Annotated in this window: 48 protein-coding genes and 2 tRNA genes (2 of these 50 cut by a window edge); 23 read left to right on the forward strand and 27 right to left on the reverse strand. The window is 41.0% G+C overall.

What is annotated here, in order from left to right; translation table 11 throughout:
- Positions 1-78, reverse strand: the start of a protein-coding gene (locus C5749_RS00235) for an Hpt domain-containing protein (RefSeq protein WP_146113633.1). 273 nt of this gene lie to the left of the window's left edge; 78 of the gene's 351 nt are visible here — the first part of the coding sequence; the start codon lies at positions 76-78; its stop codon lies beyond the left edge, outside the window.
- Positions 59-574 carry a 2-amino-4-hydroxy-6-hydroxymethyldihydropteridine diphosphokinase gene (gene folK / locus C5749_RS00240; protein ID WP_245893566.1) on the reverse strand — a complete coding sequence of 172 codons (516 nt, stop codon included), beginning with the start codon at positions 572-574 and terminating at the stop codon, positions 59-61. The genes C5749_RS00235 and folK overlap by 20 nt, the downstream gene beginning before the upstream one ends.
- An 81-nt stretch (positions 575-655) precedes the next feature.
- Here folK and sppA point away from each other — a divergent pair, with 81 nt between their 5' ends.
- Both sppA and C5749_RS00250 read left to right on the forward strand, forming a co-directional pair.
- Entirely contained in the window at positions 656-2,422 is a 1,767-nt protein-coding gene (gene sppA / locus C5749_RS00245) for a signal peptide peptidase SppA (protein ID WP_105721949.1), read from the forward strand.
- A gap of 77 nt (positions 2,423-2,499) precedes the next feature.
- Positions 2,500-3,690 (forward strand): phosphoglycerate kinase, encoded by a 1,191-nt coding sequence (locus C5749_RS00250; RefSeq protein ID WP_105725046.1) that lies wholly within the window; start codon positions 2,500-2,502, stop codon positions 3,688-3,690.
- A 604-nt stretch (positions 3,691-4,294) separates the two neighbouring features.
- On the opposite strand, the gene C5749_RS00255 is transcribed toward C5749_RS00250, so the two are convergent.
- Entirely contained in the window at positions 4,295-7,105 is a 2,811-nt protein-coding gene (locus C5749_RS00255) for a hypothetical protein (protein ID WP_105721950.1), read from the reverse strand.
- 631 nt (positions 7,106-7,736) lie between these two features.
- Here C5749_RS00255 and mgtE point away from each other — a divergent pair.
- From mgtE to C5749_RS00275, 4 genes are all read left to right on the forward strand, one after another.
- A complete protein-coding gene (mgtE, locus tag C5749_RS00260) occupies positions 7,737-9,110 on the forward strand; it encodes a magnesium transporter (protein WP_105725048.1) in 1,374 nt (457 codons plus the stop codon).
- A gap of 150 nt (positions 9,111-9,260) precedes the next feature.
- Positions 9,261-9,334 (forward strand) — tRNA-Asn (locus C5749_RS00265).
- A gap of 247 nt (positions 9,335-9,581) precedes the next feature.
- Positions 9,582-9,890, forward strand: coding sequence for a hypothetical protein (locus C5749_RS00270; RefSeq protein ID WP_146113634.1), 309 nt, complete (start codon positions 9,582-9,584; stop codon positions 9,888-9,890).
- Positions 9,891-10,211: 321 nt separating this feature from the next.
- A tRNA-Asn gene (locus C5749_RS00275) sits at positions 10,212-10,288 on the forward strand.
- Between the two features lie 299 nt (positions 10,289-10,587).
- Here C5749_RS00275 and C5749_RS00285 read toward each other — a convergent pair.
- Genes C5749_RS00285 through C5749_RS00325 form a run of 9 tightly spaced genes read right to left on the reverse strand, consistent with a single transcriptional unit; the run spans position 10,588 to position 21,035 of the window.
- Complete coding sequence (locus C5749_RS00285; RefSeq protein WP_105721954.1) at positions 10,588-12,108, reverse strand: AMP-binding protein; 1,521 nt, start codon at positions 12,106-12,108, stop codon at positions 10,588-10,590.
- Positions 12,092-13,072 (reverse strand): hypothetical protein, encoded by a 981-nt coding sequence (locus C5749_RS00290; protein ID WP_105721956.1) that lies wholly within the window; start codon positions 13,070-13,072, stop codon positions 12,092-12,094. Before C5749_RS00290 ends, C5749_RS00285 begins: the two co-directional genes overlap by 17 nt.
- Complete coding sequence (locus C5749_RS00295) at positions 13,060-13,740, reverse strand: diacylglycerol/polyprenol kinase family protein (RefSeq protein ID WP_105721958.1); 681 nt, start codon at positions 13,738-13,740, stop codon at positions 13,060-13,062. Before C5749_RS00295 ends, C5749_RS00290 begins: the two co-directional genes overlap by 13 nt.
- Entirely contained in the window at positions 13,740-14,867 is a 1,128-nt protein-coding gene (locus tag C5749_RS00300; protein WP_245893567.1) for a BtaA family protein, read from the reverse strand. The genes C5749_RS00295 and C5749_RS00300 overlap by 1 nt, the downstream gene beginning before the upstream one ends.
- The gene (locus tag C5749_RS00305) at positions 14,818-17,454 is read right to left on the reverse strand and encodes a PEP/pyruvate-binding domain-containing protein (RefSeq protein WP_105721962.1); all 2,637 of its coding nucleotides are present in this window, start codon (positions 17,452-17,454) and stop codon (positions 14,818-14,820) included. Before C5749_RS00305 ends, C5749_RS00300 begins: the two co-directional genes overlap by 50 nt.
- A 27-nt stretch (positions 17,455-17,481) precedes the next feature.
- On the reverse strand, positions 17,482-18,444 hold the full coding sequence (locus C5749_RS00310; protein ID WP_105721964.1) for a UbiA family prenyltransferase: 963 nt from the start codon (positions 18,442-18,444) through the stop codon (positions 17,482-17,484).
- 9 nt (positions 18,445-18,453) lie between these two features.
- Positions 18,454-19,164 (reverse strand): phosphatidate cytidylyltransferase, encoded by a 711-nt coding sequence (locus C5749_RS00315; protein WP_245893568.1) that lies wholly within the window; start codon positions 19,162-19,164, stop codon positions 18,454-18,456.
- A 6-nt stretch (positions 19,165-19,170) separates the two neighbouring features.
- Positions 19,171-19,749, reverse strand: a complete 579-nt coding sequence (locus C5749_RS00320; RefSeq protein WP_105721968.1) for a CDP-alcohol phosphatidyltransferase family protein — start codon at positions 19,747-19,749, stop codon at positions 19,171-19,173.
- 5 nt (positions 19,750-19,754) lie between these two features.
- Complete coding sequence (locus C5749_RS00325; protein WP_146113635.1) at positions 19,755-21,035, reverse strand: hydroxymethylglutaryl-CoA reductase; 1,281 nt, start codon at positions 21,033-21,035, stop codon at positions 19,755-19,757.
- Between the two features lie 184 nt (positions 21,036-21,219).
- On the opposite strand from C5749_RS00325, the gene C5749_RS00330 reads away from it, so the two are divergent.
- Together C5749_RS00330 and C5749_RS00335 are read left to right on the forward strand one after the other, a co-directional pair.
- Positions 21,220-22,176 carry a hypothetical protein gene (locus C5749_RS00330; protein WP_105725052.1) on the forward strand — a complete coding sequence of 319 codons (957 nt, stop codon included), beginning with the start codon at positions 21,220-21,222 and terminating at the stop codon, positions 22,174-22,176.
- An 83-nt stretch (positions 22,177-22,259) separates the two neighbouring features.
- Complete coding sequence (locus C5749_RS00335) at positions 22,260-23,180, forward strand: PfkB family carbohydrate kinase (RefSeq protein ID WP_105721970.1); 921 nt, start codon at positions 22,260-22,262, stop codon at positions 23,178-23,180.
- A 44-nt stretch (positions 23,181-23,224) separates the two neighbouring features.
- Here C5749_RS00335 and C5749_RS00340 read toward each other — a convergent pair whose 3' ends face one another.
- Positions 23,225-23,737, reverse strand: coding sequence for an RNA polymerase sigma factor (locus tag C5749_RS00340; protein WP_105721972.1), 513 nt, complete (start codon positions 23,735-23,737; stop codon positions 23,225-23,227).
- Between the two features lie 273 nt (positions 23,738-24,010).
- Positions 24,011-25,027: a UDP-N-acetylmuramate dehydrogenase gene (gene murB, locus C5749_RS00345; protein ID WP_105721973.1), complete on the reverse strand. Its 1,017-nt coding sequence runs from the start codon at positions 25,025-25,027 to the stop codon at positions 24,011-24,013.
- 109 nt (positions 25,028-25,136) lie between these two features.
- Between murB and C5749_RS00350 the strand changes: the two genes are divergently transcribed.
- Entirely contained in the window at positions 25,137-25,751 is a 615-nt protein-coding gene (locus tag C5749_RS00350; RefSeq protein WP_105721975.1) for a TetR/AcrR family transcriptional regulator, read from the forward strand.
- On the opposite strand, the gene C5749_RS00355 is transcribed toward C5749_RS00350, so the two are convergent.
- Positions 25,717-26,718 carry a YpdA family putative bacillithiol disulfide reductase gene (locus tag C5749_RS00355; protein ID WP_105721977.1) on the reverse strand — a complete coding sequence of 334 codons (1,002 nt, stop codon included), beginning with the start codon at positions 26,716-26,718 and terminating at the stop codon, positions 25,717-25,719. The two genes, C5749_RS00350 and C5749_RS00355, sit on opposite strands and share 35 nt — an antisense overlap.
- A gap of 9 nt (positions 26,719-26,727) precedes the next feature.
- The gene (locus C5749_RS00360) at positions 26,728-28,902 is read right to left on the reverse strand and encodes an FUSC family protein (RefSeq protein ID WP_105721979.1); all 2,175 of its coding nucleotides are present in this window, start codon (positions 28,900-28,902) and stop codon (positions 26,728-26,730) included.
- 315 nt (positions 28,903-29,217) lie between these two features.
- On the opposite strand from C5749_RS00360, the gene C5749_RS00365 reads away from it, so the two are divergent.
- The 3 genes from C5749_RS00365 (at position 29,218) to C5749_RS00375 (ending at position 33,620) form a co-directional block, all read left to right on the forward strand.
- Positions 29,218-31,791, forward strand: a complete 2,574-nt coding sequence (locus C5749_RS00365; RefSeq protein WP_105721981.1) for a phosphoenolpyruvate carboxylase — start codon at positions 29,218-29,220, stop codon at positions 31,789-31,791.
- Positions 31,792-31,886: 95 nt separating this feature from the next.
- Complete coding sequence (locus C5749_RS00370) at positions 31,887-32,513, forward strand: hypothetical protein (RefSeq protein ID WP_146113636.1); 627 nt, start codon at positions 31,887-31,889, stop codon at positions 32,511-32,513.
- A 591-nt stretch (positions 32,514-33,104) separates the two neighbouring features.
- Positions 33,105-33,620, forward strand: coding sequence for a LytTR family DNA-binding domain-containing protein (locus tag C5749_RS00375; RefSeq protein WP_181151228.1), 516 nt, complete (start codon positions 33,105-33,107; stop codon positions 33,618-33,620).
- Positions 33,621-33,887: 267 nt separating this feature from the next.
- Here C5749_RS00375 and pdeM read toward each other — a convergent pair whose 3' ends face one another.
- From pdeM to C5749_RS00395, 4 genes are read right to left on the reverse strand one after another with little or no spacing between them, the layout of a single operon-like run.
- Positions 33,888-34,538 (reverse strand): ligase-associated DNA damage response endonuclease PdeM, encoded by a 651-nt coding sequence (gene pdeM, locus C5749_RS00380; RefSeq protein ID WP_105721987.1) that lies wholly within the window; start codon positions 34,536-34,538, stop codon positions 33,888-33,890.
- Positions 34,535-36,997, reverse strand: coding sequence for a ligase-associated DNA damage response DEXH box helicase (locus C5749_RS00385; protein ID WP_281258025.1), 2,463 nt, complete (start codon positions 36,995-36,997; stop codon positions 34,535-34,537). The genes pdeM and C5749_RS00385 overlap by 4 nt, the downstream gene beginning before the upstream one ends.
- Position 36,998: 1 nt before the next feature.
- Complete coding sequence (locus tag C5749_RS00390; protein WP_105721989.1) at positions 36,999-38,579, reverse strand: ATP-dependent DNA ligase; 1,581 nt, start codon at positions 38,577-38,579, stop codon at positions 36,999-37,001.
- Positions 38,576-39,586, reverse strand: a complete 1,011-nt coding sequence (locus C5749_RS00395; protein WP_245893569.1) for a ligase-associated DNA damage response exonuclease — start codon at positions 39,584-39,586, stop codon at positions 38,576-38,578. Before C5749_RS00395 ends, C5749_RS00390 begins: the two co-directional genes overlap by 4 nt.
- A gap of 65 nt (positions 39,587-39,651) precedes the next feature.
- Between C5749_RS00395 and C5749_RS00400 the strand changes: the two genes are divergently transcribed.
- Both C5749_RS00400 and C5749_RS00405 read left to right on the forward strand, forming a co-directional pair.
- Complete coding sequence (locus tag C5749_RS00400) at positions 39,652-40,908, forward strand: putative DNA modification/repair radical SAM protein (RefSeq protein WP_105721993.1); 1,257 nt, start codon at positions 39,652-39,654, stop codon at positions 40,906-40,908.
- A gap of 1 nt (position 40,909) precedes the next feature.
- Positions 40,910-41,671, forward strand: a complete 762-nt coding sequence (locus C5749_RS00405; protein ID WP_105721995.1) for a TIGR03915 family putative DNA repair protein — start codon at positions 40,910-40,912, stop codon at positions 41,669-41,671.
- 22 nt (positions 41,672-41,693) lie between these two features.
- Here the strand turns inward: C5749_RS00405 and C5749_RS00410 are convergent, their stop codons facing one another.
- Both C5749_RS00410 and C5749_RS00415 read right to left on the reverse strand, forming a co-directional pair.
- Positions 41,694-43,061 (reverse strand): glycoside hydrolase family 28 protein, encoded by a 1,368-nt coding sequence (locus tag C5749_RS00410; RefSeq protein WP_105725059.1) that lies wholly within the window; start codon positions 43,059-43,061, stop codon positions 41,694-41,696.
- 73 nt (positions 43,062-43,134) lie between these two features.
- Positions 43,135-43,344 carry a hypothetical protein gene (locus C5749_RS00415; RefSeq protein WP_105721997.1) on the reverse strand — a complete coding sequence of 70 codons (210 nt, stop codon included), beginning with the start codon at positions 43,342-43,344 and terminating at the stop codon, positions 43,135-43,137.
- A gap of 124 nt (positions 43,345-43,468) precedes the next feature.
- Here C5749_RS00415 and C5749_RS00420 point away from each other — a divergent pair, with 124 nt between their 5' ends.
- The 5 genes from C5749_RS00420 (at position 43,469) to rpmA (ending at position 47,536) form a co-directional block, all read left to right on the forward strand.
- Positions 43,469-44,446: a YihY/virulence factor BrkB family protein gene (locus C5749_RS00420; RefSeq protein ID WP_105721999.1), complete on the forward strand. Its 978-nt coding sequence runs from the start codon at positions 43,469-43,471 to the stop codon at positions 44,444-44,446.
- A gap of 67 nt (positions 44,447-44,513) precedes the next feature.
- Positions 44,514-44,804: a hypothetical protein gene (locus C5749_RS00425; protein WP_105722001.1), complete on the forward strand. Its 291-nt coding sequence runs from the start codon at positions 44,514-44,516 to the stop codon at positions 44,802-44,804.
- A gap of 101 nt (positions 44,805-44,905) precedes the next feature.
- Complete coding sequence (locus C5749_RS00430) at positions 44,906-46,816, forward strand: amidophosphoribosyltransferase (RefSeq protein WP_105722003.1); 1,911 nt, start codon at positions 44,906-44,908, stop codon at positions 46,814-46,816.
- A 90-nt stretch (positions 46,817-46,906) separates the two neighbouring features.
- Positions 46,907-47,218: a 50S ribosomal protein L21 gene (gene rplU / locus C5749_RS00435; protein ID WP_105722005.1), complete on the forward strand. Its 312-nt coding sequence runs from the start codon at positions 46,907-46,909 to the stop codon at positions 47,216-47,218.
- Between the two features lie 51 nt (positions 47,219-47,269).
- Positions 47,270-47,536, forward strand: a complete 267-nt coding sequence (rpmA, locus tag C5749_RS00440; RefSeq protein WP_105722007.1) for a 50S ribosomal protein L27 — start codon at positions 47,270-47,272, stop codon at positions 47,534-47,536.
- Positions 47,537-47,687: 151 nt separating this feature from the next.
- Here the strand turns inward: rpmA and queA are convergent, their stop codons facing one another.
- Complete coding sequence (gene queA, locus C5749_RS00445; RefSeq protein WP_105722009.1) at positions 47,688-48,737, reverse strand: tRNA preQ1(34) S-adenosylmethionine ribosyltransferase-isomerase QueA; 1,050 nt, start codon at positions 48,735-48,737, stop codon at positions 47,688-47,690.
- Between the two features lie 212 nt (positions 48,738-48,949).
- On the opposite strand from queA, the gene C5749_RS00450 reads away from it, so the two are divergent.
- Positions 48,950-50,197, forward strand: coding sequence for an ABC transporter permease (locus tag C5749_RS00450; RefSeq protein WP_105722011.1), 1,248 nt, complete (start codon positions 48,950-48,952; stop codon positions 50,195-50,197).
- Between the two features lie 10 nt (positions 50,198-50,207).
- Here C5749_RS00450 and C5749_RS00455 read toward each other — a convergent pair whose 3' ends face one another.
- The 4 genes from C5749_RS00455 to C5749_RS00470 all read right to left on the reverse strand — a co-directional run bounded on the left by C5749_RS00455 (position 50,208) and on the right by C5749_RS00470 (position 54,067).
- Positions 50,208-51,176, reverse strand: a complete 969-nt coding sequence (locus C5749_RS00455) for a helix-turn-helix transcriptional regulator (RefSeq protein WP_105722013.1) — start codon at positions 51,174-51,176, stop codon at positions 50,208-50,210.
- 66 nt (positions 51,177-51,242) lie between these two features.
- On the reverse strand, positions 51,243-52,052 hold the full coding sequence (locus C5749_RS00460; RefSeq protein ID WP_105722015.1) for a heme ABC transporter ATP-binding protein: 810 nt from the start codon (positions 52,050-52,052) through the stop codon (positions 51,243-51,245).
- A 59-nt stretch (positions 52,053-52,111) separates the two neighbouring features.
- Positions 52,112-53,143 (reverse strand): FecCD family ABC transporter permease, encoded by a 1,032-nt coding sequence (locus tag C5749_RS00465; protein WP_245893570.1) that lies wholly within the window; start codon positions 53,141-53,143, stop codon positions 52,112-52,114.
- Between the two features lie 39 nt (positions 53,144-53,182).
- A complete protein-coding gene (locus C5749_RS00470) occupies positions 53,183-54,067 on the reverse strand; it encodes a heme/hemin ABC transporter substrate-binding protein (protein ID WP_245893571.1) in 885 nt (294 codons plus the stop codon).
- Positions 54,068-54,332: 265 nt separating this feature from the next.
- On the opposite strand from C5749_RS00470, the gene C5749_RS00475 reads away from it, so the two are divergent.
- The 3 genes in view from C5749_RS00475 to C5749_RS00485 are tightly spaced (at most 43 nt apart) and all read left to right on the forward strand, a layout consistent with a single transcriptional unit that may run on beyond the window.
- Complete coding sequence (locus tag C5749_RS00475) at positions 54,333-56,699, forward strand: TonB-dependent receptor (protein WP_245893572.1); 2,367 nt, start codon at positions 54,333-54,335, stop codon at positions 56,697-56,699.
- A gap of 32 nt (positions 56,700-56,731) precedes the next feature.
- Positions 56,732-57,478 (forward strand): HmuY family protein, encoded by a 747-nt coding sequence (locus C5749_RS00480; protein WP_245893573.1) that lies wholly within the window; start codon positions 56,732-56,734, stop codon positions 57,476-57,478.
- 43 nt (positions 57,479-57,521) lie between these two features.
- Positions 57,522-57,671 carry the beginning of a hypothetical protein gene (locus tag C5749_RS00485; protein ID WP_105722019.1) on the forward strand. It continues 534 nt past the right edge of the window, so 150 of the gene's 684 nt are visible here — the first part of the coding sequence; its start codon is at positions 57,522-57,524; its stop codon lies off the right edge, out of view.

Genomic DNA, 57,671 nt, shown 5'->3' on the forward strand with positions numbered 1-57,671 from the left:
AAGAAATTGTTTGATCAACGCTTCGTCGTTCATTAGATTTTCTTGGATAAGCGAAGGACTAATCAGTTTGTATCGCATTGTCGTCGTTTGGATTATAAGGATGTACAGTTAAGTTATCTTCACATTTTGCTAACAAGTCATTTGTTGTTATCCCTAATTTTGGATGCTTAAAAAAGGGAGCAACTTCCGCAAGCGGAACTAACACAAATCGTCGATCAGGCATATATGGATGGGGAACAATTAAACGTTCGTGTTGAATGCAGTCGTGGTTAAAATACAAAATGTCAATGTCGATTACCCTGGCTCCCCATTTCGATATGCGTACGCGGCCTAGATCATTTTCGATGGTTTGCACCTTGTCCAGGATATCCAAGGGCGAAAGTGAAGTCGACACTAATGCCACTTGATTAAGAAATTTAGGTTGATCTGTTACCCCCCATGCTTCCGATTCGTATAGCGACGAACAAGCCGCTATCTTTCCTACCTCGCTTTCAATCTTTTCAAGAGCCCTTGCTAATTGCGTGGCGGGGTTGCCCAAATTTGCACCTAATAACAAAAACACTTTATTCATCATCTAAAGATAAAGCTAATCTATTTAAATTTCGAATTCTTCAAAATAAACCTCTAAATTAGAGGCATAAAACAAAGAATAATTATGAAGTCTTTTTTTAAATACGTTTTAGCGACTATCACAGGAACGATCATCGTTTTTGCTATTTTATTTATTGTGATGATTGGATTTATCACAGCTACGGTCAGTAATATGGGATCGAAAGAGGAGGTCTATGTTCCCTCAAGCGCGGTACTCTACGTTTCGTTAGATTACGATATTCCTGAACGTACATCATCGAATCCCTGGGAGAGCATGAGCCTGCCCGGATATGGCGAGATGAAATCGCTCGGATTAAACGATATTATTTCCCGTATCGCGGCAGCAAAAGAAGATGATCGTATAAAAGGGATATATCTCAATCCTAGATATGTTAATACCGGTATGGCGAGTTTGAAAGAAATTCGGGATGCGTTAGTTGATTTTAAATCCTCTGGTAAGTTTATTGTGGCGCATAGTGATGTCTATACACAAAAAGCATATTATATAGCATCGGTAGCCGACGAAATTTATATGAATCCTGAAGGCTCTCTGGAGTTTAAAGGACTTTCTGCCTCGATCATGTTTATGAAAGAAGCGTTGGATAAATTGGGCGTAGAGATGCAGGTTGTCAAAGTGGGTACCTATAAATCGGCTGTTGAACCTTTTATCTTGAATGAAATGAGCGATGCTAACAGGGAACAGATGACTGCCTATTTGGGGAGCATGTATAGTGCTTTCCTGGAAAACGTGTCGGAAGGAAGGCAGATTTCGGCCGATACCCTTAAAAATATTGCGGATAACTTTTTAATAAGAAATGCTGATGATGCTGTACAATATAAATTTATAGATGGTAAATGTTATAAAGACGAAGTACTCTCCAAGTTAAAAGAGCGGTTGGAAGTAGATGAAAAAAAGGATGTTCCTGCGGTTTCCTTGTTAGATTATAATAAAGACGGAAAAACGGAAACAAAAGGCGATCGTGTAGCCGTGCTGTATGCGTATGGTGATATTGTTGATGGCGAAGGTATGGAAGGTAATATCGGTGGAGATAAACTTTCTCGGGAACTACGGAAATTACGTCGTGACGATCGGGTGAAAGCCGTAGTGTTGCGGGTAAATTCACCAGGTGGTTCTGCGCTGGCATCCGACATTATTGCCCGTGAGGTAGAGTTAACGAAGAAGGTAAAGCCTATTATGGTATCGATGGGAGACTACGCCGCTTCCGGTGGATATTATATTTCTACCATGGCTGATTCTATTTTTGCTGAAAAGGAAACACTTACCGGTTCTATAGGTGTGTTTGGCTTGATTCCTAATCTTCAAGGACTGCTCAATAATAAATTGGGGATACGTGTGGATGAGGTCAAAACAGGCAAATTTGCAGATCTGATGACTTCTGTTGACCGCCCGTTGACGGAAGAGGAGAAGGTCATTATACAGGGAGAAGTTAACCGTATTTATGATACATTTACGGGCAAAGTGGCTGCAGGTCGAAATATGGAAGTGTCTACTGTGGATAGTCTTGGACAGGGTAGAGTGTGGACAGGAAGCCAGGCGTTGGAACATAGATTGATAGACGGTATTGGAAACCTTGATCGGGCCATACAAGCTGCGGCTGCAAAAGCAAAATTGAAAGATTATAGTATTCGGTATTATCCAACACAGAAAGATCCCTTCGCGGAATTATTTAGTACATCCAAAGAGCGGATAAAGATGTGGATGTTGGACGATGAACTGGGCGAATACAGAAAGCATATTGATCAGCTTCGTGCTGTATTAAAATCGTCTGGTATACAAGCCCGTATTCCGTATAGGGTTGAAATTAGATAAACGGAATATTCCTACTTTTTTCTATATTTAGGCCGCGGTTTAACCGGTGGTTATTACACATAAATAAAATGACATATATGAAGACTATTGATGATTTAAATTTCTCTGGAAAAAAGGCGTTGGTTCGAGTTGATTTTAACGTGCCTTTGGATGAGAGTTTTAATATAACGGATGATAATCGTATACAAGGTGCGACTCCCACTATCAAAAAAATTTTAGCAGATGGCGGTGCGGTTATACTAATGTCTCATTTGGGACGACCAAAAGAAGGACCTACTGACAAATATTCGTTGAAACATATTGTCGGCCATCTCTCAAGAGTATTGGGTGTTGATGTGCAGTTTGCCGGCGACTGTATAGGAGAGGATGCTATGCAAAAAAGTGTAGCGCTAAAAGGTGGAGAAGTGCTTCTTTTGGAGAACTTGCGTTTTTATAAAGAAGAAGAAAAGGGAGACGTTGCATTTGCGGAAAAGCTGGCGAAATTGGGCGATGTGTACGTAAATGATGCTTTTGGTACAGCACACCGTGCGCACGCGTCTACAGCTATTGTTGCACAATTCTTTCCAAACAACAAATATGCTGGTTATTTGATGGCAGCGGAGATTAATAATGCGGAGAAAGTATTGAACAAGCCGGAACGTCCTTTTACGGCAATTATGGGTGGGGCAAAGGTTTCAGACAAAATCCAGTTGATTGAGGCCCTTTTGGATAAAGTGGATAATTTGATTATTGGTGGAGGAATGGCCTATACGTTTGTGAAAGCGCGTGGAGGAGAAATTGGAAAATCTTTGGTCGAATTAGATAAATTGGATTTGGCCAATGAGTTAGTGAAAAAGGCGGATGAAAAGGGTGTGAATTTGGTACTTCCTACCGATGCACAGATCGCTGATAAATTTGCAAATGACGCGGATACCTACAACGGTCCGAACGACCGAATTCCTACAGATAGAGAAGGATTGGATATTGGGTCGGAATCTTCTGAGCATTTTGCAGAGGTTATCAGTGCATCGAATACGTTGTTGTGGAATGGGCCTATGGGTGTTTTTGAGTTTGATACATTCGCGAAGGGTACGAAGGCGGTTGCAGATGCAGTAGTAAAAGCTACTGAACGCGGTGCTTTTTCCCTTATTGGTGGTGGTGATTCGGCTGCTGCGGTGTCTAAGTTTGGCATGACTGAGCATGTCAGCTATGTCAGTACAGGTGGCGGTGCTTTATTAGAATATATGGAGGGTAAGATATTACCGGGCGTGAAAGCTTTAGAAGACTAACAATAACATATATCATAATGAAAATAGGGCAGACTTATTAGTCTGCCTTATTTGTTAAAGTGGTGAAGCGGAATAGCGCTATTTCCTGCTTTATTTACAGTTACACGGAAAAAACGTTAGATCATTCCATAATATCGTTTAGTTATATTAAAAAGCCGTTATACTGGAAAATAACATCGTTTATTCATAATAAAAAATCGTTAGTACTTATTATCATACCGTTTTAATATCATAAATAAACGTTAGACTATATAATGCCAACGTTATATTGTAATAATAAACCGTTATATTATATTATATCATCGTTTTGTTATTTTTATAAATCGTTATATTAAATTACAATGACGTTTAATTGTAATGATAAGACGTTTATTCATTTTATAATAACGTTATATTATAGTATAGTAACGTTAAGTTATGATGACAGCACCCGACGATACCATCCGTTGCGGCACTCGTCCTAATAACGACTTTTCCTCGTTTGCATGTTTTCGTTCGAGAATAAATAAAAACGCTATGCAGCGGGTTCGGACAGTGTTTGATTGATTACCTCCCGTTTTATCGCCATTGTTTTGGCAAAGATACCGTCCCGTTAATTTGATTTTTAATAACTATAACTAAATCCAAATGTGGGGATGATTTTGCTAGACGCTGTGTTGTCATTGACATATGTGAGTCTCGTTGATACGTTGATATCCGGCAACACATATCTAAATACGTTTAAGTCAGCCGATAACCCTATACCAAAACTTTTGGGAGTTAAGCTTTCGTCCACATTTTGGAAATCCGAAAATAACAATCCTTGAAAACGTTTAATATAAGCGAGAGAACCAATACTCCAATCGGGATAGAAAAGAGGAAGTCTGTAATTTGCCATCGCCGTATTATGGACAATTGGGGAATTAAAATGACCCCATCCCGAAACCATCGGAATATCATATGTTCCTAAATATATGCCGTTGTTCTTTTGCGCAGCAAACCGCAATTGCAAGCTGTGATTTGTCCACAAGCCCGGGAAATAGAAGTTGGTGCGTAACGATAGTACTTCTCCAGATGAGCCTGTAGTAAATGGGCGATGACGAAAGGTAACGCTGAAGTTTTGTCCCCAGCGTGGCGCCAGATCCATCTTGCTTCGCATGCTATTTCTATTGATATACACTTGATAATTCAAAGGGAAAGCAATAACATCCTGGAAATTTTGCAGCTGTAAGCTGGTGTTGTAGCGTTTTGTATAGGATGTGCCAAAATTAAAACCGTAACTGTATACGATATTGCGCCGATATACGGAAAGCGGGATAGACATTTCGAAGATTGCATGATGATCGCGGTAATCAAACATTATGATATTATTCGGATCATTCCCGGATACGGCATTGCCTACCATCCCCCTATTCATGTATCGGGCAGTGAATGTCGGAAAGTAACGCTTATAGGCTACTTCCGCAGAATAATGACTTTTTGCTATGTCTGGATCAAACTCATAACCGAGTTTAACCTGCGTGGTGTTTAATATGTCGTTTGATAACCAGAATATTCCCGGAATATAATTGTCAAAACTTTCAAAATTGGAGCCACTGATAGATAAACTGTGAAAATTGATAGCGTGCGTGCTAGGATTGTAGTTTTTAACAACGATTGAAGAAGTCGACTCATTCGACAAACTGTCTTTTTGTACTTTGTCCAATGTCGGGGAAGCGTACGGGAAACGGAATGGCTTCGGTTGCTCTATCGTAGAAAGCACGATTTTCTTCTGCGCAAGTTTGTATCCGTTATGTTGATAATCGTTATATAACAACCATCCATTGGTGGCTATTGACGGGTTGAACGCACCAAATGCAGCGTCTGTTAGCTTATGTTGTCCGGTAGTCTTGTTGAATAGGTAGATGTTATCGATACCGTCATTGTGTGCCTTGAAAATAATATCGTCATGATAATAAAACGGACGTTCCAATTGCTGATTTCCCCACGGAAGGACGAGATCAAAATCTTTCGTTATGAGGTTGAATTCCACTAGATTCGTTCCTTGTTCCGTAACGGCGATAGCCACCACTTTTTCGCCGGAGGGATGGTATTTCGGTTGCTGCATATGCATTCCATCAGGAACGGCAACGCTATCCAGTATATTGCCGTTTTTCGAATCTAATATAATCAATCTGCTTATATTCGCCGGATTTACTTCGACAACGACTATTTCATCACGAAAAGGATGAAATGCAGGAGAGTAATAGCGGGATGCTTTCGTCAGCGTTTTGGTACGTCCGGTTTCCGTATTATATATATTGATTACATTGTATGTCTGTTTACCAAATCGAGCGTGTTTGCGATATTCGTCCCAAACGATCTCCTTGTTTCGAAGATGAAAATAAGGTGTTATTTGTATGCCTGTTTTGACGACACCGGTCTCATTTCCCAGGCTATCCAAACGCGTGATTTCATTAACGGCGGTAGGAGCGTATTTAAGTACATATATTTCTTGGCTTCCATCCATTTGCGGTAATAAATAATCGCTAGGATACCGACTATTTTTCGCAGGTAGATTCGGATCATCCGGTGAAATAGGCGATTCTTGTTTCCATTTTTTTGTTAGTTCCAAGATGGTGCTGTCAAAAATCTCGGCTGGCTTTTCTCCCGAAACTAATTTCACTGCTCGTTGGAAATTGAAGGGGCGTAATAACTTGCCGCGCATATCGGTCAGTATTTTCTCGTGACTGGCGATGCCATGATGATTGGTTAGGTAACTGCTCATGAAGAATCCAATCGTATAATAGGAGGGAACATTATCTTTAAAAGAGCCCAAGACGTACTTATTGAAATCATATGATTTACCAGAAAGTATATTGGCGCGCATAGGCATTTCCCATGAAGGAAGTCGTCCGCGTCCCCCTTCACTATACATCGTTTCAACCTGTACAGCATCTCCTTCAAAATACCAGGCGGGTAAGTTCAAACCATAAAGGGCGAAAGCGAGTTGCTCGAAAAAAGGGGCTTTTAATTTCCCTGTCAATTTGTCAAATTGAGCGACATGTCGAAGCTCATGCAGTGCTAAATTTGAAAGCCATTCTTGATTATCAGCAGTGGAGGAGGGAACCGGGAATAATTCGGATTTTCGAGGAGCGAGTTGTACAAAACCGTTTGGAGTAAGATGGTTTCCCTGTAAAACCAATGTTATTTTTGGAGGAGAAACTTTTAAATTTTCACGACTTTCTCGCTGCATTTTTGGAAGTTGTTTAGCCAGTTTTTTTGCTGCACTTTCTAACATGTTCGGGAAGATCAACCGGAAATTTTCGGTATTAATCTGTCGCCATTTAATAGAAGAATGGGCTTGGTCATTGTCAATAATTTGACCATTTGATATATGTGAACTATTTAATAATATTAATAACGATAATATGCTGATAAATAAGTTCTTGTTCATGTTTTTATGTTGGATTATGAGTTAATGCTAATATTGTTAGTTTATTTTTCTGTTCTTATATGTATTGTTAGTTGTTGTAAATATTGTTAATTCATTGATTTTTATTGTCATATTATTTTTTTGTCGTCGTAATTATTTATTGATATAGCGTATGTTTTTAGGCGATTATTAGTGGGCCGAGATGTCAATAGAAATATATTGCTTTTTGCTATTGAAGTTCTTTCTTTCCGCAAGATAAGATAAAATTTTAAATTCATTACGATTGATGTGCTGTTCTGTCAACCGCAAAAATCCATAAAATATCATATGAAAAAAAAAGAAGCTTCTAGAAACTAGTATAGTTAAGCCTGAAGGGGTGTAATTTTATTTAGGTTTGCTCGTCTCTATAACAACATTCCGCCATTGTGCACAGTGTATTTTATGAATAATGATCGTTAATGAAGTGCTAGAAAATAGTGATTTCGTTTAGTGACACATTGTCATAATAGGCGATTCTTAAACGGGTTTGTTGGCTGTTAAAAATAAGCCATTTCAAAAAAAAAGTATTAGCTATTCCCAATTAAAAAAGCGACTTTTGCTCCGACAAAATTAATTGGATACCAATGTAGGATATATAAAAATAGGAGAGCTTATGGAAGAATTAGAATTGCAGATAGAGCTTATTGAAAAGTGGATTGACTCCGGTGATATCGCCCAACTGCAAGATTTTCTAAACGAGCAGAACATCTCAGATGTCGAAGAGTTAATCGACGGACTTCCAGAGTATGCTGCCCTATTTATAGAGACCCTTAATATAAACCGAGCCGTCCGCGTTTTCGGTATTTTGGATTTCCCGACCCAAGAGCGGATATTCAAAAAATTATCGGCAAGTAAAGCCCGTGAGCTAATTAATGAGATGCCACCGGATGATCGTACCTCTTTTTTTAGCGAACTGAAGGGAGATGTGGTAAAGCAACTGATTATTCTGTTATCTCCAGATGAACGAAAAGAAGCTTTGTCCCTTCTCGGATATCCGGAAGATAGTGTAGGGCGATTGATGACACCGGATTATATTACGGTGAAGCCCCATTGGACTATTACCCGAGTGTTGGAACATGTGAGGCGTTATGGTAACGCATCCGAGACAATTGATGTGCTCTATGTTATCGATCGTGAAGGGCGCTTAATGGATGACATTCGTATTCGGGATATCCTTATTTCAGATCCAGAGACAAAAGTTGAGAATCTAATCGATAATCGCTTAATATCATTGCATGCTGACGATCCGCAAGAGGAAGCGGTCAACGTGTTCCGGATGAACAATAGAGTTGCTCTTCCTGTCGTCGACGAGCAGGACATTATGCTGGGGATCGTAACGATAGATGACGTTCTTTGGGTAGCCAACGAAGAATATACGGAGGATATGCAGCGTATTGGAGGGACAGAAGCGTTAGATGAACCTTATCTAGATGTATCGATATTCCACCTCGTCAAGAAAAGAGGGGGATGGTTAATCGTACTTTTTCTTGGTCAGTTGTTGACCTTTAATGTATTGAAACATTATGAGGATAGGCTCTCCACTATTTTGGTTTTGTTGATGCCGGTTATCATGTCAAGTGGAGGAAATAGTGGTTCGCAAGCGTCGACATTGATTATTCAAGCGATGGCAATGGGAGAGGTCACTTTAAGAGATTGGTGGCGCGTCATGCGTCGGGAGATTCTTTCGGGGCTATTTTTAGGTCTTATTTTGGGTATACTCGGATTTGCTCGGATTTCTGTTGATCAAGCTTTTAGCGGTGCGTATGGTGATATCTGGGTGTTATATGCTTTGGCAATCGCGTTTTCCTTGGTTGGTGTTGTTATGTGGGGATCGTTAATTGGGGCGATGCTGCCATTTGTGTTAAGGCGATTCGGTGCCGATCCGGCAAGTTCGTCTGCTCCTTTTGTCTCGACATTGGTGGATGTCACGGGCTTGATTATCTATTTCACTATTGCCACCCTAATTTTGGGTGGTGTAATCTTTTAAAAAATCTTCTTGGGTGTGAGTGAGTTGTATTTTTATCGCTTAAAATATTTGCAGAGTTCAGCGAAACTTCCGATAATTGCAGCAGCAAAACCACGGGAAGAAGCTTATCGAAAGTAGGGATGGTAAACATTCCAGGATAAAAAATAAGATTCCTCAGTAGCTCAGTTGGTTAGAGCATCTGACTGTTAATCAGAGGGTCACTGGTTCGAGCCCAGTCTGAGGAGCCCAATAAAGAGCCGTTTTTCGATAAGAAAAGCGGCTTTTTATTTTTGAAAAAATAATGATAGACCTTTGTTATACTCTGGTTCTTTTGTAAAACCGGGCAATTATCTTATTTTCGTTGTACCCATAATAAAAAAGAAACTAACACGAGCTTAAAACCTTTCAGTTTCTTCTCTATTTAGCAGTTGCGCCTTTCCTATACGTGTATGGTCAGCACCGGCAGCTGAACACAGCAGATTCAATCCGTTTATGATCACCAACGGTCGCATCATCGATATGGTGTCCAAAGGTATTTATCTCTTTGATGCAAAAAACGGGGAAAAGCTTGCTTATGCCGGCACGAAAGATTTAGGGACAGGTACCGTTAAATACAGTCATTTTTATGACGGCGAGGTACTGCTCTTTGGCATCAGTGGCGTCGGTCTTCTGGATTTTGAAGGCCATATCGTCGCCAGTATCCCCGCCAAAAATGTAAAAGGTTTTGCTGCTACAGGAGAGGAGATATGGTTATTGGAAAACAGAAAACTGACAAGAGTGGATGCTCAGCAGGGAATATAGTGGAAGAATTAACCGTGAGCTAATCAGACCATATCACCTTTAGTCCGTCCGGGAAAATACGTGTCATGAATAACGGAAGCCAAATCGAGCTTTTTTTGGTGGCTGATTACGTAATATCGACAATCGGTTTGACTACCTTTTTTAAGAGGCTATATTTTTCTTTAAAAATTTTTGAATATTAAAAACTAAGCTTTATCTTTGTGTCACTTTAGAAAAGCAGATTAAATCGCAGTCTAAGGTACCGAATTCCTGAATAGCTCAGTAGGTTAGCGTCCCGATACACCGGGATTAATCAGAGGCAGAACAGGAGCAACATAAAATTCCTCAGTAGCTCAGTTGGTTAGAGCATCTGACTGTTAATCAGAGGGTCACTGGTTCGAGCCCAGTCTGAGGAGCCAATAAAAAAGCTGTTTTTCGATGAGAAAAATAGCTTTTTTGCCTTTTATGGGGTAATCGAGCCACAAGTATCCGGTGCTGGTGGTAAAATTGACGCAAATAGCACCCCCTCTTTCGCAACAAATTTGTTGTATTCCCGTTGTATAATAACCCTTGATGATCAGGGCTAACGTCTATCGAATAAGGAGCATTAAAATATTTATAATGGCACATTAGCCACCATATGGGAAGCTGTTTTTACCGATGTGGGCGTAGCGTTGTTGGCTATATTGAATGCTATAAGGATACGGCGGATGACATGTTAGGTTAGCTTGCTGTACTCAATCTTAGCATGATGGCGGGGATCTCTCGGCAACCGCTGGAATTTTACGGTTGTTATCTTAAACGGTAGTTGTTGAAGCGCCGCTAGAACCTGTTCTTTTGTGGATTTTGTTTCCTTTGTTAGTTCAATAAATGCACGTATATTGTCGCCGTCAGAAAGAATCGTCCCCATTTCCACGCCGTTGATCGACTGCACGAAGTTTTCAAAAACAAAAGTAGAAAGCCAATCTTCGCCTTGCGGGATGAGCGTATTGCACCTTCCAGTGAGGAAGAGGCGTCCATCTCGGATATAACCACTATCACCGGTCCGGTGCCAGTAGACACCATCGATGAGGATTTTATTCACCCGAAGGGCGTGTTCATTTTTGTAATATTGTGAGAGCACATGGGGGCCGGCGACAATGATTTCTCCCCATACACCCTCCGGCTGTTGCATACGTTCAAACGCCTCCAAAGAAATACCGAAAAGAGGTTTATTTGTAATCGGAATAATTTTCACCTGTGTTTTATGAAAGATTGCACCGACCGGTATACCGCTTTTTAAGTTGAATGGAGACGTTTCGGATGCCAGTTCGTCAACGGCAATGGAGCTAATAGGCTCAGCTTCCGTAGAGCCGTAGAGAATTCGAACATTTTTAGCCGGGAATGCCTTGTTGTATAGTTTCGCTTCTTTTAAAAATACAGGTGCGCCACCGGTAAAGATATCGTTCAATTCCGGCAATGGAATTTTATGCTCGGAAACATGTTCGGCAATATATTTGATAAAGTAGGGGGAAGCCACCAGTCTGGTAACACGATGATCCAAAAGCTGTCTTACGATTCTTTTCCGCTGAATCTTCGTAGGTTTCGATGGATTGAAGTCGGCAATCACCGAAGTCGATCCCACGGCAAGATTGATAAGTAAAACAATAGGTAGTACCGACATATCGACATCCGAAGGTTTTGCCTTGATTTCCTCTTCCAGCGCTTTAAACTGTTCGTATAAAAAGCCATGTGTCCGCAGTGCTGCCTTCGGCGTTCCGGTACTGCCTGTCGTAAAGGTAATAAGTGCTGCGTCTTCCAACAGTGTCTGACACATTTGGTCATTTCCAACTCCAGAATAAGACAATCCTAACTTGATCGGAATCTGCCGGATGCCTTTAGAAAAGAAACGCAGCACATGGGCTTTCCAACTACCCACGAACGCTTTGCAATCAGCGATTTGGCAACATGTATCCAGACGATCTATCTTGCTCCATTGATCGACAAAGACGACGGTTGCTCCCAGATAGAACAGCGCCAGCACATTTCGGTAGAGATCAATGCCCATCGGTACAAACAGTAAGACCCGATCACCTTTTAGGATTCCTTTTCGTTTGAAATAATTTGCCGTTTGCCGAACATGCCTCGCAAGTTCTGAAAAAGTAATTTTATCACCGTTTTTATCCCAGATAGCCGTTTTGTTAGGATACTCTTCGGCGGTATGAATAAACAGATCCACAATGTTAAATGGCTTTTCCATAGAGCGTGTAGGTTTTTAACAGATGTCCATCGTACTGATCGGATAGGGAAGTCGCATCTCCCTCGTCAATCATCAAAGCATAAATAATCTGTTGATATTTTTTCGCTACGGCTTTTTGATAAAATTCATTAACTAATACTAATCCTAGACCCCGATATAGTCGTTTGGGACTACGGGCAAGTGTTTTGATGATTAAGGTTTTGCCAGCTCGGTTGAAAAGATCATCTGTGCCCAGCAGAACGCCAACAATTTCACCCTCATGTTCCGCAATTTGGACAAACTCGGGTTTCAATACAGATTGCAACGGTAGGTATTTTTCTAAAAAAGACGATTCGCTTATCGGACTGTACAGAAAGTTCTGTTTAAAAGAGTCGTGTAAAAACGGGTATAGCTTTTTTAAGTCAGCCACGTAATTGTCCTTATCTAATCCCCGAATGATAACCCCATCACGAAGCAACCTGCTTTTTAACTTGTCAATTTTTTCATTTTGTCGTGGAGCAACGGTGGCTATGGCCGAATAATAATGCGCTAACGGCTTGAAGCCTATTGATTTCCACTGCATGGCATAGTAAGGTTCGTGCTTCATCTCCATAAAGAATAAGGGTTTTTGGGGATGGTCATGAAAGCGGTAGTTTTCCCAGGTAGAACCGTTCATTGGACCGATAAGAAAATCTACGCCTTGCTCTATAGCTCGTTTTTCGATGTTCTGAAACAGTTTATGTACCGCCTCTTCGTTTTCCTGTGCCTCGTATGCACCCACTAGGGCAACATTTCTATCTTTATATGAAATACTCTTATTGATGTACAAAACGGCTTTTGCGAGATAAACATCTTGCTGTTTTACCGCGATGCCTGTATAGTAATGATCGGTGGGCATACGTTCATTCCTCTGCGATACATTTATTTGGGCAAATGTGTCGGATTGTTCTTTGGTATAGATTTCGATGACCATTAGATTATCCATGATTGTGTCAATAACATACTCGCTATGACTGTAAACGGAATCGACACGTTATCGTAGCCGTCACGGCTAACAGCTTCGGCAATAGTAGACCATAATGCTATAAATGCGAAAGCGAATACCTTACCCGTATTCATGTCTGATAAATACAGGTATCGCCAACTGATGACAGCAATCAAAAAGGCGCTGATAAAGAAGGCTAAGGACCCTGTTGCGGTTTTCGTAGCTCCAGCTATTCGATAATAACCCCACGGCCATTTTTTACCGCACAATGCAGCCAAAGGATCGCTAATAGCGAGTACCATAATGGGAAGATAATAATAGATATATTGATAGCCTTGATGGCTGTATGCAAGGTAGCAACCATAAACAGCTACTGGATAAGCTAGGCTACCTACCGATTTGCGGTCGATTGCGTTGATAGATTTTAGCAGGTGGAAGCGTAGCGAACAGATTAGTATTACTGCAAATGAAGCACATAATAACAGTACCCACCAATGATTGTCCAGTAGTACAGGGAAAAGTAAGGCCAGCAGTCCGGTACCGAGATGCACAAACTTTCTTGTCAACTCGACTTTTACTTTCAGGACGTGATACAAGAACTCTCCGAGTGCAAAGAGTACGAGATAACATCCTGCGAGGATAAGTGTATTTTTTAAGTTTGTTTCCATTACTTTTCTTCCACGATAAATTGATTGTAAAAGAAGCCGTTGTCATCCGCTGTCAGTTGCTGGGACAATTTGCTCAGATAGCGTACTTCGGACGGAAAAATACCGGAGATACGGCGTGGCACCATCAAATTCCAGTAGCCTATTCTGCCACCGTCAGCTAATAGCTGTATCAGTTTTTCCGCCGTTTCCGTAAAGAGGCTTTTATCCATGTATTCGAATATATTGGATAAATTCATGCTATCAAATTGTCCATAGTCTCGGGCTACCTGCTCGGCAAATCCTTGACGGATAACCAAGCTGTCCAAATTGCCTTTTATTTTATGATAAGATTCCGGTTGCAGATAATGGGGCAATAGTTCGCCGAAATTCCCTGTTAGGTTATAACGCAATATCGGATTTTGTTGGGCACCGACTTTTTTCAGCTGTTTTTCAGCTTTCTTGAAAATGTAAGAAGAAACGTCTATCCCTACTTCTTTTAGGAACTGCGGATCACGCCCCCATTTCCCCATGACCAAACGGCTAAAAAAGATATTGAAGAATAAACGCCAACGCCAGCTATTCCACTTTTTGTGGTAAAACTGGACTTGTTCCAATTCGTTCTTTGGTGCCAACAATTGCTCAACCCGTCCTTTACTGTGGATGAAAGGCAACACGCGTTTAGCAAACAGCTGAAAATACCGCTCGAATTTCCCTTGATGTATGATACCTCGGGTTATCGTATCGGTATGTCGTTCCCAATATTGACGCACATCAGCGGTTAATTCCTGTTTTAACTGTTGGAATAGTTTCAGTCTGTATGCTCCCGCCTGAAAACCTAGAAAAACAAGTACATCGTCATAATCCAAAGAACGGATAGCAGCTTTCTTCAATTCTACGAGATACAGTTGCGTCAGATTTACGTCTACAGCGACAACCAGTTCGGGATCAGTAATAAGCATAGAAAAGCTATTGTCCCCGGCGGAAGCGATGGATAAAATTTTCGAACCGCTTTTAGGCACCAATCCTTGGAGCAGTATTTCCGGATCTTCCCAACAATTGGCGTAGCGGATAATGCTAAAATCAACTCTTTTTTCCAGATTACCCATGCTGGTGACGTTCTTGTTCTTCTTCCAAAATCTTGATTTCACCTGTACTTCCATCCATCTCGATCCAATCGCCTGTTTTAACACGGGACAATAAACCTGCTACACTGACAATACAGGGAATCCCCATTTCCCGGGAAACGATCGCCGAATGACTCAGAAGGCTGCCACGTTCCACAATGATGGCTCCGGCGTTGGGAAAAAGCGTTACCCATCCGGGGTCGGTACTGGTCGTCACCAGAATATCGCCATCCAAGGAGTTGATTTCGTTTGGATGATGTACGACACGGGCTCTCGCTTTGACCTGTCCCGGACAGCAACCAATTCCTTTTAGGTCGCTGTCGGCTATTTCTATCTTGCTTTTGCTGTAAAAATCATTACTTTGGTACACAACGCCGTAAGTATCAATGCGTTCGGACGTCATAGGCATCTGCTGAAAGTGCTCGTGCTCTTCCTTGCGCACGGCAACGAGTGATTTTAGGTCGGTTGTTAAGCTCCGCCCTTCGATATAGGCAAAAATTTCTTCTTTGCTCAAAAAGAAGATATCACGATCAAATTCCAGTATATCTTCCTCGTAGAACCGCTTACCGATATAGGTGAAAATCTCCCGTACAATCCCAAAACCTCTGGTTCGTTCATAGCGTAGGTTTTCGCGCGCACTCACCAAATCCCGGGTACGATGCAGTGTTTTTTTGAAAATCCATTTTCGGAACGGTTTATGTCGCAACGCCTTTTTCATAACGGCTTCTGCGTCTGTCCGGAGCTTTTCCTCGATTTGATTTGAAGTTTTAGCTGTTGTGATGCCGGACTCGACGTACGATTTCAGCACCTGTACAAATCGCGATGGATCTTGCGTATAGGAAATGGTTTCCAACTTTAATTCCCCAACACATCGCTCCCCAAAATCTGTGATGTATTGTTCAATCATCTGTTTTGTTTTCTTGCTTTCGGGGAGATGGTCGTATAGCAAGAACTGCCAGATATCCTCGGGCGTTTCGCGGAGGAATACTTGTTTTAAATAGGGTGTATCTGAAATATAGGTCGCCATCTCGACACTGCGGTGGATTGGTTGTGTAGAGATGATGTCCGCACTACCACATAACAGATCATTGTGTATATTCGGGTGATTTTCTTTTGTATATTCTTCACAACGTTTTTTGAGCAAACCAAACCATATCATCGCAAAAAAATCATTGAGTAGCGGTGCTTTCCACTGATGAAGAAGTGTCCGTTCGAAATGCAGGTATAAATTCATCAATTCGTTGGCGTCCTTGGATTGAAAATCTATTCTTTTGTACTTGTCGATAGTGCGGTCCAATAAATTTTTAAACGCTATCCGCTGTTTGGGCAAGCTTCTGAAATGTCCATACATTTTTACGATCATTTTCAAAATACGTCTCCATGCTTTTCCTTTTGGCAATAGATAACTTTCGGGAATATCGAAGCTCTCTTTAACGCCCATCATTTGCTCCATGAAACGTGCATTTAGACTGTATCCTGGTAACATCGCCAATAAATGATACCAGGAGCGTAAATTGTAATATACCCGACCGTTGATGAACCCGAGCATATTCGCAAATACACGTGGATGGCGATGGATTGTTTGTTCGTCCACGCCCAATATGGATACAAATATTTTGTAGGCGGTTTTGTATGATTGGCTAATAAACGAAAAGGTCAACGGCGTGGTTACGCCGGGATAAGACTCAACGATATTACTGTTATCCCATACAACGTATTCGCTGGTCGGATCGGGTAATTTGGAGAGTCCCGTTATGGGGCGGGTCTGTAAGATATACAGGTTTTCGCCCTGGACAGCAAACTCTACGTCTTGGTACAACCCAAAGGATTTCCTTAGCTTCTCCAATAGTTCGTCCAGTTGCCAAAGGATTTCGTCAGCAACCGCTTGGTCATTTTGATTGATTCTTGGAACGTCTACCAATACGGTTCCACCTGCACCCCTCGCGTTGAACACCATTTTCTGTTTTTTGCGGACAGTCTGCCGATCGATAAGTCTGTTGGTGATGATATAGTGATCTGCTTCCAGCTCACCGGATACCAAACCCTCGCCCACACCAAATACAGCCGATATAAGTTTCTCTTTCCGGTGTCCATTGACGGGATTTATGCCAAAAGCGACTCCCGCAGCATCCGCATCAACCATCTCCTGTACAATAACGCCGATACCCAGACTTGGGCCGAGATGGTTTGCCTGTCGGTAAGAACGCACACGTTCTGAAAAAACGGAGCGCCAGACATCCTTTATGCGCTCCAATACCTGCTCCTTTTTTACGTACAGATAGCTTTCAAATTGTCCGGCAAAAGAATGTTGCCGTCCATCTTCGTCCAACGCAGAAGAACGTACTGCCAAATAGGTGACGTCAGCGAATAATTCGTTTAATTCGGCGTGTACGACAGGCGGGAAGACGTATCGGTCGATAGCATGCAATACATCTTTTGTATGCTCGATGGAGGATACATGTTTGAAAACTTCGGCGAGAAAATCAGCGGGTAATACGGCCCATTTCGGAACATGCACGCCTGACTGACCTAATTTCAATAGATTTTTGGCTTTACCGCCTATCGCCGGATGTTCTATATATTGATATTGATTACCTTGAATAAAAATCATTTGTTTCTTCTTCTTAAATAAGGGTTGTTATCCAAACAAGCGTTCTAGCATCGGCACACCGCCCAAGCTTAGATACATCGCGATTGTCCATCCTGCCGAAGTCAATTCAATTGCTTTTGCACGCTTACTTGACCTGTTGTTCATAAACAGAACAGCCGGAATACAACTCCATATAAATATAGCGGTTAAAATGATATAAGCAAGTATACCGTATCCGGCATAATACGATGCAGCTATACTTAACAGCCACGTAACTAACAAAATAAATATCCATAATCCTGTCGCTTTTTTAGCACCAAGCATATACGAATAGGTTTCTACGCCAACTTTTTCATCAGATGGATTTCTTATTTTCCGACCAATTTCGAGCACGATGCCGTTCATAAAAGAAACCGCAAAAAAGAACAGCAGTCCTTTTGGTGCATCAACACCTGCCAACAACCAATCCAGCCCGCTGGCGTAGATATCAATCAGTGGAATAATCAGCATGTGCGACGTCACGTACCAAAAGGGACGCTTCTTCAGCCAATCTGCTACAAAAAACTCTTTGCCCATCAAACAGAGGTAAAAAATTACAATTCCATAAATAATTAGCATTTTGGGAAAGAAAATAAGATTGATGGCGATTTGCGCTAAGAACAGTACGATACCCACTGATCGCAATTCTTGAAGAGAAATTAACCCACGTGGAACAGGTAATTCCTTACGGTACATCGCATCTTCTTTGGCGTCCTTGAACTCGTCGAATATCCTAACGAGTAGAAAGAGTGTGACTGTTGTAAATACGCCTACAAAAAAATGCTGCCAGGAGATGAACCCAACCGCATCTCTTGAAATCCTGGAATAGGCTATTGCGGAAAAACTAAAGGCACTGATCATCATCCCGTGCGCCAACAGGGGGAAACGCTCGCGTTGATATATCCACAAACGCTTTAGGAAAGAAGCGTTGTTTTCTTCTGGATTGCTGTATCCATTTTGTTGTGTTTTCATCCTAAAATTTTACAAATAAACCAACCAAAAAACTGCTCCGGCAAAAATGAAACTGTCAAATCTATCCAATACACCACCATGTCCGGGGATAAGGTTACTATAATCTTTTAAATTACACCGACGTTTGTACCAAGAAGCAAGGGCATCACCTACGAACGCCGCTGTACAGACGATTAATGGTGAAAATCCTATCGCATATCCAGGCATATTCAGCCACTGTATCACGAACCATCCCGTCGCGATTCCCATGGCATACCCACCAACAACACCTGCTATAGTTTTGTCCGGACTGATTTTGGGCAGCACTTTTTTCTTTCCAAAAAGCTGTCCTGTAATTTGGGCAAATCCATCAAATGTAAAGACGATAGTATAAACGTATAATATCCGTTCTAACGCGACTTGACTAGAAAATTGATAAAAGCTAAAAGCTAAGGCCATATAAGACAGGATGGATAGTCCTAAAAACAATATTCCCCGGTTCGACGAACGCCAGCCCGTAATGATTTCGTATGTCCCAATGATGAGTAATACAATCGCCAGATAATGCATGATTCCATATTGGATACAACAAACGGTTATGCTGACAGCGAGGAGGTAGAAGATATACTTAACCCAACGTGCTTTCCGTTGCTCAGCATTACTCTTCCTGTTGAGTATGAATATCGCTATCCCACCGATAGTGAAAAATATGACGATTATATAGAATAATGTCCAAAACATAATCTATTATATTTTTTGTCGAAAGACGAAGAATACACTCTTTAGATTGGAACGTAGCTTGGGTAGTGATACAACCAAGAGCAATTCCTCCAGATAAGATAAGCAGCTGACGACCAACATGAAATAAAAATAGGGCTTCCAAAATCCGAAAAGGAAAAAGGTAAATATAAATATGCCTTGGACATAGCCAATGGCTTTGCTCGACCACAGGTGAAAGCTAGGGAAACGTCCAAACCGGAATAAAGCTAACAACTGTGGAAACAACCATAAACCTATCAATAACATAAATTCCAATTTATATTCTTTTACAAAATCCTGTTCCAGTACAATCATGCCTGCAAAAGCCATGATATAAGTTCCGATATCTGCTAAAGAATCTAGTCTTGCGCCCAGTTCGGTCTGCAGCTTGAAAGTGCGGGCAATCAGACCATCCAAAATATCCGTAATCAGATTAAGGGATAGGAGGGCGATGAACAAATTTTTATCTCCGCTAACAATAGCGTATATAATAAATGGTAACGCCAAGATGCGGTAAGCAGACAGTGCATTAGGCACATTCCAGATATTTTCCTTTTTGGTTGCCATGGCTTCTATTTTTTTCGTCCAAACTTCTTGTGTGCCTGGGTGAAATGTCCAGCAGACAAAGCCGCTGCAATCGAAAGTTCGCCTGCAAGAACAAGTGCTCCACATATTTCGGCAAATTTCCGGGCTTTACCTGCGCCATAACAATCCATCATCTCTAAGCATTCCCGTTGTGTAGGCAGATGGGTTCCACCCCCGACAGTACCTACCACCAAATTAGGTAACGTCACACTTGCATACAGTGACCCGTCTTTATTCAACTCCATTCTCGTAATTCCCGTAGCGGCTTCTGCCACGCAAGCAACATCTTGGCCAGTAGCCAAAAACAAGGCTGCTAATCCATTGGCGTAATGCCCTTGTGCGCCAATCGCACCACTCTGTATAATACCAATGGTAGATGAACGCCAATATTCGGCCATCAGCTCTGGCGTGGTTTTGAGAACCTTATTTACAATTTCTTCCGGTAATACGATCTCTGCCGTCACTTTTTTTCCTCTCACGTTGGTAAATGATAGAGCCGTTGCTTTCTTGTCGCCCGAATAGTTACCTTCAATAAACCACAACGTGGGTTTGGTTGGACATTGTTCTACGATATATTGACAAATGGCATCCGTACAGATCGTCACCATATTCTGACCAGCGGCATCGCCGGTATGATATTCCAGGGTTATTATGAGGTGATTCCCTTCGATTTGGATTTTGATATCCGTCAATTTAGCAAATCGGCTGGTTTGTCCAACTATTTCTTTCAGCTTATCGACTTGTGGAAGGAGCCATGCAACAAAAAGCCCCAGATCAGCAATATTCTCAAATTTGAATACCGGGCTACGTTGTACGCCCTCTAACAGACAGATAGAGGTGATACCGCCTGTTATGGAGCAAGCCTTCGCGCCTCGATGGTACGATGCGACTAACGCACCTTCACTGGTAGCTAGAGGGATATAAAAATCACCTTGGGCAGATGAACCGATGATATGCAACGGCCCGATAACGCCTGTTGGGACGCGAGTCATGCCGATATAATTTTCGATGTTGCCGTTCAAAACAGCGAAGTCATCAAAAATTTTGTTTTCGATGAGGTAAGGAGCGTGCGTAGCCGTTTTATTTTTTAAAAAAGTTTTTCGTTGCCGAATGCCATCCGCACTTACTTCCGGTTCGAATGGTAATGTGTTCTCTTCGCTGGGCATGGAAGCCTGACGGTTCCTAATTTTTCCGATAATATGTTCCATGTTCTGCACAGTATTAATAATGTGCAGCGCAGTACTTGCTTTTTCTACTGATGATGCCATGATCTTTTCGTTTATAATTATATCGGGTCTTGTTAAACAAATATCTATATTGTATGTTGAGAATTGTATCCTTAGAATCAACTATTTTTTTATTTATCTATAGTACAAATGTATTGTGATTTTCACACAAAAATTTGCGTTAAAAAATATTTTTTTGTTTTATATTTGTGATTATCGCAAAAATATGTATCAAGAAATTCTAATCGATACCATCAGAAAGAAAATAGGCCAAGATAAGTCTCTCATAGAGGAGGTGGCAGGAGCATTGGATATTAGCTATGATGCGGCTCATCGGCGTATTTCGGTGAAAAGCAAGTTTTCGATGGAAGAAGGGGTTCGGATAGCTAATCATTATGGTATTTCAATGGATAAGCTTTTCCAGGGGAGCGACAGTGTATTGGTAAAGAAAACCAAAGATGTGCAAAGTTTTGAAGGACTAAGTCAATATCTCGAAAGTTCGTTTAAATATCTAAATGTACATGCTGCAGGTAGAGAAACCTCGTTGTACTATTCGGCAAAGGACATCCCGCTGTTTTACACTGTAAATACAGATTTACTGTCGAGATTCAAACTATACGTGTGGCTTTATTTACTAAATCTCGAAGATATGAACATAGCTTTTGATGTGTTTTGTACCAAAGCACCTATCATAGACCACAGTCAAAAACTAACGTCGTTCTACGCTTCGGTACAAACAAATGAAATATGGAACGATACGACGATCAATAGTACATTACAGCAGATCATCTATTTCTTTCATTCTGGCTTGCTGTCGACTGAGCATGGTAGAACACTTTGTGACGGCCTGAAAGAGTTGGTGTTTGGGCTAGAGCAGAAATGTACGGACAAAAATGATCAATATCGTTTATACTATCACGATTTGCTCATCCTGAATAACAATGTGCTCATTTCGGATCAACAAAAAAAGTCGCTTTTCGTACCTTACACCATGTTGGGGTATTATATTACGCATGACGAAAATACCTGTAAAACCGTGTATGATTTCTTTCAATATCAACTGAAAAACTCTAAATTGCTTAATACCGCAGGGATCAAAGACAAAAAAATATTTTTCAATCGGGTATATCAGAAAATCGATTTCTATAAAAACCAAATGATAGTCTTTCCGGATGTATTGTAGTTTCTTTGTCGGTTTTTGTTATTATTAGTACATTCTTATACCTTTGTGTCGCTCTTTTCAGGGTAAATAATAAAAAATTGAATATGAGTTTAGTAATCGTGGGTACAGTGGCTTTTGATGCCATTGAAACACCTTTCGGAAAAACCGATAAAATTGTAGGAGGTGCGGCGACATTTGCGGGTCTGGCGGCATCCTACTTATACAATAAAGTGAAATTAGTTTCCGTCATTGGAGAAGACTTTGGCGACGAGAATCTAGGCATTCTTAAATCAAAAGGGATTGACGTAGAAGGTGTGGAGATAGTGAAAGAAGGTAAATCCTTTTTTTGGTCCGGGAAATATCACAATGATATGAATAGTCGGGATACGTTGGCGACGGAGTTGAATGTTTTGGCGGATTTCGATCCCAAACTCCCGGATTCTTATCAAGATTGTAATTACTTGTTGTTGGGTAATTTAACTCCCAAAGTACAGATGACCGTTTTAAACCGGTTGCAAAAAAAACCGAAATTGGTCGTGTTGGATACGATGAACTTTTGGATGGACGTAGCGTTGGAAGATCTGAAAGCAGTGTTGAAAAAAATTGATGTCTTAACTATCAACGACGCGGAAGCGCGCCAACTTTCTGGCGAATACTCGTTAGTAAAAGGGGCTCAGGTTATACTGGAAATGGGACCCAAATACCTTATTATTAAAAAAGGAGAACACGGAGCTTTACTGTTTGGTGAAGGACAAATATTTTCTGCTCCTGCATTGCCGCTGTCCGACGTTTTTGACCCGACGGGGGCAGGTGATGCATTTGCAGGTGGCTTCATCGGGTATCTGGCAAAAGTGAAATCGATTAATTTCACCAATATGAAAAATGCGGTTATTTACGGTTCGGCGCTGGCTTCTTTCTGCGTAGAAAAGTTTGGTACTGAACAACTACAACAATTGTCTGCAAATGATATTCGTCAGCGAATCCAGGGGTTTATTACCTTGTCGAGATTTGAATTGATTGATTGAAGATAGTATCTATGAAAATGCCCGTTTGGACATTTTCATAGATATCAATAACTGAATTTATAGGTATTCAATGTTTTTTTCATAACCTTACGTGCCACATGAATACGTGTTTTTACCGTTCCTATCGGTATGTTCAGATGATCTGATATTTCGTGATACTTATAGCCTTCAAAATACATAGTGAAAGGAACGTAGTAATCTTCTGACAAGCTAGACAGCGCATGATTGATGTCTTCCATAACGAATTTATTTTCACCTCTATTCTTTGTTGCGGAAACAACTAGGTTTGCGCTAGTAATCTCCTCCTCTTTCGTAATGAAAGAGTTTGTTTTCACAACGCGTCTGTAGTTATTAATAAATGTGTTTTTCATAATGGTGTACAACCAGCCCTTTAGATTGGTGCCCTCTTTGAAATTCTTAAAATAAGTAACGGCCTTCAAAAGAGTATCTTGCACTAAATCGTTGGCATCATCCTGGTCTCTAGTGAAATTTCTTGCGTACGCTTTTAGTGATTCTGATTGTCGAATGACCAAAGTGTTGAATTCTATTCTGTTCATATTAGACTGGATTAAAAAGTTTACACTACACTAAATGAACATACTTTCGTTCAATTAGCAATTTAAGGTGTATTTCATTTGCATGAACTACGGTTGCATTCCAAATTATGCAAAGGGCGTGCTAAACTTTTTGCTTGTCGTTAAGTCTAAATGAATGCTGTGTTAAATTTATTCGCAAAAAAATAATTTTTTTAAAAATAACTCTTTAAGAGCCAATTGGATAAGGTGGTGTGTTTGTTTTTCACAATCTGAATCCACAATTGTTGAAAACTATCACAGGATATTTACTTCTCGTTCTAGTGTAAGTCCAAATTTTTTATACACATCGTTCATTATTTTAGACGATATCGTGTAGATTTCTGAACCAGTTGCATTGCCTAAATTGGTGATTACCAAGGCCTGATTTTTCCAAACAGCCACATTTCCGTCTATTTTCCCTTTCCATCCACAGGCTTCTATCAACCAGCCTGCGGCGAGTTTGACGTGATCTTCGTCAACAGTATAAAAAATAATACCTGGATATTTCTTCTGCAGCTCCTTAAATGTTATAGTGGGAATAATGGGGTTTTTAAAAAAACTGCCGGCATTACCAATAGTAGAAGGATCAGGGAGTTTTTCCACACGAATACGCGACACGACTTCGGCGATATCTTTTATAGTGGGATAAGATATACCGTTTTTCTGTAGTTCCATGGCGATGGCGCCATAGGAGCTGTTGATTTTATGCTGCAAATGTAGTTTGTAGGTGACCGAGGTGATGATGAAGCGTCCTTTGTGTGTTGATTTAAATATACTATCACGGTACGTGAATTGACAATCTTCGTTATGAAAAGTGGTAAATGCCCCGGTAGTGGTGTCGAAAGCTTGACAGGAATAGAATACATCCATAAGTTCTGTTCCGTACGCGCCAATATTTTGAATAGGAGAAGCTCCTACAGTGCCCGGTATGAGTGCCATGTTTTCCACGCCTCCGAAATTATGTTTGACGCAGTATTGAACGAAATCGTTCCAGACTTCACCACCTTTAGCGGTTATATATACAAAGTTGTCCTTAATAAAATGCGTAATTCCTTTATTTCCAATGTGTAGGATCAGACCGTTATAGTTTCTGGTGAATAACACATTGCTGCCACCACCCAATACAAAGAATTCGCTAGAAAAGACGTCTTCTTTAAATAATATAGGTAATTGATTCTCATGATCTATTATTAAAAAATCTTTACAGAAAACTTCTACGCCAAATGTATTATATGTTTTTAGTGAAATATGATGTTGGATGGAGTTTGTCATTTTATCGTAGATGTCTTAACTTGACTAATTCTTTTAAAAAATCAAAAAAAGAATTAACTTTATAATGTTGCTGTAAAGATAACATAGTATTTAAATAATAAAAAATGGTATGTCCAAGAATGTTGATGTAAAAAGAGCGAAAATACTTGATGTTGCAAAGCGACGTTTTGCACACTTCGGAATGGCAAAGACCACCATGGCCGAAATAGCTAAAGATCTTTCCTTTTCTAAAGCGCTGCTTTATTATTATTTTCCGGATAAGCATAGTCTTTATACCGCGGTTTTAGAACACGTAGTCAATGAGATGCTTAGTAGGGTAGAGGTTTATATGAAAAAGGCAATGGGCGTAGAGGGCATTCTATTATATGCTGTTGAGAGTCGAATGACGATTATGCGTGAAAATTATAATTTATTTGAATATTCTTCCTCTCAATTTATTCAAAACCCGGGGGAAATGGGGAAAAATATTGGTCCTTTTTTCGAACGTATCCGCGATCAATATAGTCGGATTTTGAAAAAAGGCGTCGAAAATGAAGAGATAGAGGTAGACGATTTTAATGAAACCGCTGAACTTTTGCTCTTTTCTTTGATGGGTATGCGCGTTGGGATTTTAAGCAAAGACTTAAATGATTGTTTATTTCCCACACCTGATGAATTCGATCTTATTTTAACCAAACAACAGAAAATGGTTAAGATTTTTCTTCGAGGTTTGCGTAGCAACTAGACATCCGTGTTAAAATATGTTGGATAATAATGTCAGCATGGACTCTAGAGTTTTCTATAAACCAAAGGTGTGTGTTAAGCCCGCCGCACACGACACCGGCCAAGTAAATCCCCGTTACGTTTGTTTCCATTGTTTGGGGATTATGGGTTGGAATCATAGGAGGGGTATGAGGTACATCGATTCCAATTTTTCGTAAGAAATCGAAATTTGGGCGGTAACCTGTAAGAGCTAGTACAAAATTGTTTTCGAGTTCAATAGTTCCGTTGGGTGTTGATATGATGACGGATTTCTCTTTTATTTCGGTAATCTGGCTTCGGTAATGTATGTCAATTTCGCCAAGCGAAATTCTGTTTTCTATATCCGGCCGCACCCAATATTTTACGCGTGGGCCTATCTCAGTCCCTCGGACAACCATGGTTACTTTTGCACCTTTTCTGTAAGTTTCTAATGCAGCGTCCACGGAAGAGTTGCTTGCACCCACAACAACAACGTGCTGATTAGCAAAGAAATGAGGGTCCCTATAATAGTGAGAAACTTTTGGGAGATCTTCTCCAGGAACATTCAACAACATAGGTATATCATAGAAACCTGTGGCAACCACGACAAATTGAGCTGTATACTGCCTTTTAGTCGTGGTGACAATAGACAGCTCACCATCTTTTTGTATCTCCAATACTTCTTCGAAGAGGTGCGTATTTAAATCGAATTTTCCATTGATACGTCGGTAATACTCCAATGCCTCCGCTCTCTTGGGCTTAGGTAATGTCGTGACGAAAGGTGTATCTCCTATTTCTAGTCGCTCCGAGGATGAAAAAAAGGTCATATTCAGCGGATAGTTATATAGCGAGTTTACCAGGCAACCCTTTTCTAGGACGATATATGATAAACCTGCTTTCTTAGCGGCGATACCGCAAGCCAACCCAATAGGGCCAGCACCTATAACTAATACGTCAAAATGATTATCCATTTGCTAAATCTACTCTTTTTTGTCAGGCTCGAGTTCTGCTACGCGATTAACAAGCTCCTGTGTGATTTTTTGTAAATCTCCTGAAATTTTGCTTAAAAACTGTAACTGCTCCGTAATTAATTTACTTTCCTCACTTTCCTGCGTCACGCTGTTGAGATTCGGGAATTCTTCTTTCGGCTCAAATGTTTCTTCGTCATCATTGGCAGGGATGAGTGTAATAGCTTTATTGAGTTCTGACAATGCCTTCTTTAGCAATTTAATATGTTCTGCATGGTAAGAGCTTATATCTGCCTGGTTAACTTGCGTCAGCAGGTTGGCTGAATGTGACGAAAGAACGTGATCGAGGATCACAAACCTATTGACCTCTTTTGTGTATTTTTGCCGCCATTTGGGTTCTGTTAGCATGCGCTGGAAAGTGGAACCCATATTGGCAGACGCGATGTATACTTCCTTTCGAGCAAGCTTATAATCCGTTACCCTAAGCTCGTTTCCTGATAAGATCTGAACCGCTTGCGAGAGGTATTTATAATTCGCAATCAGTAAACTGCGTACATTGTCGCGGAATTGCGTGTTTTCCCAATTGGGAAAGATAACATAACTTGACAAAAATGCTATTGCTCCTCCTAAAAAGGTGTCAATGACACGTTCCGCTACCATCTCTAACGAGTTCGTACCATGAAAACTTAGCATAATCAGCACGTAAGGTGTGATGAACATCACAGCGACAATGTAGTTAATACGGAACAAGCTATATCCCGCAAGGAAAAAGCATATTAATAATATAAAACGGGTGTTTATATCTGCAATGAAAAAAATGACCGCAGCTCCGATAATCCCACCAACCAATGTTCCAATAAGACGTTGCAAGTTTCTTTCTTGCGTAAGTCCAAAGCCGGGTTTCAGAATCACCATAATTGTCAGCAGGGTCCAATAGATACCATTAGTGCTGAAATCGACTAAATTTAACACAAGATAGGTTCCCGAAAGCACAATAGCCAAGCGTAATGCATGGCGAAACATAGATGATGCTAAACTAAGGTTGCTTCTGAACTTCTTCCAGTCGATTTGATCCCGTGTTACGAATTGCGACGCAGAATCAATTTCTTCTTTCGGAATACCTGATCCAAAATTGGAGGAACTATAACTATATATATTTTCTAAGTAGGTGATGATACTGCGGATATTAATAACCACTTTCTTAAGTGGGATTGTATTGACGCCTTTTTTATCGAGTTCCTCTATAGCATCCCGTAAACGATTAATATCGCTTTCAAATGTATAGGTGGGTCTGGGCATCTTGTTGGCGTTGATAGCGTAAGCTATATTGTCCAACTCACTAGTCACTTTCAATATTACATGTTTGAAATGTATAAGTATCCCATACTGACCATAAGTCGATTTAATGATGTTGTAGTCGTACTGTGTTGTCATGCTCTGCTCGAAAAGATCGACAATATCCGAAAAGACAAGTGTGAGATAACGACCGATCTTGGTCGTATCCTTAATAGAACGTTTGCTTTGGAAAAGAATATCCCGCACAGATTCCTGATGATTGTTTACTTCAACTTGTTTATCAATCAATTTGAGGTAGTTGCTGTCTATATTAACATTCGGATCATAAAAATTTGCTTTCAGCCGGATATAATCTGCTACATAACGTATGGACTCAGAAAGTTCTTGTTGCGCGATGCGATACGGGCGTATCTGTACAAGTGACATACTAATGAACATATACCATAACCCACCAATAACGATCAGAAATAAATGAAGCCAATTATTTTCTGTCGTTAGCTCATGCTGTACATTAAAAAGCATCAGGAGTGTACACATAGCACCCACAGTTGCAGCACGAGCATTGAAAACAGCAAACATAGCGAAAAAGAAGCTCAACACTGCGATTATGATAGTAGTCAAGGCTACCGAAAAATTGACATGGACGATAATCAGATAAGTCAACATGCCTATACCCACTGTAGATAGCATGCCCAAACGACGATGAGAGGGGGCTCCTGGTGTGTCGGAAAGTCCAATCAATAACGCACCGAATGAGATTAATGTACCTTCATGCAGATACCCCAAGTAAATACATATTAATAACGGAATGATACATCCGAGTGTGAATTTCAGTCCTTCAGCGAAATACTGGCTGTAGAAGAAATGACTAATTTCCTTCGTCCTTTCCATAAAAAAAATGTGTAAACAAAGATAGCAAAACCTTCAAGAATCCTCGAATCCAACGGTGTTTATGAAAAGAACTTATCAAGATCGTCGACACAAAAGGCCGTTTGCAATTGGCTTACTTAGTTTCTTCTAAAGAAAGATAAATAAAACAAACACATTCGAGAAAAATAAAAGACGAAAATTTATATTTTTTGTAATGAAAATGTAGTTTTGGTGTTTTAATCACATCTATAAGTTGGTTTTGTTGTTAAAAAATTATATTTTAGTCCAATTCGAATTTATTGTTTTCGAAATCTATGTTATTCCTTAATTTTAAGCATGAAGATAAGTCAAAAAAAATCTGTCTTTCACAATGAAGTTTTAACACGCTTTGATTTGTATAAAAGCTTGTTTTTAACATTACCTTTTCAAAGTGTTAAGCACACGGGTACCATCCTACCTTTTTTTTCTACGCATTGTGAAAAAGGTGTAAATGAGCGATTAGCGCCGGAAGAAATTATAGATAGTTTCTTTGGTCAAGATGAACAATATGTGCAAGAGGAGGACAGGATCGATTTTCTCTTTAGGATCGTACAGTATATTGAACGGCAGGTAGTTCTTTTCGATGCCGTGGAGGATTCGGCTTTCCACGCAGTGGGTAAAACAGACGAACTGGGAATCTTGCAATCGTTGTTCCGGCGTGCGCAAGAAAATCCTGAACTAAAAAAGAAGATAGTTGATAAACTGAATAATTTCTCAGTAAGGCTTGTGTTAACGGCACATCCTACACAGTTCTATCCTGGACCAGTTTTGGCGATTATCACCGATCTAATAGACGCGCTGAGAGGAAATGATGTTCATAATATTCAGCTTTTACTACAGCAGTTGGGTAAAACACCGTTTATAAATAAAGAAAAACCGACACCGGTGGACGAAGCGGCTAGTTTAGCTTGGTTCTTGGAAAATGTTTTCTATAAAGTAGCGTCTGAAATACATTCAAATATCGACAGTGAACTGGAGTTGCCTATCGATGATGTAAAGCAACTTATCGAACTCGGGTTTTGGCCAGGGGGAGATAGAGACGGCAATCCCAATGTGACAGCGGAGAGTACAAAAAAGGTGGCAAATATGTTACGTACTATTCTGTTTCGCTGCTACTATCGGGATTTTCGTTTGTTAAGGCGGCGGATCACTTTCCGCGGAACACAAAAATACCTAGACCTGCTACAGGACCTGTTCTATGAAAATAGTTTCCATCCGGCGGAAAAACCGACAGATGACACACGCAAAATATTGGAAAACTTAGAAGGGGTAAAAGAGGTGCTGAATACCATGCATGATGGCCTTTTTGTCGAGCTGGTAGAAGATTTGATTCGTAAGGTTAATACTTTCGGATGTTATTTTACGACATTGGACGTTCGTCAGGACAGCAGCATCCTGCGGAACACGTTTAATTATTTAGTTGAACGTCATCCTGAGACAGCGTTAGACCTCAAAACGGTAACATCTTCGGAAGCCGATAAAGAAAAGCATATTCCGTTTTCGGAACTGAGACTTGGGTTTGACAAAGATGCAGATAAACTTGTTATCGATACACTGGAAGTTATCGAATTATTGAAAGATATTCAGAAATCTGGAAGTGAGCGAGCCGCACAGCGTTTTATTATAAGTAATTGCCAGCAGGCGTCGGATATTTTGGGCTTAATGCAGCTATTTCTTTGGTCTGGATGGGAAAAAGAAAGTTTAACTATTGATTTTGTGCCATTATTTGAAACGGTAGATGACCTTTCTCGAGCGGCTGATGTGATGCGGAGCTTATACACAAATGTGGAATATTCGAAACATATTAGACGTCGTGGTAATAAACAAACTATCATGCTCGGATTTTCTGACAGTACAAAAGATGGTGGATACCTGATGGCCAACTGGTCTATCTATAAAGCAAAAATAGAGTTAACGGCCATTGCTCGGGAATATGACGTTGACTTAGTTTTTTTTGACGGCCGGGGAGGCCCTCCGGCTCGCGGAGGCGGAAAAACACAGCGTTTTTATGCTTCGATGGGTAAAGAGATTGCTAATGAACATATCCAGTTGACGATTCAAGGACAAACTATCAGCAGCCAATATGGCTCTTTGGAAACTGCGAAGTACAATATTGAGCAGTTGTTGCAAGCGGGAATTATATCAGAACTCCAACAAAAAGACGGTGATACACTGACAAAAAAACAGAAAGAGGTAATAGACCAGATGGCGCATGAGAGCCATGATAAATTTATGTCACTCCGAAAACACCCGTTGTTTTTAAAGTATCTGGAGACGCTAAGTCCATTAAAGCAATTGTCGGAAGTGAACATCAGTAGCCGTCCAGTAAAGCGAAATTCAGGTAAAGAGTTGCGCTTGGAGGACTTGCGGGCGATAAGTTTTGTAACTTCCTGGAGCCAGTTAAAGCAGAATATCCCTGGGTTTTATGGTGTTGGTACGGCATTGCAGTGGGCAGAAGAAAACAATCTATGGTCTTATGTTAAAAACTTATATGAAAGTTCGGGTATGTTCAAGACCATTATCGACAACTGTATGATGTCTATGACCAAATCAAACTTTGATATTACTGCTTATATGCAGTACGATGAAACATTTGGTGACTTCTGGAAAATGCTTCGGGATGAATTTGAACTAACAAAAAAATATGTGCTTAAATTGAGTAACTCGTCTGTATTGATGGAAGATTACCCGATTGAGCGAGCATCTGTCTTAGCGCGCGAGAAAATTGTGCTGCCATTGCTGACGATACAACATTATGCGATCTGCTCTTTGCGGAATAAGAAAATGTCGCCAGAACAGGAGGCTATTTACAGAAAACTTATTGCGCGAACCATCTACGGTGTCGTAAATGCCGGTCGAAATGTTGCGTAGTATGTCGGACTTTTTATTTTACACAGGAAGTAGATTATTTTTTTATTTTTGTAGGATAAAATAGAAAAGGGATAAACAAAAAATAGAAAATACAGATGAAATTAAGTACTTTATTCGTTGCTGGTGTGTGTGCAGGCACCCTGTTTGCATCTTGTGATCCTCACGTTGCGAAGGAAAGACAGTTAAGCTTAACGCATACGACATTGGTTGACAACGATGCTTATCAGTTCTTTCAACTTGTAGGTTCAAAGGTGGTATACGAAAATGATTACGCTGCTTACGCAGGGGGTGTAGCACGTTCTTCGCAAGCAAAACAACTGGCTGCCAAAGCGCAGGAAGTGTATGGCTTTTTAGTTCCTCAATTGGACAGCTTAGCTAGATTAAAGCAGGTAGATTTTCCAATTAAGGGAGCCGCAAGATATGCGGTAGCGGTTGAAGCACAAACTGCGGTAGAGCGAGAAAAAGTTGCGGGAAACCGTGTCGATTCGGACGAGTTGGATGAGGATGAGTTGACGACCGAGCACGTGGCTTCTGTATCGTATTCGGATGATGCATATATTCATCATGTGCAACATGAGACAGCTATCATGAAAGACCAGCTTCAACGGATGACCCGTAATACAGACAAAGAGGTGCGAGCATTTGCAGAGGAGAACCAGGGAAAAGTAGCGGAATTATTTGCTCTTGCTGGTGGCAAGGAGGATGCTAATGCTCATCATTAAAAGGTGTATTTAGCTTAGCTATATACTAAATAATGAAAAGGAATGTAGAAAACTGCATTCCTTTTTTTATGAGGAAAATACTGTTTATTGCAAAAGTCTGTCGATTTAAGTATATTCGCTATACTAAAATCTAAGTATAAATTAAGTTAATCATTTTTGAAGCCAGTATTTTTAAGACCGTTTTTTGCAGTTTCGTCACATTGGTGGCCTTTGTTAAAGATCAATTTTTACGTTTTTTATTTTTTCTTTATCCAGATAAGTAATAATACGGAATCATTTGAACATTCCGTCGCAATCGCATCGGTTTATATCGTTGCTGTAGTTATAATAGAGATAGGTCAAAATTGTCTTCATTTGTGTTTTCGCACAGGACACTATGTGAAAGCGGGTTTGATGGTGGCGGCAAGTTATAGCTTGCTAGCTATGATTGCGTTTTACGTTTTGCATAGAAGCGATAACTTTGTGGCTAAAGAAATATGGAACAGCCAGATAGATGCTTCGTGGAGTGTTTTTCTACCAAACTTTAACAAGTTTTACTGGACATTTTTTAAATATGCTGTGATCTTATTTTTAATAAAGCAAATATTGCTCATGTTAAGATTGCTTTCATTTCGTAAACGAACTAAACTAACGACCGTTCTGAAAACTGAAACCACACTATCCGCCCCGTCATGTAAAAAACTAGCTACCTGGCGTGATCAGGAAGGAGAAAATGATTTACCGTCGTCGGAGAAAAAAATGGACACCTCCCCCATAGAATTGCCTGAAAGTTTCGATTTAATGACCATAAAGGTGGGAGCGGTAACCTATGCGCTGGATGTTTTTAGCATTGTATATCTAGAAGTATATGACGATACTACGACTGTATATCTTAATGATGACTCTCATGTGGAAGTTAAAATTCCTCTATCAAGACTTCTTGATCGTTTGCCCAAGAGTAGGTTCGTTAAAGTACATGATAGTAGAGCCATTGCTGTACCATATTTCTTACGCGAGACGGGAGGTCATGTTTATATGCGTTGTTATGAAGATAAGGGCTTGAAACTCGGGAGGGCGGATCGATTTCCGGAATATAAAGAGTGGAAAGAACGCAATAGACTCAAATAGGACAGTACGTTGGCTATACTATAAAAAAAGGTTTTCAAACGGGGAGAATGAAAACCTTTAGCTAACCAATTATAAACCTAAATTATGATGATGCAAATATAGTGTATTTTTAACACTAAGCAAATTTTTTTTAAAAAATTAGAAGGCTTATGGCGTTTTGTACATTGATACGTTTATAGACGATGTCACCCTCTTTAGTTTTGAATAGAAAGTTGCTCATATTGCTTGCAGGTATCAAGAACAAGTATCAAGAAATTAAAAGATAGGTTAATGGATGCAAAAAATATCGTTTTCGTGAAAAGCGTATCGAATCGCATCAACAAGGGTTGATTTTGTGTCGAAACCGGTAAATAGACTAAAAGCGGGTAAAATAATTTGTTGTGTCGAGACGACAAAGCATGGAAAGGTAATTGTTCTTTTCGTGGGCATTCGCAGACGGATGCCGGGATGTACATGTCCGCTGATGGTATGAGCGTTGGGAAGGGGAGAAGCTTGGTGTGTAAAATAAATGTTGTCCAAATGCCAATCTTGATAGGTTTCGTGAATACCCATTTTGTTCCACTTCTCGTCTGCAAAACGATCATGGTTTCCTTTAATTAAAACAAATTTGATATGAGGAAACTTAACAATAGATTGCTGCAACAAACTAACCTCCGCGTTAGTACCGGCATGAATTAAATCACCTACGATAATGACCTGTTTAACGGGGAAATATTGTATCAATTGTTCTAGACGTTGCAAATCCTGCAGTGATACCTGCATTGGGAGGGCAATACCATTTTTCCGAAAATGTGCCGCTTTACCTAAATGTAAATCAGAAAGGATGAGTGCGTGATGCTTTTCCCAGAACAGTACACGTTGATTCGTCAATGTCAATGATGTGTTGGAAAAGGATATGTTTTGTGTTATAATATTCATCGTTTTCTTTTGGGAGATTTCCAATTGCTCTGCTGTAGCCTCTTGATACGATTCGTCAAATCTTCGCTTGATAGGGATTGCCGCAAACTGTCTACTTTGATAGGAAAGCTCAACGGCGTAAACCCAGTTGCAAATTTATAAATGATTTTGCTATGATGTATCCGTTCAAATGCAGCTACTAATCGTGGTTCTTCCAATTGTTGATTGAATACTTCCGTATACGCTTGACGCAACAGTAGGTTTTGTGGATCATGTTCTTCCAAAACTTGAAAAATAATGCCCGAAGAAGCTTGTAAAGACTTGTTGTTTTGTTGCTTTCCATATAGGTTTTGAACCACCATACCCGAGATGACGGCAATATCCCGAAACTTCCGCTTCGCCATTTCTGTAGCGTTAATGCTGCTGATTACATCTTCCATCAAATTTTCCCGACGGAGGATTTTTTTTAATTGAGATTCATCTAATGCGATTTCTGAATCAGAAAATAATTCGAATCCGTAATCGTTCATTGCCATAGAAAAACTTATTGGAATCAACAAACTAATGCGGTAAGCGACTAAGCTCGCCATGACTTCATGTACCAACCTCCCTTCAAATGGATACATAAAAAGATGGTACCCTTCTTTGGTATGGATAGACTCCACCAAAAATTCGTCTTCTGCGGGAATATGCGAATGTTCATTTTGTCGTACCACCAAAGGATGTAAGAATTGCAGTTCTTTTTCACGGCTATCGGGATGTCTGGCGCGTGCCAGTTTTTGACGAAGGAATTGACTTAAATTGGAACTTAATGGTAAACGACCACCTAGCCAGCTTGGCGTAAAGGCTTTGCCGGAAGAGCTTCGGACATAAGCAGTCATCTCCTTGACACGAATCAGTTCGAGCACGCGACCAGCCAAAACAAATTTATCACCACTATGCAATCTGGAAATAAAATATTCCTCCACCATGCCAATATAGCCTCCGGAAAGAAACTTAACCCGCATCATCGCATCACTTACAATAACGCCCATATTCATCCGATGTAGCATAGCAGTACGCCTTTTCTCAACAACTAGCAGTCCATCTTTTTTTTTCACAACTTTATGAAACTCTTCATAATTCTTGCCGATAGCGCCTCCCTGCGTGATGAAAAAGATACACCAGCCCCATTCCTCCTCGGTTATCTCTTGAAATGCGAACGTGTTTTTGATAACCGGGTAGAGCTCATTGGCTTTAAAGCCGCCCCCTAATGCTATGGTAACCAGAAACTGAACCAATACGTCAAACGTGAGTACCATGGGATCCCTGTTTTCTATGGTTTGCGTTTTGACTGCCTCCTTTAAGGCGGCAACTTCAATCAGTTCCAGCGAATGTGTGGGAACAAAGTAAATTTTTGAAAGTTCGTACGGTGAATGTCCACTGCGCCCTGCCCGTTGCATAAAACGCGCTACCCCCTTGCTTGATCCGACTTGAACAACCGTGTCGACAGGTTTAAAATCTACACCCAAGTCGAGAGAAGAAGTGGCAACAACAGCTTTTAACTTTCCCTCACTCAATGCTTCCTCTATCCATTGCCGGATATGGCTGTCAATAGAACTGTGATGTAGTGCAATCTGACCCGCAAAGTCAGGGTACGCTTCCAATAGCAATTGATACCACATTTCACTTTGGCTTCTGGTATTGGTGAAAACTAATGTTGATTTACTTTCTAAAATGATCGGTACGACTTCTTCCGCTAACTTGCCACCCAAATGTCCGGCCCAGGGCAATACCTCCACTTCCGTCGGAAATACAGGAATAATGGCAATCTTCTTTTTCTCACGAGCAACAATTTTTACTCTTTTTTCCACCGTAGGTATGAGCACCTCCATAGCTTCGTCGAGATTGCCAATGGTGGCAGTAATACCCCATATGCGGAAATTTGGGTGTTGATGTTTTAAAAAGCCTAACGCTAACTCTACCATCACACCTCGCTTTGTTCCGAGCAGTTCGTGCCATTCATCTACTGCAATACATTGCAAGGCATGGAAGAAATGTTGACGGCCTTTTTGTGCGAGCAATAGGTGTAGACTTTCGGGTGTTACCAATAGTACATCCGGCATTTGTCTGCTTTGCCGTTGCTTTATTTTAATATCCGTATCACCATTCCGTACCTCCACTTCCCAGTCTAGGCCAATCTCATCAATGACTTCCTGCATCGCCCGGGCCAAATCTTTTGCCAACGAACGTAGCGGGGTAATCCATAATAGCTTTAGCCCTTTTTGATAACGGGAAGGATTATTCATGAAATCAATCAATACCGCGAGAAAAATGGAGAAGGTTTTTCCGAATCCAGTGGGAGCTACTACCATGCCACTATAACCGTTGCCATATTTTTTCCAAGCTTTTTTCTGGAAGCTAAAAGGTGTATTGCCTTTTTGCTGCATCCAGTTGGTGATAATGGTATAGCCCTCCGTATGTTGCTTGTTGTTTTTCAAATCAATGAATCATTTTTTTGATTTCTTCTATATCGTCAATATCCGAGACCGTTTTGTCCGTTCGCCAACGTGCTATTCGGGGAAAACGTAAGGCTACGCCCGACTTATGTCGGTTACTAAATGCGATACCCTCAAAAGCTATTTCAAATACTAGTTCGGGTTTAACGGTACGTACCGGGCCAAATTTTTCGATGGCGTTTTTGTTGACAAAACGACTAACTTCTTTTATTTCCTTGTCTGTGAGTCCAGAATAAGCTTTCGCAATGGTCACTAAATTCTCACCATCCCTCACAGCAAAGGTATAATCCGTATAATAGGCGCTCCGTCTCCCGCTTCCCTTTTGGGCATAAATTAAAACAGCGTCAATCGTCAACGGATCAATTTTCCATTTCCACCAATCGCCTTTCTTACGTCCTGTATGATAAAGAGACGCTTTGTGTTTTAGCATGATGCCCTCGCTGTTGATGGAACGGGCATTTTCGCGGATTGTTTTTAATGTATCCCAATGATCGATTGTAATAACAGTGGATAATTGTAGGTAGGGAGACGGATTTAGAAAAAATAATGCTTCCAACTGTTGCCGTCTTTCCAACATGCTTTTGTGTCGCCAGTCTTCGCCTTCCCACTCGAGGAGGTCATAGGCGTATACTTGAATAGGAAATTCCTCCAATAGCTTTTTGCTGGTCGTTTTCCGATTTAGTCTTTTCTGTAGCGCTGAAAAATTCATTACTGTCTGCTCTCTCACGACTAAAATTTCCCCATCGATAACAAAGTTTCCGTGCCATTGCAGCAGCACATCTCTTATCTCCGGAAACTGATCGGTAACCAGTTCCTCACCACGTGACCAAATGAACACCTCATCATTTCGTTTGATAAACTGTCCGCGGATACCATCCCACTTATATTCTATTTGCCAATCTTTTACATCGCCAAGTTCATTCAATTCTTTTTCCAACGGGTAAGCCAGACAAAAAGGATAGGGTTTGGAAAGTTGTGTATCGGTATAGAGGCCTTTTATAAGATCATCAAACGTCACGTCGCCCATTTTCCAATCGCCCATAACGCTATGTGCTACCGCACTGGCATCCATCTGATAATGTTTCGCTAAGGCATTGATGAGCGTTTTAGAAGAGACACCTAGACGAAAACTACCACCTAATAGCTTATTAAAGATAAACCGCTCGGTGGTCGGTAGGTTATTCCATGCGTGTAGGACAAATTCCTTTTTTTCAGATTCGGTGCTATCTTTGAGCGCTATAATCATATTCATCCATTCCGCTAACGTTCGATCTATATATCGGGGCGATGGTGGTAGAACCAAGGCGATTGTTTCACCCATATCGCCTACAGACGCATAGGATTCTTGGAATAACCATTCGGGAATACCGGCAACTTCGATCGCCCATTGTTTCATCAATGCGGTGTTGATGTTGCGCTTAGGGCGTTTTCCGGTAAAGAGGGCAAGAAACCATAATTTATCGTCATTGTCGGCTTCGTAGAGAAAGCGGTCGATAGCTTCCAACTTTAAATTAGTTTTGTTAGTGCTATCCAAGGCATTAATTAAAGTGGCAAAGGCTCTCATAATTTTCTTGCTTCTGTTTCTTCAACTTCTTCCTCCTCATTTCCAAATGCTGTTTTAACCTCTTCTGCTAATACCCCGATCTCATTTAGATATTTGGTAAATACGGCCGTTTGTCCATGTGTTATATAAACCTTTTCGGCTTCTGTCGTCTTTATAGCATCCAAAAGCCCATGCCAATCTGCATGATCGCTTATGGCAAAACCTGCATCGGCACTTCGCCAACGACGGGATCCCCGTACCTGCATCCATCCGGAGCAAATAGCATTCGCCATATGGGGTATTTTATGGATCACCTTAGAATCGGCTAAGGCGGGTGGAACGATAACAATATTCTTATCTACATGTTTTATATCTTCCTGAAGATTGATAATATTGTAAGTAGGTAGTTCAACACCAGCACTTTCGTAGGCTTCATTGAGTTTACCGATGGAATAGTGTACATATAAAGGTGAGATTCCTGCAAGGGCTTTCATAATGCGTTGGGCTTTGCCTAACGAATAGCCAATAAAAACAGATGTTTTGCCGTTTGATTGGTTCTGTAAGACCCAATTTTGCATTTGTTGATTTTGCTGTTCCACCGATAACCAATTATAGATTGGGAGTCCGAAAGTGCTTTCGGATACAAATTCATGGCATTTAATAGGCTCAAAAGGAGTAGATAAACCATCGTTTTGAATTTTGTAATCTCCGGAGACAACACATACTTTTCCTTTATATTCCATTCGGATTTGAGCAGATCCTACTATGTGTCCTGCGGGATGCAGCGATACTTTGATACCATTGATGTAAAGTGGTTCATTGTAGGAAAGACCCTGCACGGAAATGTCTGCTCCGATACGGCTTTTCAATATGGGTACCGTAAAATGGTGGCATAGGTATTTTTTCATGCCCCAGCGTGCGTGATCGGCATGGCCATGTGTCACCACAGCGAAATCCACAGGTTGCCACGGATCAATATAAAAATTGCCTGGTACACAATAAATACCTTCGTGTCTGAATTGTAGCATATTAATAAATAACCAATTTTCTGCCGTTATGTTTTAGCTAAAAAAATTAGTATTTTTGTTTTGTTATGCAGCGGATTGAAGAAAAACTGAAGATATTAGCGGATGCGGCCAAATACGATGTGAGCTGTAGTTCTAGCGGTAGTACGAGAAAGAACAACGGTGGAATTGGCGATGCTTCGACATCGGGTATCTGCCATACTTATACGGAAGACGGACGTTGTGTTTCATTGCTAAAGATTCTATTGACCAATCATTGTATCTATGATTGCGCTTTTTGTGTCAGTCGTAAAAGCAACGATGTGAAAAGGGCAGCTTTTACCGTAGAGGAAGTGGTAGATCTTACGATGAATTTTTATCGAAGAAATTATATTGAAGGGCTTTTTCTAAGTTCCGGTATCTTCAAAGATGCTGACTTTACGATGGAACGCATGTTGCGAATTGTGAAAAAGTTGCGACAAGAAGAACGATATAACGGCTATATCCATCTCAAAACGATTCCAGGTGCGAGCGAGGAATTAATAAAGGACGCTGGATTATATGTAGATCGGATGAGTATCAACCTAGAATTACCAACAGAAGCAGGGCTTAAGTTGGTGGCTCCCGAGAAAGACCATGAATCGGTAAAAAAGCCATTGGCGTTTGTGAATGAACAGATGGAATCTTTTAAGGAAGAGAAGAAGCTCATAAAGCATACTCCGGTTTTTGTGCCCGCTGGTCAAAGTACGCAAATGGTGATCGGCGCAACGCCTGAAAATGATTTTGAAATCATGCAAGTTGCCGATGATTTCTATAAGAACTATAAGCTGAAGCGGGTGTATTATAGTGGTTATATTCCGATAAATAATGAAAATTCGTTGTTACCTCAAATTGGTTCAGCACCACCTTTAGTTCGTGAAAATCGTCTGTATCAAACAGACTGGTTATTACGCTTCTACGGTTTTCGGCTAGATGAAATTTTAAATCCGCAACATATGCATCTGGATCTGGATATAGACCCCAAATTAAGTTGGGCGTTACGTAATCCTCATTTTTTTCCGGTGGACGTGAACACAGCCGACTTTAATGCCATCATTCGTATACCGGGAATTGGCCGTCAGTCGGCGCTAAAGATTGTGCATGCGCGGAAGTTTGGTGGATTGTATACTTATCAACTCCAAAAGATGGGCATTGCCTACAACCGCGCGAAATATTTTTTGCAATGCGTGGACACTCCTTTTAGACTGGGAAACCCGAGCATGGAGCATGTTCGGAGTGCTATTCTAAGTGAAAGTAACAGTGGTAATCGACGACAGGCTGTTACTGGACAATTAACGTTATTTTAATATGTATTATCTGTTTGACGGGACGTATCTTGGCTTTTTATCTTGTGTATTTGAAAGCTTCGAGAGAAAGGAATCTAATATCATTCCGCTGATGCAGGAAGATTATCAAATAGCTTTATTTTCGGAGACGAGAACAATCGTGACAGATAACCGGAAAGCATTACGTGTCCAGAAAGGTTTACAGGCACGCGTCGGAAAAGTAGAAGCGATGGATTTTTATAGGGCATTCCTTTCGGAAGACCGTAAAGCCTGGCTGGCTTCTTTTTTTATCGTGTGCCAAATCTTTAGCGGTCGGGCAGACATACGGCAAGATTATGGTGATGAGCATGTGTTGTACTTTTCACAGATATTGAAAAAGGTGAGCCGCGAACGCCATCGAATGAAAGCGTTTATCCGTTTTAGTAAGAGTTCGGATGGATTGTTCTTTGCTTTGGTCGAACCGGATTTTAACGTGTTGCCTTTAATTTCGGACTTTTTCCGAAAGCGATATGCGGATATGCCCTGGCTCATTTATGATATGAAACGAAAGTATGGCTTGCTATTCGACACGCGACAGGTAGGAGAGGTACAGCTTAGCCCAGAAGAAGTACAAGATGCCACGATGCCTTCAATTGCTATTGAAATGGACGAACGTGATGAACTTTTCCAGCGCCTTTGGAAACAATACTATACCAGCACCAATATTGAAGCACGAAAAAACATGAAGTTACACCTCCAGCATGTTCCTAGACGATACTGGAAGTATCTCGTGGAGAAGAAATAATGGCTAGTCTACGATAAACGCACTATTGCACATGGGATGGTACTTTGACCTCGTCTCCTATAATAAGATTATTAAATACAATGTTTTCGGCATTGGTGAAACTGACAGCGGTTTTAGCCGTGTCTATCTGGATATTGGAGAAGTGTATGTCGCTCACTTTTTTCGTTGGGTAGCCTTGAATGACTAAAGCTGCATTGCGTACTTTATTGCAACGCAGATCATCTACAAAGATATCCCGTATATCTGTTTCGTGATCTGATCCTTCGCCGTGATAATAGGATGTGATGAAGAAACAATCTTCTACTTCGCCAAATTCTACGTTGTTGACATAAATGTCACGAATAAAACCACCTCGGTCGGGGTTCGATTTCAAATAGATACCACGTTTGCAGTATCCGCCAAACGTACAGTTCTCCACAAAAACATTTTGCACCCCCGCAGACATTTCGCTTCCAATGACGACACCGTGCAAACCTTTAAACCGACAATTACGGATGATAATGTTTTCCGAGGTAATTCCAGTTTTTCTCCCTTCATGATCTCGACCGGCTTTAATAGCAACGTTGTCGTCCGCATTATTAAAATCAATGTCTTCGATTAAGATATTCTTGGAATACTCTGGGTCGAATCCATCGTTGTTTTTATTAAAGGCATCAAACTTTACCCTTCTGGCTGTAATATTTTCCGACTTTAGTAGGTGGACACACCAAAATGGAGAGTTGGACAAGGTAACATCTTCTATCAAGATATTTTTACATTCGAAAAACTGCACTAAATGGGGTCGTAGATAGTGCCCTGCTCCAAATACGCGTTCTTCTATTGGTGTATCTTCGTGGTTCATTTTCCGACTTCGTGTTTGACTTGGCTTTTGTTTTGCGTGCCAAGTACTGAAAGTGTCCTCAGAATTTCCATCAATTACACCTTCACCAATGATTGCAACGTTCTCCGCTTGATAGGCATAAATAAAAGGACTGTAGTTATACAGAAATGTCCCTTCCCAGCTAGTCAACACGGCAGGCAAATAGTCATCTGGATTTGAACCAAAAACTAATTTAGCTCCTTTTTGTAGATCGAGTGTAACATTGCTTATTAAATGGATAGGGCCGTTTACCAGATATATACCGGGCGGAACGATAATTCTTCCTCCACCTAGCGATTTGCATTTTTCCAGCGCTTTATCGAAGGCGGGTTTATTATCTGTCAGTGAATCGCCTAGTGCTCCAAAATCTTGTAAATCAATCAAATTGGTGGAAAGAGAAGGAGGGGTGATGAGGCTTAGAATTTGATCCCGCTTTTTTATCCTTGATAGGTTTTCTGTTACGCTGTTACCACAGGAAGAAATAATCAGTAAGATTATAGCGAAAAAAGAGAGGTTTTTGAAGGTAGCCATTTGATTTATTTGAAACTGTTGGGCCAAAAATAACATTTCTTGTTTGGTTTTAATAGACAAACTGTATAAGGAGTTAAAATTTGTGTCGTTGATTGTACATCGTATTGATAAAAGATATAACTCCTCCTAAAAATAGGACGGCGCCGGTAATAATGATAACTGGACCAATTGAATCATTAAGAAAAATCCACGCCAACCGCATACACATACCACCGATAAGGATAGCGGCACCGGCCAAGATCAGTTTTTTATTTCTTTTTATAGGATGTCCGTGTCGTTTCATGTTGTCATAGAACAATGTAGACGTTAAATTGTTGCAAGATTAACGTTCGGCATAGCTGCGGTTCATGAAGGTTTTTTAAACTTTTAGAAAGTCAGGTCGTTTATTACGTGTAGACATTTAGCTTATGACAAAGGATAAAGAAAATGCGTTTAAATCCCACTTTATGATTTTGAAAAATACAGTGTTGGGGTTTACAGGAGAAGATAGTTTAAAGTACAGTGCTTCATTAGCTTATTATACCGTCTTTTCACTAGGACCTATCTTGGTATTAATGATTTCGCTTGCTGGAATTTTCTTACGCGAAGAAGCTATCCAGGGAAAAGTTTTTGAAGAGCTACGCGGGTTTGTGGGAGCGAGTGCAGCTGGCCAAATTCAAGAAGTTATTAGGAATCTGTCCCTTTCCGGGAAATCCAATGTAGCTTTGACTATTAGTGCGGTAACGTTGTTATTGGGAGCAACAACGGTCTTTGGTGATATCCAAAACTCCATTAACAAAATTTGGCATGTACGGCCGAAGGTAAAGAAGGGGTGGCTAAAGTTACTTAAAGATAGATTGCTATCTTCTTCATTAGTTATTGGGCTTGGCTTTTTATTAGTAGTAACGTTAATAATCAATGGCGCTATTCTAGCTTTCACCGATCATTTGAAGCAGTATTTTCCCGATGTCACTGTTTTCTTGTTTAATGCTATCAATTTTTTTATATCTTTTTGTGTTATCTTTATTTTGTTCGCCGTGATTTTTAAGGTTTTACCTGATGTCAATATACAATGGCGTACGGTAAGATCTGGAGCACTTTTTACGGCACTTCTTTTTGTGGTCGGGCGTTTCTTGATTGGTATTTATATCGAAAGTTCGGACGCGGAATCGACCTATGGTGCCGCCAGTTCAATCGTATTGATCTTATTATGGGTCTATTATACGGCAGCTATCTTATATCTAGGCGCGATCTACACGCGGGAGTATGCTACTTACAAAGGGGTGCCGATAGAACCTTCTGAATTTGCAGTGCATATAGAGCTAAAAGAAATCGAGCGGGAGGTGAAAGAGATTCCGCCGGCGCCATTAACCGCAGAGGAAAAAACTATAGAAGTGAAGAAGTAATCATGGGCTAGTAAAAAACTAAATACGGTGTCGGTTGTTTGTTATATATAGTAGAAATCATATTGTTATGCAAAATCCAAGAAAAGATCAGCCTGAAAAGGACGAGAATAAAAATCTGCCTGGATATCCACATTATCCAGAAAATGAAGACATCTTTGAACAAGAAGAGCGCATTTTGAGTGACAAGGTAGAGCAAGAGGAGGGCGAAAGTGAACCTTCGCTGGATGAAGGACTGGACGTGCCCGGATCTGAATTAGATGACGCTGAAGAAGAAGTAGGTTCAGAAGACGAGGAAAACAACTATTATAGTCTAGGTGGGGACAATCACGAAGATCTAGACCGGAGCGAAGACTTTTAAATATCTTTAATTTGTCATTTGTTTAGTTTGTTTCGATGCGAAGCCTAAGAAACGGGCTTTTTTTATAAATAATTTTTACCTTTGCAGCATCAATTCAAGCTATGAGTGACGCAATAAAACATGAGTGCGGAATAGCACTTGTTCGATTACTAAAACCCCTGTCTTATTATCAAGAAAAATATGGAACGCCCTATTATGGCATCAACAAAATGTATCTTCTCATGGAGAAGCAACATAATCGAGGTCAAGATGGAGCGGGCATTGCCACCATTAAATTTGATGTGCAGCCGGGCCACCGCTATATTTCCCGATATCGTGCGATGGGTTCATCTGCCGTTGCGGATATTTTTGAATACATACAAAAGAAATTCGCGGCAGTAAATAAGGCGTATCCGGCAGAGTCTAAGGATACTAATTGGCTTAAACAACATGTGAGTTTTACGGGAGAAGTACTTTTGGGGCATTTACGGTATGGAACCCATGGTAAGAACAGTATAGAAAGTTGTCACCCCTTCCTTCGACAGAATAATTGGATGAGTCGAAATCTGGTGGTTGCCGGAAACTTCAACATGACCAATGTTGATGAACTGTTGCAGCAACTATATGAGTTGGGCCAGCACCCGAAGGAACAAGCAGACACCGTTACGGTATTGGAAAAAATCGGACACTTTTTGGATGATGAAAATCAGGAGTTGTTTGATAAATTTAAAGAAGAGGGACATTCCAATATTGAAATAAGTGCGTTAATCGCCAAAAATATTGACGTTGCTAAAATATTAACACGTTCGGCGAAGACGTGGGATGGGGGATATACTATTGCTGGAATCTTTGGTCATGGTGATGCTTTTGTGATGCGTGACCCGGCAGGGATACGCCCCGCCTTCTATTATCAGGACGATGAGGTTCTCGTTGTCGCTTCGGAACGCCCTGTCATCCAGACAGCTTTCAATGTGCCATTGGAAGCGGTTAAAGAAATTAAGCCGGGGTACGCCTTGATTGCTAAAAAGGACGGCACGATTACGGAAGAGATGTTTCGCCAGCCAGCAGAACAAAAATCTTGTTCTTTTGAGCGTATTTATTTTTCGCGAGGTTCGGATGCTGATATTTACAAGGAACGTAAAGAATTGGGACGTTTATTGTGCCCCCAAGTTTTGAAAGCCGTAAACAATGATATCAAGAATACGGTGTTTTCGTTTATTCCAAATACAGCAGAAGTATCGTATTATGGCGTAATGGAAGGTATAAATACATACGTACGAAACTATCAGAAAGATGTATTGTTGAATCGTGCTGATAAAATTTCAGATCAAGAGCTTGAAGAAATGATTAACATTACGCCGCGTTTCGAGAAGTTAAATGTTAAAGATGCCAAGCTGCGAACATTTATTACACAGGATGCTGATCGTACGGATATGGTACAGCATGTTTATGATACGACTTATGGTATCGTGCGGAACGATGTTGATACGATAGTCGCTATAGATGATTCCATTGTACGTGGAACCACGCTTAAGCAAAGTATCTTGACTATATTGGACCGATTGCATCCGAAGAAAATCGTTATTGTTTCCTCTGCGCCACAAATTCGTTATCCAGATTGCTATGGAATAGATATGTCGAGAATGGGTGAGTTCGTGGCATTTGAGGCAGCGATAAATTTGTTGAAAAGTGGAGGAATGGCACATGTGGTGGACGAAGTGTATCAAAAATGTCTTGCTTCTTTAATGATGCCGAAAGATCAGGTAGAGAATTATGTGAAAGCTATTTATGAGCCTTTCACAAATGATGAGATATCTGCGGAAATTGCACGTATTATTCGTCCGCATCATTTAAAAGCAGAACTGGAAGTTGTTTATCAGACATTGGATAATCTGCATAGCGCTTGCCCAAATCATTTAGGCGACTGGTACTTTTCAGGAAATTATCCGACCCCAGGAGGCAATAAAGTGGTTAACAGGGCCTTTATGAATTGGGTAGAAGGTAAAAACGTACGGGCTTATTTTAGCAACTAATGTGTATTATTTTCTTTTTTATTTTTTAAATTTTACTTTATTTTATACCTTTGCAACTTATTGAAATATTAACAAATTATATTAATAACAATGTACGCAATAGTAAATATAGCAGGACAGCAATTTAAGGTTGCAAAAGACCAGTATCTTTTTGTGCACCGCTTACAAGGAGATGAAGGCGCTAGTATTGAATTTGACAATGTGTTGTTAGCAGAAGATGCTGGTAAATTCACGGTAGGTGCGCCTACTATTGAAGGAGCAAAAGTTTCGGCTACGATTTTGTCTCATTTAAAAGGTGATAAAGTTATCGTTTTCAAAAAGAAGCGTCGTAAAGGGTACAAAAAGAAAAATGGTCACCGTCAACAATTTACCAAAATCCAAATCACAGGAATTAGCCTGTAAAGCGAAATAAGAATTTTTAATCTGACATTACGTCATAAATTAAGATAAAAAATGGCACACAAAAAAGGTGCGGGTAGTTCTAAGAACGGCCGTGAGTCACACAGTAAGAGATTAGGCGTTAAAATTTTTGGTGGACAACAAGCTATCGCGGGTAACATCATCGTTCGTCAGCGTGGAACGAAACACAACCCCGATAAAAATGTAGGAATGGGTAAAGATCATACACTGCATGCGTTGGTTGATGGTACCGTTGTTTTCCGTAAAAAAGCAGACAACAAATCTTATGTATCCGTAGTTCCTGCGGAACAAGCAAACTAGTTCTGTTTGTAGTACCAGAGAAATTGGAAAGCCGTTGAGTGTAAATTCAGCGGCTTTTTTTCGTTCTTAAACCGTTCGTTAAAAAGACTAAAAAAATAGAGGCGCAATGTTCATTGTGCCTCTGTGGTAAAAGAGTAAAATTATCGTGTGATTAGATAATCAACATCGCATCACCGTATGAATAAAATCTATATTTTTCTTTTACGGCCACTTCGTACGCATTCATAACGTTCTCATATCCCCCAAAAGCCGCGATCATCACCAATAGTGTTGACTCCGGCGTATGGAAGTTTGTAATCATTGAATTAGCTATGCTAAAATCGTAAGGTGGATATATGAACTTACTTGTCCAGTCGTTTGCCGGTTTCAGGTGTTTATCTGCAGATACCGAAGATTCAATCGCCCGCATCGAGGTTGTTCCAACGGAACAGATACGTCTCTTGTCGTCGATACCCTTGTTTACGGTGCGAGCAGCTTCCTCACTAATGATAAATTGCTCCGAGTCCATTTTGTGTTTGGTGAGGTCTTCTACTTCTACCGTACGGAAAGTTCCCAATCCGACGTGTAGTGTCACCTCCGCAAATTCGACACCTTTTAATTCCAGTCGTTTCATCAACTCGCGCGAGAAATGGAGTCCGGCAGTGGGTGCTGCAACTGCTCCTTCATTTTTAGCATATATCGTTTGATAACGGAATTTATCCTCTGGTGTCGCTTTGCGTTTTATGTATTTTGGGAGGGGTGTTTCCCCTAAAATTTCGATATTCCGGCGAAATTCCTCGTCCGTGCCGTCAAAAAGAAAACGGATGGTACGGCCGCGAGAAGTGGTATTGTCTACGACTTCTGCTACCAGTAGATCTTCTTCTCCAAAATAGAGCTTATTGCCTACGCGGATTTTACGTGCTGGATCCACCAGCACATCCCACAAGCGGAGTTCTTTGTTTAATTCTCTTAGTAAAAATACTTCAATTGTTGCACCGGTTTTTTCCTTATTCCCATACATACGGGCAGGAAACACCTTGGTATTGTTCAAAATCATGACGTCGTTCTCATCAAAATAATTCAGTACGTCTTTGAAAATTTTGTGTTCTATTTTTCCCGAATCACGATGCAAGACCATTAGGCGTGATTCGTCACGTTGTTCCGATGGTTCACTTGCTAACAATGATTCTGGTAAATTGAATTTAAACTGTGATAATTTCATTTAACTATTTTTTTCATCTGTTTATGAGAACGCAATTACACCTCGGCCCATTTTTTTGCTTCGATATATTTTCGTTCTATTGAAACCTTAGCCATTTAAGACGATCTAGGTTTCTAAAAATGCTTACAAAGTTAAGCATAATTAAGTGAAAAAAAGCATTTTCGTCCGCTATAACTTTTTAACAAAAAAATTTTTTACTTTTATCGTCGTATATGTTTTTGGTCGTTACTCTTATCAAAGAAAGCTTTCTGTTTGCGCTATCTGCATTGCGTGATAACCGGACACGTACGCTCCTATCTTTATTAGGGGTTACGATTGGGATTATGACGATTATTGGTGTATTTTCTGCAGTTGATACCTTGCGAAATAATTTAGAGGAATCTGTTCGTAAAATGGGAAGCCGTACCTTATATGTGGAGAAATGGCCTTGGGGCGGCGGAGGAGAATATCCTTGGTGGAAATATGTTAATCGTCCGGAGCCGAAATATACCGATTTTGAATCCGTAAGAAATAGGATGATTACGGCCGAAGAAGTCGCATACTCTATTAATATTTCTAATTCTACGGCTAAATACGGGAATAACTCTGCCTCTAATATTAATGTGACGGCTGTTACGCACGAAATGTATTCAATCAGAAACCTTGAGGTCGTAGATGGACGCTATTTTACAGAACAGGAATCACGTGCCGGAAGCCACAGCGTTATTTTAGGGGCCACCATAGCGGAGGGATTATTTCCAAATACCACTCCGATTGGTAAATATATTACTTTATTAGGTCGAAAAATGCAGGTAATCGGTGTCCTAAAAAGAGAGGGGTCCGGTGTGCTTATCAATGTGTCTAATGATGAGGTGGCGTATATACCATTCACCTTGGCTCGTAATCTGGTGAACTACGAGCATTACGGTCCTAGTATAGCGATTGAAGTTAAACGACAATATTCATTGGATGAATCTGAAAGTGAGCTGATTGGCATTATGCGGTCTGCACGCCGTTTGCCGCCTCAACGTGAAGACAATTTCTCGGTTAATCAAACGACCCTTATTACTGCACAACTCGACCAGATGTTTGGGATTATTAACCTCGCTGGATTTTTTATTGGTATTTTCTCTATTCTTGTAGGAGGTTTTGGAATTGCGAACATTATGTTTGTAAGCGTAAAAGAACGTACGAACCTTATCGGTATACAGAAGGCGTTGGGAGCAAAACAGTTTTTTATTCTATCGCAGTTCCTAATCGAAAGTATCTTGTTATGCCTTATTGGCGGTGGAATTGGCCTGTTGATTGTTTACGGCCTTGCTGCTTTGGTGGGAGTCTTGGCAGGTGTAACTATTGTTGTCAGTGTAAAAATGGTAATCTTGACCACTGTACTGTCTACGCTTATTGGATTGATTGCAGGTATCGTACCAGCTATCCAGGCAGCGAAACTTGATCCCGTAGAAGCTATTCGTAGTAAATAGTCGGGACTTATCACTTTCCAGTCTTGAGCTCCCCCGGAGAAATACCGTAATATTTTTTGAAAGCGCTACTAAAGTTGTTCTGATGCCCATAACCTGTGCGTATAGCGACTTCGTATACTGATATTTTTTCTTCCAGAAGCAAGAAACGTGCTTTTTCCATACGGATGCGCGTAAGGTAATCGTGTACCGTTACAGAAAAGTATTCCTTGAAATCTTTTCTCAACTTGCTTTCACTCATAAAAACTTCCTGTGCTAATGCTTTTTGGTTGGGCGGGTTGGCCATCCGCTGTTCCAATATCTGCCTGGCAAGCTCTAGACGTTCTATATCTTCGTCTCCAAATAACGTATTATGATGTTCGGATTTTTCGTTATACTGTTCAAACTGATACATCAGTAGTTCGACTATGCGGGACTCTGTATGTAGCCTCCTGATTTCACCCGTTTTCCTCGACTCAATAAGCTCATCAATAGTGTGTTGCATTTCATGAGTGGCTATCAGATCTTCCTCCGAAAAGGAAACATATTGTCCTTTTTCAATCTCGTGCATAAAATGTTCGTGGAGCAGCGAATCTCTTTTTATCAGATTGAGGTAGTATTCTTTGGATATCACTGCAATAAAATAACTATATTCAACACCCTCTTTTATTTCATGGACAGTTTTCGCCGAGGGGATATAGCGGATATTGTGCCGACTTATACCATAAGGTAACTTACTTTCTGCGGATTTAAAAAAAACAAATTGGCTGGTGATCGCTTCTCCTTCAATATCGATATGGATATGCATGGAGGACTGAAAAAACATTTTGGTATGTAAGATAAACAAGCCACTTGTCGATAGGCAGAAGTTTTCCATATGAACCGACTCATTGTCAATTACAACGCGGTTTTCTTCTAATGGCCTGTCAGGATCATAATTGTCGGGTACCTCCTCGATAAAAAGCCATTCATCTAACTCTACTATTTTACTTTTTACAAGCATACGGACAGTTCCTATGAAATTAACGTCTTAAAGATATACATTTCCCTTTTATTATTTAAATTAATTCTAAATAATGTGTGGGGTTGACCATTCTTCCAACAACATTTCTTCTAGCTTTATACAGGGGCGTAAGGTTTTGGGATTCATATCCACTTGTGCTTCCACCGAAAAAACGGTATAGATATTCTTGGTGTTGAGCACCTCATTAGGTGTGCCGTCAAATAGTTTTCTTCCATGTTTTAGCATCACGATTCGATCGGCGTAGTTTGCTGCAAAATTAAGGTCATGAACGATAAGAACGACCATATAACCTTTGCGTGAAAGGCCCTTAGCAATAGCTAGTACCTTTTGTTGATAATGCATATCCAAGGCCGATATAGGCTCGTCGAGTAGCAAGAGGCTGTCTGGGTTATCCCATACCTGCACAAGTACGCGAGCTAGCTGTACGCGTTGTTGTTCCCCACCAGACAAGCTCATATATATCCTATCGGAAAATTGGGTTATTCCACATAACGCCATTACTTCATCTACAATAGCAACGTCTTCCATTTGTGGCGCCGACGTGAAATGGGGATATCGACCCATTAACACAATTTCGCTTACTTTAAAGGACAACGAAACTTGTTGCTGTTGCGTCAATAGTGCTCGGCACTTGGCTAATGCCCTTGGATCGAGCTTCATAAGAGATTGTCCGTTTAAACTTATGATGCCAGAATTCGGTCTCCTGTCCCCGGACAACAGTCGCATCAAGGTAGATTTGCCTGCACCATTAGAACCGAGCAAAACAACGATTTCCCCCTTTCTTACCTGCAGGGAAATATCTTTCAACAGTTTTCTACCCTTTACCTCGTAATTTAATTTTTCAACCCGTAACATTGTTATACTATGTGATACAAATGACTTATTTTATGGTGTGGACAAATGATCGTCTGCTCTTACTTTTCTGTTATCAGAATATACAAAAATACCGGTGTTCCGAGCAAGGCTGTTATGACGCCAATAGGCAGTTCGATGGGCGCAGCCAATGTCCTCGAAAGCACATCTGCTAATGTCAACACGGTAGCGCCCATTATGGTAGAGGCAATCAATACATACCGGTTATCTGCTCCGCCCATCAGTCGTACGGTATGCGGAACTAATAAACCCACGAAACCGATAATTCCCGATACGGCTACCGAAGCCCCTACGGCAAGGGTACCTAATGTAATTACCCAAAGCTTTACCCGATCGGTCCGCATCCCCAATAAATCCGCTTGCATCTCACCGAGCGCAAAAGTGTTCAGTGGCTTTCCAAAAAAAAACATACCGTAAACGGGCAATAAGATAAATGGTGTTACGGCACTCACACTTTCCCAGGTTGCTCCACCCAAACTGCCCAACATCCAAAATGTGATAGTGCGCAACTGTTGTTCGGTTGCCACGTACGTCATTAATCCAGTCAGCGCACCAGCCAGCCCATTGATAGCGATACCAGCCAATAACATCGTTGTGATCTGCGGCCGACCATCTTTAAGAGAGATACGATACACCAGTAGCGCCGTCAGTCCAGCACCTATAAAGGCTCCGGAAATCAATAGATAATGGCCCATTATCTGTGACAGGCTCGTAAACAGTATGCTCTCGAAGGCAATCACTAAGACAGCAAACAAGGAAGCACCAGAAGAAATACCGATTAAGCCGGGATCCGCCAGGGGATTACGGAAAATTCCTTGGATGGCCGCCCCCGATACCCCGAGCGCTGCGCCTACCAGAATGCCTAAAAGAACTCTTGGCATGCGTACCACAAAAAGTACGTTATTTTCCAAGGAATTATCTAATATGCTGCTACCAGGCTCCAACTTGTGTAGCAACAGCAGCCATATGTCCCCCACAGGAATATAATAGGCACCCAGTCCCAATGATACCATTCCGACCAATATCAAGGTGATTGTCAAGAATAAAATAATGATGCGTTGTTTTACTTGCACTTAATCTAAACGTTACTAACTTATTCACTCTTTATTTCCTCAGTTCCCCATGATATGCATTAGCTCCCTATGCAATAAGGCTACCGCCTCTGGCAAACGAGTGCTGAAATTCACAAGGAGGGACGGATTCATGACCACAATACGTTCGTGTTTGCCTGCCTCGGTAAGCCGCATACCCGGCATTTTTAAGATGGCCTTCTTTCCGCCAAGGCTGCTCACACCGAAATCAAACATCAGAATAACGTCTGGGTTGGCTTTGACCAATGCCTCTGTAGTATAAGGTTTGAAATCGGCAAATTCCTGCACAGCATTCTTTCCACCGGCCAGCTCAATGATGCCATCGAGACTGCTCCCTTTTCCCGATACGCTCATGGCTCCAGCTCCTCTAGCGTAAATGAAAAGTACGTTCGTTTTTGTTTTTCCGGTTGTTTTCTCTTTTACAAGCATGTTAATCCGCTCCATAGCAATTTTTGTCCGATGGACAGCCTCTCTACCTTTTTCCGGTGCATCCAGCCCATCAGCTATTTCCTGCATAAAGCGGTATGCACCTTTTTCGGAAAACGTTTGTCGCAAAGGGATAAATTTAATCCCGGATTGACGCAAATGCTGCACTACGGCAGGCGGAACATCTTTCTCCGGAGCCAGTACAATGTCCGGCTGAAAAGCCATAATACCCTCAGCAGATACAGCACGGTTCTGGCTAACACGTGGCAAAGCTGCCGCGGCTTTGGGCGAAATACTCGTCACGTCCGTAGCCACGATATGGCTTCCGAGACCCAGTGCAAAGACAGTCTCTGTAATGGCACTGCTCAACGTAATAATACGTAGCTCCGAGGCAAAACCACGCTGCCCACCAAGCAGACCGATTAACAACATGATAACGTATAGCCGACCCACTGTGTACTTATTGATTTCTATTTTCATGATTTCACGTGCTTTAATCACACAAAACAAATCAATAATCAATCTAAATACAAATTATATTATCTTTTACTTTTTGGCATCCTATCTTCATAATAACAGTATAAAAACAAGATAATAAGCATGTTATTGTGTGCAGGGGCACTCCTGGTGTTTTAAAATAAAACGAATTGCATACATGATTTGACAGTTTTCATACAGTAAAATCCATTTGAAATACCTTTTTTTGTCCTTTATTTAGAATAAATATAAATAATAATTGATTACTGTGTACCAACAAAACAAACAGCATGTATTAACGCTACTTGTGCTATGGTTTCCGATCTTTTCTCTTGCACAAGATTTGCAAATGTCGGGGTTTGTGCGGGATTCGCTGGATCGTCCTGTTGCGCAGGCGACGGTTACCCTTGTTCCTGACAACCAAGTATATAAAACGAACGATCAGGGATATTTCGAGTTCTCTAGACTATATGAAGGAACGTACCGACTCGACATACATCATGTGCGTTATGTATCAGAACAGGTGACGTTGAATCTTACAGATCATGACACGACAGTCTATATTCGGCTGCAGGAATCAAGGAGTAGTATTGAACAGGTGGAGGTATATGGGAAAATAACTGCTGTTGACAACCTTATTCCAGCGGAAAGCGCTGCTATGCCCGTTCAGGTCATTACCCGGCGCGAAATTGAGCTGATGGGCAGCCGACGGCTGGACGAAGTTATGAAAGAGCAAACCGGCGTAGCCGTGGTCAACGATATTTCGGCAGGGTCACGGGCAGTTGGTGTGCAGATTCAGGGATTTAGCAGCAACTATATTATGGTTCTTATCGATGGGCAGCCGATATTGGGACGGAATAACGGTAACTTTGATTTATCACGTATATCCGTTACTAACATTGAGCGCATTGAAATTATTAAAGGAGCTTCGTCCTGTCTGTATGGCAGCGATGCATTGGGAGGCGCCATCAATATTATTACACGGCATGGTGCCATTATGCAGCAAGCACAGGCTTCGCTTATGTATGGTACACTCCATACATTAGATGCAACCATTGAAGGTGAAGCGCCTTTTGCTAACCAACGGGGCTCCGTAGTTGTCTCTGGAAACTATTACCGTACAGACGGTTTTAATACAGATGACCGTTATCTTAGCAGTGGGAGTACTACCTTTCCACCTTATGAAAATTATAGTTTCCAGGGACGCTTACGCTATCGAATAAGTAAAGACGGTACGTTGGGATTAACTACGCGCTACGCATCGAGGAACTCCAAAATGTACAACGTTTGGGCGGAGGATCTCCGTCTGGAAGATGGTCAACAGGACCGGGATATCAATATCGGTTTTAACTATGACCATCACTTTGCTAAAGGACTTCGAATGATGACCCGCTATTATCTCACTCGCTTCCACACAGCATTGTATGCCGAGTGGCTTAGTCAGGGGGTGCTGGCAGGCGAGGAAGAGTTTGGCCAATATAACCACCGTCTCGAACAGCAGTTTGCCTACAATCCGATTAGGAATCTGAAGCTCACCGCTGGTCTTGGCGGCAGCATGGAGGTGATGGACAACCAAGATTTGGACGACAAGCGCTCGCTCCAAACGGCTTTTGCTTATTTGCAAACCGAGTGGCGCCCTGTAGATCGCATTTTAACCACAGTTGGTTTGCGTTATGATCAGACGAATGTATATCTTGGGCGTATGAGTCCGAGCCTTGGACTGCAATATCACCTCCGTGAAAACCTATTGCTAAAAGCGGGTACCGGTGCCGGATTTAAGGCTCCTGACTATAAAATGCGCTATCAAGTGTTTTTCAACCCGTCAGCAAACTACTTGGTCGTGGGTAACGACCGCTTGGCGGAGGTGATAGATGGGCTTGATTCTACAGGTGAACTCAGCTACGTAAACAGTTACATGATCAACCAGTTAGTAGGTAATCTGCAAGCCGAAAAAAGTTGGTCCAACAACATTGGATTCACTTGGACGCCCATCCCTACGCTCCAGACGGAAGCTTCTGTATTCTATCATCGGATTAACAATCAGATCAACTCGGTGAATATCGGTACAGGAACGACCGTTTCGCAGATTTACACCTATCGGAATCTACCGAAAGCGGTTAATAAGGGTGCGGAACTTGCCGTCAGCTACCAAGCGACACGCGATTTACAGCTATCATTAGGTTATCAGTATCTGGTAGCAAAAGATCTGGGTGTGTTGGACAGCATCCGTGCGGGTAACTACCCTTATAACCAATACAACAACGCCGTTACCGGTGAATACCGACAGAGCAGGCCGTCCGATTATTGGGGTATCGAAGACCGGTCGCGGCACATGGCAAACCTCAAATTGCTCTATATGTACCGGCCATGGCAAACGAGTATCAATATTCGTGCAAATATTCGGGGGAAATATCCGTTTCAGGAAACTAACGGAAACCAGTTTATCGATGATGGAGATAAATTTGTGCCGGAACATACCTTGCTCAATATCACGGTCGAAAAAGCTTTATGGAACAGAAGACTCACACTGCGGCTTGTCGCGGATAACGTGTTGGGTTTCATGCACCGATATATGCTAGGACAACCCGGTAGAGTTATCCTCGGCGGACTGAGCTATCGGTGGATGAAGGAATAAATAAATAATTTAAAAAAATGCATACAAAACATATGAACACATTAAAAATAATCATCAATGAATGTCGGAATTTTATTTTGCTAGGCAAAATAAGCCTCGGATTGGCTTTGACGCTACCCATGGCTTCCTGTGGGAAAGATGACAACAGCCGCCCTTTGTATGAAGATGGCAAAAGTAATGTCATTTACGACTTGGCCGGCGATACCGAAGCGTCTATGGCCGGCGATGTCGAAGGTAAGGAATATCGCCCTTTTAACATTTTCCTGTTTCGTTTCCACGACCAAAGGCAGATATGGATTAAAAATGCGAACGATTCGGCACAATGGCTCAAAACCAAGGACTGGGACCTAGCTTTTACCGGTCCTTACAATTCAGAACTCTTTGTAAACAATGCATATCACGAGTTTAACCCCGGCTACGGAGGCGAAACCGAAAACACGGCTGTGGTTTTACTCCGTCAGCCTTACGAAGCGGTCGTCGAGGCTCCAAGCGATGAAGAATTTGACACCAGCGAGGTAAATAAGATCGGGTGGGCTGCCACCGAAAGTTCACCTGGTTGGTTTCGTTATAGTCTGCAAACACATATTATGCAAGCATTGCCCAATCGTACGTACGCCATACGTCTGCCGGACGGAAAATATGCCAAATTACAGCTCATCAATGCGTATAAAGGCAATCCCGAGGCCGTTACAAACATGAACTGGCCGGCACCTTATTATACCTTTCGCTACTATGTGCAGCAGGATGGTAGTAAAAATTTGAATACCCGCGAACCATAGTTTTTAACCGCCAATAACTTTTAACTCTTAATTTTTTATTCTTATGAACAAACTATTTAAAATTGCCACACTGGCTTTCACCCTCGTTGGATTTGCTGCTTGCAACAATGATGATGAGGTTTCGTTAGAACAGGAATACCAGGCGAGCGTGATGATCAAAGACGGTGAAACAAAAGACCTGGCTAATGTTTCT

Origin of the sequence: Sphingobacterium gobiense (genome assembly GCF_002980575.1) — a bacterium.
Classification (GTDB): Bacteria; Bacteroidota; Bacteroidia; order Sphingobacteriales; family Sphingobacteriaceae; genus Sphingobacterium; species Sphingobacterium gobiense.

Excerpts from the sequence above, each read along its gene's own strand:
- folK (WP_245893566.1), bottom strand. The coding sequence starts at position 574 with ATGATGAATAAAGTGTTTTTGTTATTAGGTGCAAATTTGGGCAACCCC.
- sppA (WP_105721949.1), top strand. The coding sequence starts at position 656 with ATGAAGTCTTTTTTTAAATACGTTTTAGCGACTATCACAGGAACGATC.
- C5749_RS00250 (WP_105725046.1), top strand. The coding sequence starts at position 2,500 with ATGAAGACTATTGATGATTTAAATTTCTCTGGAAAAAAGGCGTTGGTT.
- C5749_RS00255 (WP_105721950.1), bottom strand. The coding sequence starts at position 7,105 with ATGAACAAGAACTTATTTATCAGCATATTATCGTTATTAATATTATTA.
- mgtE (WP_105725048.1), top strand. The coding sequence starts at position 7,737 with ATGGAAGAATTAGAATTGCAGATAGAGCTTATTGAAAAGTGGATTGAC.
- C5749_RS00270 (WP_146113634.1), top strand. The coding sequence starts at position 9,582 with ATGATCACCAACGGTCGCATCATCGATATGGTGTCCAAAGGTATTTAT.
- C5749_RS00285 (WP_105721954.1), bottom strand. The coding sequence starts at position 12,108 with ATGGAAAAGCCATTTAACATTGTGGATCTGTTTATTCATACCGCCGAA.
- C5749_RS00290 (WP_105721956.1), bottom strand. The coding sequence starts at position 13,072 with ATGGATAATCTAATGGTCATCGAAATCTATACCAAAGAACAATCCGAC.
- C5749_RS00295 (WP_105721958.1), bottom strand. The coding sequence starts at position 13,740 with ATGGAAACAAACTTAAAAAATACACTTATCCTCGCAGGATGTTATCTC.
- C5749_RS00305 (WP_105721962.1), bottom strand. The coding sequence starts at position 17,454 with ATGATTTTTATTCAAGGTAATCAATATCAATATATAGAACATCCGGCG.
- C5749_RS00310 (WP_105721964.1), bottom strand. The coding sequence starts at position 18,444 with ATGAAAACACAACAAAATGGATACAGCAATCCAGAAGAAAACAACGCT.
- C5749_RS00315 (WP_245893568.1), bottom strand. The coding sequence starts at position 19,164 with ATGTTTTGGACATTATTCTATATAATCGTCATATTTTTCACTATCGGT.
- C5749_RS00320 (WP_105721968.1), bottom strand. The coding sequence starts at position 19,749 with ATGGCAACCAAAAAGGAAAATATCTGGAATGTGCCTAATGCACTGTCT.
- C5749_RS00325 (WP_146113635.1), bottom strand. The coding sequence starts at position 21,035 with ATGGCATCATCAGTAGAAAAAGCAAGTACTGCGCTGCACATTATTAAT.
- C5749_RS00330 (WP_105725052.1), top strand. The coding sequence starts at position 21,220 with ATGTATCAAGAAATTCTAATCGATACCATCAGAAAGAAAATAGGCCAA.
- C5749_RS00335 (WP_105721970.1), top strand. The coding sequence starts at position 22,260 with ATGAGTTTAGTAATCGTGGGTACAGTGGCTTTTGATGCCATTGAAACA.
- C5749_RS00340 (WP_105721972.1), bottom strand. The coding sequence starts at position 23,737 with ATGAACAGAATAGAATTCAACACTTTGGTCATTCGACAATCAGAATCA.
- murB (WP_105721973.1), bottom strand. The coding sequence starts at position 25,027 with ATGACAAACTCCATCCAACATCATATTTCACTAAAAACATATAATACA.
- C5749_RS00350 (WP_105721975.1), top strand. The coding sequence starts at position 25,137 with ATGTCCAAGAATGTTGATGTAAAAAGAGCGAAAATACTTGATGTTGCA.
- C5749_RS00355 (WP_105721977.1), bottom strand. The coding sequence starts at position 26,718 with ATGGATAATCATTTTGACGTATTAGTTATAGGTGCTGGCCCTATTGGG.
- C5749_RS00360 (WP_105721979.1), bottom strand. The coding sequence starts at position 28,902 with ATGGAAAGGACGAAGGAAATTAGTCATTTCTTCTACAGCCAGTATTTC.
- C5749_RS00365 (WP_105721981.1), top strand. The coding sequence starts at position 29,218 with ATGAAGATAAGTCAAAAAAAATCTGTCTTTCACAATGAAGTTTTAACA.
- C5749_RS00370 (WP_146113636.1), top strand. The coding sequence starts at position 31,887 with ATGAAATTAAGTACTTTATTCGTTGCTGGTGTGTGTGCAGGCACCCTG.
- C5749_RS00375 (WP_181151228.1), top strand. The coding sequence starts at position 33,105 with ATGTTAAGATTGCTTTCATTTCGTAAACGAACTAAACTAACGACCGTT.
- pdeM (WP_105721987.1), bottom strand. The coding sequence starts at position 34,538 with ATGAATATTATAACACAAAACATATCCTTTTCCAACACATCATTGACA.
- C5749_RS00390 (WP_105721989.1), bottom strand. The coding sequence starts at position 38,579 with ATGAGAGCCTTTGCCACTTTAATTAATGCCTTGGATAGCACTAACAAA.
- C5749_RS00395 (WP_245893569.1), bottom strand. The coding sequence starts at position 39,586 with ATGCTACAATTCAGACACGAAGGTATTTATTGTGTACCAGGCAATTTT.
- C5749_RS00400 (WP_105721993.1), top strand. The coding sequence starts at position 39,652 with ATGCAGCGGATTGAAGAAAAACTGAAGATATTAGCGGATGCGGCCAAA.
- C5749_RS00405 (WP_105721995.1), top strand. The coding sequence starts at position 40,910 with ATGTATTATCTGTTTGACGGGACGTATCTTGGCTTTTTATCTTGTGTA.
- C5749_RS00410 (WP_105725059.1), bottom strand. The coding sequence starts at position 43,061 with ATGGCTACCTTCAAAAACCTCTCTTTTTTCGCTATAATCTTACTGATT.
- C5749_RS00415 (WP_105721997.1), bottom strand. The coding sequence starts at position 43,344 with ATGAAACGACACGGACATCCTATAAAAAGAAATAAAAAACTGATCTTG.
- C5749_RS00420 (WP_105721999.1), top strand. The coding sequence starts at position 43,469 with ATGACAAAGGATAAAGAAAATGCGTTTAAATCCCACTTTATGATTTTG.
- C5749_RS00425 (WP_105722001.1), top strand. The coding sequence starts at position 44,514 with ATGCAAAATCCAAGAAAAGATCAGCCTGAAAAGGACGAGAATAAAAAT.
- C5749_RS00430 (WP_105722003.1), top strand. The coding sequence starts at position 44,906 with ATGAGTGACGCAATAAAACATGAGTGCGGAATAGCACTTGTTCGATTA.
- rplU (WP_105722005.1), top strand. The coding sequence starts at position 46,907 with ATGTACGCAATAGTAAATATAGCAGGACAGCAATTTAAGGTTGCAAAA.
- rpmA (WP_105722007.1), top strand. The coding sequence starts at position 47,270 with ATGGCACACAAAAAAGGTGCGGGTAGTTCTAAGAACGGCCGTGAGTCA.
- queA (WP_105722009.1), bottom strand. The coding sequence starts at position 48,737 with ATGAAATTATCACAGTTTAAATTCAATTTACCAGAATCATTGTTAGCA.
- C5749_RS00450 (WP_105722011.1), top strand. The coding sequence starts at position 48,950 with ATGTTTTTGGTCGTTACTCTTATCAAAGAAAGCTTTCTGTTTGCGCTA.
- C5749_RS00455 (WP_105722013.1), bottom strand. The coding sequence starts at position 51,176 with ATGCTTGTAAAAAGTAAAATAGTAGAGTTAGATGAATGGCTTTTTATC.
- C5749_RS00460 (WP_105722015.1), bottom strand. The coding sequence starts at position 52,052 with ATGTTACGGGTTGAAAAATTAAATTACGAGGTAAAGGGTAGAAAACTG.
- C5749_RS00470 (WP_245893571.1), bottom strand. The coding sequence starts at position 54,067 with ATGAAAATAGAAATCAATAAGTACACAGTGGGTCGGCTATACGTTATC.
- C5749_RS00480 (WP_245893573.1), top strand. The coding sequence starts at position 56,732 with ATGAACACATTAAAAATAATCATCAATGAATGTCGGAATTTTATTTTG.